The organism is Caulobacter sp. DWR2-3-1b2 (assembly GCF_049896345.1).
Classification (GTDB): domain Bacteria; phylum Pseudomonadota; class Alphaproteobacteria; order Caulobacterales; family Caulobacteraceae; genus Caulobacter.
In genome coordinates this window covers 1-56411 of record NZ_JAFCUC010000003.1, presented here as the reverse complement: position 1 = coordinate 56411, position 56411 = coordinate 1, and the positions used below count along the sequence as shown (strand labels likewise).

Below are 56411 nucleotides of genomic sequence, written 5' to 3'. Positions count from 1 at the left end.
ATCAAGGCCTTCGTCGTCAACCGGGTGGGGGACTTCGGTTTTGCGCTAGGCATCATGACCACCTTCTGGGCCTATGGCACGATCCAGTTCCACGAACTGTTCCCGATGATCGCCGCCAGCGCCTCGCGTAGCTGGGAGTTCGCGGGCCACAGCTTCCCGCTCGTCGATATCGCCTGCTTCCTGCTGTTCATCGGCGCGATGGGCAAGTCGGCGCAGTTCTTCCTGCACACCTGGCTGCCGGACGCCATGGAAGGCCCGACCCCGGTCTCGGCCCTGATCCACGCGGCGACCATGGTCACCGCCGGCGTCTACATGCTGTGCCTGCTGTCGCCGATGTTCGAATATGCCCCGATCACCAAGAACATCATCACGGTGATCGGTGCGATCACCGCCCTGTTCGCGGCCACGGTCGGCCTGACTCAGAACGACATCAAGCGGGTTATCGCCTATTCGACCTGTTCTCAACTGGGCTACATGTTCTTCGCGGCCGGCGTCGGCGCCTATCAGGCGGCGATGTTCCACCTGTTCACCCACGCCTTCTTCAAGGCGCTGCTATTCCTGGGCGCCGGTTCGGTGATCCACGGCATGCACCACGAGCAGGATATGCGAAAGTACGGCGCCCTGGCCAAGCTGCTGCCCGTGACCTTCATCGCCATGACCATCGGCACGATCGCCATCACCGGCCTGGGCTTCCCGCCGCTGGAACTGGGCTTTGCCGGCTTCTACTCCAAGGACACCATCATCGAGGCGGCCTTCGCGGCCGGCCGCGCCAATCCGACGGCGCTGTTTGCCTGGGTGATCGGCGTGCTGGTGGCGGGGTTGACCTCATTCTACTCCTGGCGTCTGGCCTTCTTCACCTTCAACGGCAAAGCCCGTTGGGGTCATGACGACCATCACGTGCGCGACGCCCAGGCGGACCATGCGCACGGCGACGGCGTGCACGACGAGACCCATGACGAGCCCCTGGCCGACGATGCTCATGGCGTCCATGGGCATGACGAGCACGGCCACGGCCATGATCACAAGCCGCACGAGAGCCCCTGGGTGATGCTGGTCCCGCTGATCGTCCTGTCGATCGGCGCGGTGTTCGCCGGCTTCGTGTTCGTCGACTACTTCGTCGGTCACGACCAAGTCGAGTTCTGGCGCGGCGCGATTTACAACGCCCCGACCAACCACGTTCTGCACGAAGCCCACGAAGTGCCTGAACTGGTGAAGTACAGCCCGCTGATCGCCTCGATCCTCGGCCTGGCCATCGCCGTCTGGGTCTATCTGATCAAGGGTAATGAGCGGCTGGGCGCTGCGCTCGCGGCCCGCAACGGCCCGCTCTACGTGTTCTTCTACAACAAGTGGTTCTTCGACGAGCTGTATCAGGCCACCTTCGTGCGCCTGACCAAATTCCTCGGCGACTTGTTCTGGAAGGGCGGCGACCAAAAGCTGATCGACGGTTTCGGACCAGACGGCGTCAGCGCCGCCTCTTATGCGATCGGCCGGCGCACCGGCAGGCTGCAGAGCGGCTACCTCTATCACTACGCCTTCGTCATGCTGATCGGTGTCGCCGGATTGCTCCTCTTCGCTCTCGTCAAGTTCCGCTAGGGAGGACTGATCCATGACCGGCCTTCTTAGCCTCACCACCTTCGCCCCGCTCGTCGGCGTCGCCGTCTTGCTGGCGGTCCGAGCCCGGCAGGGCGACAACGCCAAGACCGACAACCTGGCCAAGTGGATCGCCCTGGCGACCACCTTGGTCACCCTGGCCCTGTCCGTTGTGCTGGTCGCCCAGTTCGACGCCAAGAACCCCGGCTTCCAGTTCGTGGAAGACGCGGCCTGGTTCGCCGGCCTGCACTATCGGATGGGCGTGGACGGGATCTCGATCCTTTTCGTGCTGTTGACCGCGTTCCTGCTGCCGATCTGCGTGATCGCCAGCTGGAAGTCGATCGACAAGCGGCTCGTGGAATACATGATCTGCTTCCTGGTTCTGGAAACCTTGGTGATCGGCGTGTTCTGCGCCCTGGACCTGATCCTGTTCTACCTCTTCTTCGAGGGCGGCCTGGTTCCGATGTTCCTGATCATCGGCATCTGGGGCGGCAAGCGCCGGGTCTATGCGGCCTACAAGTTCTTCCTCTACACCCTGCTCGGCTCGGTGCTGATGCTGGCGGCGATCCTGTCGATGATCGCCATCGCCCACACATCGTCGATCCCGGAGCTGATGCACTACAGGTTCGCCCCGTGGCTGCAGACCTGGCTGTGGCTGGCCTTCTTCGCCAGTTTCGCGGTCAAGATGCCGATGTGGCCGGTCCACACCTGGCTGCCCGACGCCCACGTCGAGGCGCCGACGGCGGGTTCGGTGATCCTGGCGGGCATCCTGCTGAAGATGGGCGGCTACGGCTTCCTGCGCTTCAGCCTGCCGATGTTCCCCCACGCCTCGCAGCTGTTCCAGCCGCTGGTGTTCGCCCTGTCGGCGATCGCCATCGTCTACACCTCGCTAGTCGCCTTCCGTCAGACCGACATCAAGAAGCTGATCGCCTATTCGTCGGTCGCCCACATGGGCTTCGTGACCATGGGCATTTTCTCGGGCAATGTGCAGGGCGAGCAGGGCGCGATCTTCCAGATGCTGAGCCACGGCCTGATCTCGGGCGCGCTCTTCCTCTGCGTCGGCGTGGTCTATGACCGTATGCACACCCGCGAGATCGCCTTTTATGGCGGACTGACCAACCGCATGCCTTGGTACGCCGCGACCTTCATGCTGTTCACCATGGGCAATGTCGGCCTGCCGGGCACCTCGGGCTTCGTCGGCGAAATCCTCACGATGACCGGCACGTACCAAGCCTCGACCTGGACGGCTCTGGTGGCCACCATGGGCGTGATCCTGTCGGCGGTCTATGCGCTGAACCTCTATCGGCGCGTGATGTTCGGCGACATCGTCAATCCGGACCTGAAGACCATCACCGACCTCGACAAGCGCGAGATCCTGATCTTCGCCCCGCTGATCATCGGCACCCTGGTGCTCGGCATTTATCCCAATCTCATCTTCAACCTGACCGCGTCGTCCGTCGACGGGCTCGTCGGCGCCTGGCGCGCCGCCGTGGGCGGGTGAGGGACATCATGACGTTCGCCGACAACTTCTCGCTGGTTCTTCCCGAAGTCATCCTCGGGGTCTCGGCCCTGGTGCTGCTGGTCTGGGGCGCGTTCCAGGGCAAGACCACGCCGCTGTTCACCAGCGCGGCCGTCCTGGCCCTGCTGGCCGCCGCCGTGGCCTCCGTTGTCGGGCCGCATGGTCACGCCTTCAACGGCGTCTATGCCGCCGACGCCGGGGCCACTTACGCCAAGGTCGCCATCTATCTGTTCAGCGCCATCTCCATCGTGCTGGGCGACCGCTGGCTGGCCGTGCGCGGCGACCAGAAGTTCGAATATGCCGTGCTGATCATTCTGGCCGCCGTGGGCATGGGAGTCACCGCCTCGGCCGGCGACCTGATCAGCCTCTATATCGGCGTCGAGCTGCAATCCCTGGCGCTCTACGTGCTGGCGGCCTTCCGCCGCGACGACGCCAAGTCGTCGGAAGCGGGCCTGAAATATTTCGTGCTCGGCGCCCTGTCGTCGGGTCTGCTGCTGTACGGCGCTTCGCTCATTTACGGTTTCGCGGGTTCCACCCGCTTCGCCGACATCGCCGCCGTATCGCAGCATGGCGAGGGCGTGGGCCTGCTGTTTGGCCTGGTGTTCCTGATCTGCGGCCTGGCCTTCAAGGTCTCGGCCGCGCCGTTCCACATGTGGACGCCCGACGTCTATGAGGGCGCCCCCACCCCGGTGGTCGGCTTCTTCGCCGCCGCGCCCAAGCTGGCGGCGATGATGATGTTCGCCCGCGTGCTGGGAGACGCCTTCCCGGACTCGGTGGCCCAATGGCGCCAGATCCTGGTGATCGCCGCCCTGGCCTCGGTCTTCGTCGGCGCCTTTGCCGGCCTGGCCCAGAACAACCTCAAGCGCCTGTGGGCCTATAGCTCGATCGCCAATGTCGGCTACGCCCTGCTGGGCGTGGCGACCGGCGGCGAGACCGGCTTGCAGTCGATGCTGATGTTCATGACCCTCTACATGGTCGATGTCACCGGCTTCTTCGCCTGCCTCCAGGCCCTGTCGCGTGACGGCAAGCCGATGGAGACCATCGAGGACATGGCCGGCCTGGTGAAGGAACGTCCGGGCATCGCCCTGGCCATGACCGCCTTCTCGCTGTCCGCCCTGGGTCTGCCGCCGTTCTCGGGCTTCTGGGCCAAGTTCTACGTGTTCAAGGCCGCGATGGGCTCGGGCGACGTGCTGCTGCAATGGGCGGCGGTGTTGGGCCTGGTCGGCAGCGTGGTCGCGGCCTTCTACTATCTGCGCCTGATCAAGACGATGTGGTTTGACGCTCCCGTGGGCGCGGTTGACAAGCCGCAACCGACCGCCCGCGCGATCGGCTTCGCCGCGGCGCTGTTCTCGTTCCCGGTCGTGCTGGTGGCGCTGATCTGGCTGGACCCCGCCGCCAGGGCCGCCGCGGCGGCCTTTGGCCACGCGTGACGTGACGGGCGCTCTTTCGCCCGCGCCCGTCGTTGTTCTGGACGAGATCGACTCGACCAATGCCGAGGCCCGACGCCGCGCGGAAGCGGGGGAGGCGGGTCCTGTATGGCTGCTCGGCCTGCGCCAGAGCGCCGGTCGTGGCCGGCGAGGGCGCGCCTGGGAGACCGGCGAGGGGAACCTCGCCGCTACCTTGCTGTTCTCGACCGACAAGCCGCCGGCTGAAGCCGCCCAGGTCTCGTTCGTCGCCGCCTTGGCCGTGGCCGACCTGCTGGCCGCTTACGTTCCAGCCAGCCTGGTCAGCCTCAAATGGCCCAATGATCCGTTGTTAGCGGGTCTGAAGGTCAGCGGCATCCTGGTAGAGTCCGGGGCGCGCCCTGCGGGCGGGCTGTGGATTGCGGTCGGCGTCGGTGTGAATCTCGCCTGCGGCCCTGTGGAGAGCGAGCGTCCCGCCACCGCCTTGCCGGCCCACATGCTCGCGCCCCCGCCCAAGCCGACCGAGGCGATCGAGGTTCTCGCGGCGGCCTTCGCGCGTTGGAATGACGTCTGGCAGCGCCTGGGCTTCCCAGCCATCGCCGACGCCTGGACCGCCCGGGCCCATGGCCTGGGCGAGCCCTGCGTCGCCCGCCTGGGGGCCGAGACCCTGGAGGGCGTCGCCGAAGGCCTGGACGGCGACGGCGCCCTGCGGCTTCGTCTGGCCGATGGCCATCTGCGGCGGATCACCGCCGGCGACGTCTTTTTCGGAGGGGCTGCCTGATGCTGCTGGCCATCGAACAGGGCAACACCAACACCATGTTCGCCATCCATGATGGGGCCGAATGGATCGCCCAGTGGCGCGCCGCCACCGAGAGCACGCGCACGGCGGACGAATATGTTGTATGGCTGTCTCAGTTGCTGTCGATGCAGGGCCTGGGCTTCCGAGCCATCGACGCCTGCATCATCTCCAGCGTGGTGCCGCAGTCGATCTTCAATCTGCGCAACCTCTGCCGCCGCTATTTCAACGTCGAGCCCCTGGTGATCGGCGAGAACGCCGTGCTGGGCGTCGATGTGCGGATCGACAAACCGTCCGAGGCCGGCGCCGACCGCTTGGTCAACGCAGTAGGGGCGCACATGGTCTATCCGGGCCCGCTGATCGTCATCGACAGCGGCACCGCCACCACCTTTGACATCGTCGCCGCCGACGGCGCGTTCGAGGGCGGCATCATCGCCCCCGGCATCAATCTTTCCATGCAAGCCCTTCACGAGGCCGCCGCCAAGCTGCCGCGCATCGCCATCCAGCGTCCCGCCAAGAACCGCATTGTCGGCACGGACACGGTCAGCGCCATGCAATCGGGCGTATTCTGGGGCTATATCTCGTTGATCGAGGGCCTGGTCGCCCGGATCAAGGCCGAACGGGCCGAACTCATGACCGTGGTCGCCACCGGCGGCGTCGCCTCGCTGTTCGAGGGCGCCACCGACACCATCGACCACTTCGATTCAGATCTGACCATCCGTGGTCTCCTCGAAATTCATCGTCGCAACACCCATCTAGAGACTCCATGACCAAATATACCGACCAGCCTTCCCCCCAAGACGAACTCGTCTTCCTGCCGCTCGGCGGCTCGAACGAGATCGGCATGAACTTTAACCTGTACGGATACGGCCCCGCCGATAACCGCAAATGGATCGTCCTCGACCTGGGCGTGACCTTCGGCGATCAGACGACGCCCGGCGTCGAAATCATCCTGCCCGATCCCGAATTCATCGAGGCCTACAAGGACGACATCATCGCGATCGTCCTGACCCACGCCCATGAAGACCACCTGGGCGCGGTGCACTGGCTGTGGCCGCGCCTCAAGGCGCCGGTCTACGCCACGCCCTTCACCGCCTTCCTGCTGCGCGAGAAGCTGCGCGACGCCGGCCTGCTCGGCCAGGTGCCGATCACCGAAATCCCGTTGGGCGGCAGCTTCGACCTGGGTCCATTCCATCTGGAAATGATCACCCTGACCCACTCGATCCCCGAGCCAAACGGCGTGGCGATCAAGACCCCGCTGGGCACGATCCTGCACACCGGCGACTGGAAGATCGACGCCAACCCGCAGCTGGGCGAAGCCACCGACGTCGAGTCCCTGCGCCGCCTCGGCGACGAGGGCGTGCTGGCCATGGTCTGCGATAGCACCAATGTGTTCGTCGACGGCGTGGCCGGTTCCGAAGCCGACGTCCGCGTGGCGATGAACAAGCTGATCAAGGGCCTGACCGGCAAGGTCGCCGTCGCCTGTTTCGCCTCGAACGTGGCGCGTATGGACACCGTGATCCGCGCCGCCCAGGCCGCCGGCCGTAAGGTCTGCCTGGCTGGCCGCTCGATGCACCGCATGGCTGCGGCGGCCCGTCACGTCGGCCTGCTGGAGGGCCTGGAGCCGTTCATCACCGACGACCAGGCCAAGTACCTGCCCGACAACGAAGTGCTGTTCCTGTGCACCGGCAGCCAGGGCGAGGCGCGCGCCGCGCTCGCGCGGATCGCCGAGGGCACCCATCCGCACGTCAAGCTTTCGCAGGGCGACCACGTGGTGTTCAGCTCGCGGGTCATCCCCGGCAACGAGATTCCGATCCGCAACCTGCAGAACAAGCTGGCCGATCGCGGCGTGCGCCTGCACACCGAACGCGACACGCCCGGCATCCATGTCAGCGGCCACCCGTGTCGCGACGAGCTAAAGCAGATGTACGAATGGGTCCGGCCGACCATCGCCGTGCCGACCCACGGCGAGCGCCGCCACCTGATCGAGCACGCCGCCTTCGCCAAGGACCTGCAAGTGCCGCACGCCGTCAGCCCGCGCAACGGCGACATGGTGCTGCTGGCCCCCGGTCATCCCAAGATCATCGACGAGGTGCCGTCGGGTCGACTTTACGTCGATGGCGGCGTGGTGACGCCGGAGAACGGCGACGCCCTGCGCGAGCGCCGTCACGCGGCGTTCAACGGCATGCTGGCCGTCTCGGTCGTGCTGGACGGCAAGAGCCGCATCGTCTCGGGTCCGCAGGTTCGCGGCCTGGGCCTGGCCGGTGACGCCGAATATCCGCTGGACGACGCGCTCGATGATCTGGCGGAAGAGGCCGAAACCGCCTTCAAGCGCCTGAAGGACGACCTGCGCGAAATTGACGAGGCCATCGAGAGCGCCATCTCGCGGGCCGTCAAGAAGGCCGCTTTCCGCATCTGGGAACGCAAACCCGTGGTCGAGACCACGGTCCTCCGCATCTAGTGACCACGCGATGAGCGACGAGCAGACGCCGCCCGCCACCGAAACCCCACGGCGCGAGACGCTGTGGGGCAGGGGGCCCTCGATGCTGTGGTTCGAGGCTTGGCCGGTACTGGTGATCACCGCGCTGATCTGGCTGGTCTTCGCGGGCCAGCAGATCGGCGAGGCCCTCGGCTACGGCGACGCGATCTTCGTGCTCGGCGCCTTGTCGAAACAAGGGCTCGCCTACGGCCTCTGGTGGACGCCCCTAACTCACATGTTTCTGCATATGGGCTGGCTGCATATCGTCATGAACAGCGCGGCGCTCGTCGCCCTGGGTCCCGCGATCGCCCAGAGGCTGGGGCGCGATTGGCGCGGCGGCCTGCTCTTTCTGGTCTTCTATTTGATCTGCGGCCTCGTCGGCGGCGCCGTCTTCGTGTTGATCGCGCCGCCCAATGGCGCGGCGATCGGGGCGTCAGGCGCGATCTTTGGCCTCTGGGGCGCCGTCGCTCGGTTGGCCGGTCCGGGAGAGGTGCGACTGGCGCCGATATTTTCCAGTTCGGTTCTGCGCCAGATCGGATCGGCGATTATTTCGAACCTGCTCGTCGTCGGCCTGGGCGCGGCCTACGGCCTGGCTTCGGGCGTGGGTATCATCGGCGTCGCCTGGCAAGCCCATCTCGGCGGTTTTTTGGCCGGGATGTTGCTAATCCAGGTATTGCCGGTCCGCTTTCATTGGCTCATGCAGCCTGCGCCAGCGCGCTGAACTGCCGCCCTTTTCGCGCCGCGGCATCGGTGTTAGGCCTGCCGCCAATCGGAAGAACACGCGGGAACGGACATGATCGGCAAGCTCAACCACGTCGGCGTCGCCACGCCGTCTATTGACGACTCGGTAAAGATGTATCGCGACCTGCTGGGCGCGACCTCGCACACCGAGAAGTGGGCCATGCCCGAACAGGGCGTGTGGGTGTGTTTCGTCAACCTGCCCAACAGCCAGATCGAGCTGATCGAGCCCTATGGCGAAGCCTCGCCGATCCATGGCTTCCTGGCCAAGAACCCCAAGGGCGGCCAGCATCACATCTGCTTCGAGGTCGAGGACATCTACGAGGCCCGCGACAGCCTGGTCGCCAAGGGCGCCACCGTGCTGGGCGAGCCTCGCATCGGGGCGCACGGTACGCTGATCATCTTCGTTCACCCCAAGGACATGGGCGGCCTGCTGGTCGAGCTCATGGAAACCCCCAAGGAAGCCCACTGATGGGTCCCGTCACCTGCATCGCCGTCTATCTGACCATCTGGTGGACCACCCTGTTCGCCGTGCTGCCGCTGGGCAATCGCACCTTCAAGGAGATGGGCATCGAGCCGCCGCCGGGGGCCGATCCCGGCGCCCCGGTCAATCCGAACCTGAAGCGCAAGTTCATCACCACCACCTGGGTTTCGGCTATCGTGATGGCGGGCTTGCTGCTGGTGATCCATTTCCACCTGATCACCCTGCCAGCGTTGCCTGCTACCTATTGATCGCCGCTCGCGACCGAAGCGGCGCCCAAGCCTTGAGCGGCGTGCGATAATTTTACCGGCGTTCGCCCAATCCGTGGGCGAAGTTCGCCAAGTAGCCAAGTCAACAGGCAATCTGGCGCCCCGAACATCCGTTCGCACCTAAGCTCAGCGTCACGAGGTCGGCTTGTCGACCTTGCTCTGTGGCGTCTTCCCCGACGATGACTTGATAGGCCGCGCGGCGACCGCGCGGCCTTCTTTTCATTTCGCTGGCGTGGGAAGGTCATCTTTTCGCCGCGCGCGTTGCCAAGCTGACGCCCAAGCGGCTATCTCAACGCCTCGAATTCCCCGGAGACGTCTCGTCCATGCGCCTTTCGCGCTATTTCCTGCCCATTCTGAAAGAGTCCCCTGCCGACGCCAAGATCGTCTCGCACCAGTTGATGCTGCGTGCGGGGATGATCCGACAGGAGGCGGCCGGCATCTATGCCTGGCTGCCGTTGGGTCTGCGGGTGCTCCGGAACATCGAGCAGATCGTTCGCGAGGAAATGGACCGGGCCGGAGCCATCGAACTGCTGATGCCCACCCTGCAATTGGCCGACCTGTGGCGCGAGAGCGGCCGCTACGACGCCTACGGCCCCGAAATGCTGCGGATCGTCGATCGCCATGATCGAGAACTGCTCTACGGCCCGACGAACGAGGAGATGATCACCGAAATCTTCCGCGGTTCGGTGCGCAGTTACAAGGACCTGCCCAAAAACCTCTACCATGTGCAATGGAAGTTCCGCGACGAGACCCGCCCGCGCTTTGGCGTGATGCGCGGCCGCGAGTTTCTGATGAAGGACGCCTACAGCTTCGACCTCGACGCCGAGGGCGCGCGCAAGTCCTACAACCGGATGTTCGTGGCCTATCTGAACCTGTTCGACCGCATGGGCCTGAAGGCCGTGCCGATGCGCGCCGACACCGGTCCGATCGGCGGCGACCTGAGCCACGAGTTTATCGTCCTGGCCGACACCGGCGAGAGCGAGGTCTTCTGCCACAAGGACCTGGTCGAGATGGGCGCGCCGGGCATCGACGTCGATTGGTATGGCGACCTACAGCCGCTGGTCGACCAGCGCACCGCGCTCTACGCGGCCACCGAGGAAATGCACGACGCCGAGGCCTTCGCCCAGATTCCCGAGGGCGATCGCCTGTCGGCGCGTGGCATCGAGGTGGGCCACATCTTCTCGTTCGGGACCAAGTACTCCGAGCCGATGAAGGCCTTCGTGGCGGGTCCAGACGGCAAGGACACGCCCGTGCAGATGGGCAGCTATGGCGTCGGCGTCTCGCGTCTGCTGGGCGCGATTATAGAGGCCAGCCACGACGATGCCGGGATCATCTGGCCGGAATCCGTGGCCCCGTTCGACGTCGGGATCATCAGCCTGCGGGTCGGCGACGCCGCCTGCGACGAGGCCTGCGAGAGCGCCTACAAGGCTTTGACCCTGGCGGGCAAGGCCGTGCTCTACGACGACACCGACGCCCGCGGCGGCGGCAAGTTCGCGTCCATGGACCTGATCGGCGTGCCCTGGCAGATGATCGTCGGCCCCAAGGGGATCGCCGACGGCGTGGTCGAGATCAAGAACCGCAAGACCGGCGAGCGCCAGACCGCGCCGCTGGCCGAGGTCATCGCCCGACTTTCGGGCAAGGCCGCCTGATGGCTATCGGCGCCGGTCCGTTCGGAACCTGGGAGCGCACGGTCGCCTGGCGCTACCTGCGCAACAAGCGCAAGAACGGCGGCGTGGCGCTGATCGCCATCATCTCGTTCGCGGCGGTGATGCTGGCGGTCTTCGCCCTGATTACCGTGATGAGCGTAATGAACGGCTTCCGAGCCGAGCTGCTGGGCCGGCTATTGGGCTTCAATGGCCACGTCTACGCCCAAGGGCCGCTGCTGAACGGTCCCGACCGCGCCGGCGTTATCAACCGAATCAAGGCCGTGCCCGGTGTGACCCAGGCCGCGCCGATGGTCGAGGCCCAGGCCATGGTCATCGGCCCCAGCCAAGTGTCGGGCGCGATCGTCCGGGGTGTCACGCCCGAAGACCTTCGCGGCATGAAGATGATCGCCACCAACATCAAGCGCGGCTCGCTGGCCGGGTTCGGCGACGGCGACTATGGCGGCGACATCGTGCTGATCGGCGACCGCATGGCCCGCAACCTTGGCCTCTCGGTCGGCGACGCCATCACCCTGATTTCGCCGTCCGGCCCCGCCACCGCTTTTGGGACCTCGACCCGCGAGAAGGACTATACTGTTGGCGGGATCTTCAGCGTCGGCATGAGCCAGTTCGACGAGAGCTTCGTCTATATGGCGCTGCCCCAGGCTCAGCTGTTCTTTGGCCGCGACACCTCCATCGACTACGTGGAGATCAAGGTCAGCGACCCGGACAAGGCCAAGCAGATCAAGCCGATCATCGAGCAGGCCAGCGGTCCCGGCGCCTTCGTCCAGGATTGGATGGACAAGAACTCCAGCTATTTCAACGCTTTGCAGATTGAACGCAAGGTGATGCGGCTGATCCTGTTCATCGTCGTCGCCATCGCCACGCTCAACATCATCTCGGCCCTGGTCATGCTGGTGAAGAACAAGGGCCGCGACATCGCCATCCTGCGGACCATCGGGGCCAGCCAAGGCGCGATCCTGCGGATCTTCATGATGGCCGGCGCCTCGATTGGCCTGGCCGGCACCCTGGCGGGTCTGCTGCTGGGCGTGCTTTTCTGCGCCAACATCACCGCCATTCAGAACTTTGTCGAATGGGTCACGGGCGCGGCGGTGTTCAGCGCCGACATCTATTTCCTGGCCCATATCCCGGCCAAGATCGACTGGAGCGAAGTCGGCGTCATCGTCGGCATATCCACCGCCTTGAGCATCCTCGCCACCCTGCTGCCGGCCATCAGCGCCTCGCGTATCGATCCCGTTGAGGCCCTGCGTTATGAATAGCCCGGCGACCAGCCCTATCCTGGCCCTGCGCGGCGTCGAGCGCACCTATGTCACCGAGGCGGGGTCGCTCAGCGTGCTGCGCGGCGTTGATCTGGATGTCTATCCCGGCGAAGTGGTCGGACTGATCGGACCGTCGGGCTCGGGCAAATCGTCATTGCTGCACGCCGCCGGTCTGCTGGAGCGGCCCGACGCCGGTCTGATCGCCTTGGACGGTCGCGATTGCTCCAAACTGTCGGAACGCCAGCGCACTCAGGTTCGGTTGACGACCGTCGGGTTCATTTATCAGTTCCACCACCTGCTGCCCGAGTTCAGCGCGATGGACAACGTCGCCATGCCGGCGATGATCGCCGGCCGAAGCAAGGCCGAGGCCCGGTCGAGCGCCACGGAGATGCTCACTCAGTTGGGCTTGGCCCAGCGGCTCGACCACCAGCCGGGCCAACTGTCCGGCGGCGAGCAGCAGCGGGTGGCGATCGCCCGCGCGCTGGCCAACAGCCCCAAGCTCCTGCTGGCCGACGAGCCGACCGGCAATCTCGACCCGGCCAATTCGGCGGCGGTGTTCCAGGCGCTCTACGAGCAGGCCCGTCAGCGAGGCGTCGCGGCCCTGATCGCCACTCACAACATGGAGCTGGCCCGCTACATGGACCGGGTCTTCGCCCTGAAGGACGGCCACCTGGTTCCGCAGACCTTCTAGGCGTTGCGGGTCAAAGCAAGGCGCTCCGCATCGCCGCGTAGAAGCCCGCTTGATCGATCCGCTTGATCACCCGGGCGTTGGGCGCACGGCGGCGTAAGGCCGGATCGGCGAGCTCGATGTCGGGCAGGATGGCGTTCGAGACGCTGAGATAGCCACGCGTCAATTCGCCGATTGTCTCGACATCGACCACGGCCATTTCCGAGTCCAGGATCAAGGTCTCATCCAAGGCCAGGGCGCAGGTCAGGGCGTCGGGGTGCAGGCTGCCGTCCAGGTGCTGGGTCTCCCGCGCGAAGGCCAGGGAGGTTTCGTTGACCTTGGTGAAGAACGCCGCGCGCGGCGTACCCAGCGCGTCCAGCGCCGCCAATTGATCCAGGGTCAGCAGGCCGTCGCGCAGGGTTTCCGTCCAGGTGACAATGCTCATCGGAAAGCCGGCATTGATCACGATCTTGGCCGCTTCGGGATCGACATAGAGGTTGTACTCGGCCGCCGGCGTGACATTGCCCACGCCGTTGTCGGTTCCGCCCATGATCCACAGGTGCTTGACGGCCTGGGCGATGCGCGGCTCGCGGAGATAGGCCAGGGCGATGTTGGTCAAGGCGGCCTGGGCGATCAGGGTGATTTGACCCGGCGCTTCCATGACCCGCCGCACGATCTCGTCGGTGGCGTGGCCAGGGGAGGGACGTTGCACGGCTTTCGGAAAGTCGCTGTCGCTCATGCCGTCAGCGCCGAACACGTAGGCCGCGTCCAGGGGCTCGCGCGTGAATGGCCGCTGGGCGCCCAGATAGACGGGAACCTCGCCGCCGCGCTCGCACACTTCCAGCGTCGCCAAGGCGTTCTCGGCGTGCTGCGCGAAGCCCGCATTGCCGTGGGCGATGGTGATGGCCTCGACGCTGACACCTGGCCGGCGCAGGGCGAGCATCAGGGAGAAGACGTCGTCTCCGGCGGTGTCGGTGTCGATGATCAGGCGCATGCGGCGATCTGAGCCGATCTCGGCGTCAAATCCAGCCGAAACGAAGCCCGCGACCGACCATCGCAGAGGCCGCGACAAAAAAGCTCACAATCGAACGCGGCCTCTTGCGGACAAGAACAAAAGTAGAATATAGAACAAACAAGCAACGATCTCAGGAGGGTTCCATGGTCCGCATCGCACGTGAGTCTTTGGCGCTTGTATCTGTCGCCAGCTTCGTCTGGATGATGTGCGCGGTCGCCCAGTTGGTGTCCTGAGTCGTGTAACGTTGTGAGGTGGCGAAATGTCGGGCAACGAGGGTCAGGGGTTCGTCCACCTTCGCGTGCGCTCGGCCTATTCGCTGCTCGAGGGCGCCATCAAGGCCGACAAAATCCCCGGCCTGGCCGCGGCGGCTGGAATGCCGGCGGCGGGGCTGGTTGACCGCAACAACCTGTTCGGGGCGCTGGAATATTCGGTCTACTCCAAGGACCACGGGGTCCAACCGATCATCGGCTGCGCCCTGGCGGTGTCTGGCGTCGGGCCGGGTCCGACCGAGCGCTGGGCGCGCACACCAACCATAACCTTGCTGGTCCAGAACGAGCGGGGCTATCTCAATCTCTCCGAATTGTCGTCGATCGCCTATTTGGAAAGCGGCGAGATGTCGGAACCCGTCGTGCCCTGGACCAAGGTGGTTGAGCACGCTGAGGGGTTGATCCTGCTGTCGGGCGGCACGGACGGTCCTGTTGACGCCCTGTTCGCCTCGGGCAAGACCGGCGAGGGCGAGGCCGCGCTGGCGCAGATGCAGCGGGTGTTCGGCGACAGGTTCTATGTCGAGCTGCAACGCCATGGCCTGCCGCGCCAGGCCGCCGCCGAGCCGGGCCTGGTTCATTGGGCCTATGAACACGATGCGCCGCTGGTCGCCACCAATGATGTCTATTACGCCAAGCCGGCGATGTATGACGCGCACGACGCATTGCTCTGCATTTCCGACGGCGCCTTCGTTGGTCAGGACGAGCGTCGGCGGGTAACCCCTGAGCACTGGTTCAAGCCGGCCCAGGATATGCGCAAGTTGTTCGCCGACCTGCCGGAAGCCTGCGACAACACCCTGGATATCGCCCGCCGCTGCGCCTTCATGGTGCAGAAGCGTGATCCGATCCTGCCCAGCTTTCCCACCGGCGACGGCCGCAGCGAGCCGGAAGAACTGAAACACCAGGCGCGCGAGGGCCTCAAGAAGCGCCTTGAGGGTCTGACCCTGGCGTTCGAGGAACAGGTCTATTGGGACCGGCTGGATTTCGAACTCGACGTCATCATCAAGATGGGCTTTCCCGGCTACTTCCTGATCGTGTCGGACTTCATCAAGTGGGCCAAGGACCAGGGTATTCCCGTGGGGCCTGGGCGGGGTTCGGGCGCCGGCTCGCTGGTCGCCTGGGTGCTGACCATCACTGACCTGGATCCGCTGCGGTTTGGTCTGCTGTTCGAGAGGTTCCTCAATCCTGAACGGGTCTCCATGCCCGACTTCGACATCGACTTCTGCCAGGAGCGGCGGGAAGAGGTGATCGTCTATGTCCAGGAAAAATACGGCCGCGACCGCGTGGCCCAGATCATCACCTTTGGCTCCCTGCAGGCCCGCGCCGTACTGCGCGACGTCGGCCGGGTGATGCAGCTGCCGCTGGGCCTGGTCGACCGGCTTTGCAAGATGGTGCCCAACAACCCGGCGGCTCCAGTGACCTTGGCCCAGGCCATCGAGATCGAGCCGCGCCTCAAGCAGGCCCGCGACGAGGACGGCGCCGTCAAGGCCTGCCTGGACGTCGCCCTGCAGCTGGAAGGCCTATTCCGCAACGCCTCGACCCACGCCGCCGGCGTGGTGATCGGCGACCGCCCCCTGACCCAGCTGACCCCGCTCTACAAGGATCCCCGCTCGGACCTGCCGGCTACCCAGTTCAACATGAAGTGGGTCGAGAGCGCGGGTCTGGTGAAGTTCGACTTCCTGGGCCTCAAGACCCTTACCGTGCTGGATCGCGCGGTAAAGCATCTGAAGAAGCGCGGCGAGATCGTCGATCTCACCAGCCTGCCGTTCGACGACGCCAAGACCTACGAGCTGCTTGCCTCCGGCCAGACGGTCGGCGTGTTCCAGCTGGAAAGCCAGGGCATGCGCGACACCCTGCGCAAGATGCGCTGCGGTTCGATCGAGGAGATCACGGCGCTGATCTCGCTGTACCGCCCCGGTCCGATGGACAACATCGACACCTTCGTGGACTGCAAGTTTGGCCGCAAGCCGGTCGACAACCTGCATCCCTCGCTGGAGGTGGTGCTGAAGGAGACCTACGGCGTCATCGTCTACCAGGAACAGGTGATGCAGATCGCCCAGATCCTGGCGGGCTACAGCCTGGGCGAAGCCGACCTTCTGCGCCGGGCCATGGGCAAGAAGAAGAAGGAGGAGATGGATCTCCAGAAAATCCGTTTCGTCGCCGGGGCCAAGGACAAGAACGTCCCGGAAGAACAGTCGGGCTCGATCTTCGAACTGGTGGCCAAGTTCGCCGGCTACGGCTTCAACAAGTCGCACGCCGCCGCCTACGCCCTGATTGCCTACCAGACCGCCTGGCTGAAGGCCAACACGCCCGTCGAGTTCCTGGCCGCCTCGATGAGCCTCGACTTATCAAACACCGACAAGCTGGCGGTCTTCCACCAGGACGCCCGGCGGTTTGGCATCACGGTGCGGGCGCCGGACGTCAATCGCTCGGGGGCCGACTTCGAAGTCGAGACCGGCGAGGTGCTCTACGCTCTGGGCGCCGTGCGCAATGTCGGTCTCGAAGCGATGAAGCATCTGGTGGCCATCCGCGAGGAGGGCGGGGCGTTCCGCGACATTTTCGACTTCGTCGAGCGGGTCGATCCCAAGCTCGTCAACAAGCGGGCCATCGAGAACCTGGCGCGGGCGGGGGCCTTCGACTCGTTCCACAAGAATCGCGCCCAGATCCTGGCCTCGTCCGACGTGTTGATCGCCCACGGCCAGAGCATCGCCGCCGACCGCCAGGGCGGACAGCACGCCCTGTTCGGCGGTGATCCCGCTGCTGGCCGGCCGCGCCTGAAGAAAGTCGAGCCCTGGAGCCAGGTCGACCTGCTCGACGAAGAATTGGCCGCCGTCGGCTTTTATCTGACGGGACACCCGCTGGAAGACTTGGTGGGCATGCTGCGTCGCAAGCGCACCGCCATGCTGACCGAGGTGATCCCCCAGGCCGAGGCCGGCATGGAGGCCTTCCGGATGTGCGGCGTGGTGCGTCGTCGCCAGGAACGCGCCTCGCAAAACGGCGAGCGCTTCGCCTTCGTCTCGCTGTCGGACCCGACCGGCGAGTATGAGGTGCTGTTCCCGCCCGAGGCGCTGCGCAAATGTCGCGAGGTGCTTGAACCCGGCAGGTCGGTGTCGATCAAGGTCCGCGCCAAGGCGCGCGACGGCGAGGTGCGGTTCTTTGGCGACGACGCCGAACCGATCGAAAAGGCCATCGAGAACGTGGTGGCGGGGTTGCGCATGCACCTGTCGCCCTCGGCCACCGAGATCGACGCCCTGCGCCGCCGACTGGAGCCGGCCCTCACTCAGCGCGGCGGCGGCGAGGTCAGCCTGGTCGCCGCCCTGGGCGGCGGTCGCGAGATCGAGATGAGGCTGCCGGGCCGCTACACCCTCGACGCCGCCCTGCGCGGCGCGCTGAAGACCGCGCCTGGCGTGGCGCTGCTCGAGGACGTTTGATGCGACCCTGCGCTGACCAAGACGGTCGTGGCGTCGTCTCGGACGGGCGGTCGAGCGCGTCCGGCATCGTCGAGCGAGAAGGGTCGGGCGTGTTGTCGGTTTTGGACCGTTCTGGGATCGCGGTGTGGTCCGTATTCGGGAAACGCCCTCGACTCGATCTTGGCTTTTAGGGCTTGAGGGCGTGATGGAAGGCCTTGGAATTCCGCCAGCGGCGCTTCGCGACATCGAGGCGCTGGAGCTTGTCCGCGTCTGGGTCGCCGAGCAGGGTCTGCATTGCTCCCTGCGGGTGGGGCTCTATGCGGGCGACGGCGTGCCAAGGGAGACGGCGGCTTGGGGCATTATCCTGGCCGACCTTGCGGGACACGTCGCGGACGCGCGAGCGCCGAGGGCATCGGATCGCGGGCGGACTTGCTGAACGCGCTGGTCGAAAGCTTCAACGATGAGACGGCCGTGCCCTCGTCCGCACGAACCGGTGGGAGGGGCGCAGAGGCGAACTGACGGCTGCGTCGGGATCGCGTGTGTAGGGCGCAGGATGCAGGCCTCGATCTTGCCCGAGGACTCCGGCCGATTGAAGCCTAGAGCATTTCCCGACCTGACTGCGTCAGGCCGTGAGCTCTAGTCTTCTGTTTTGACACATTTTTCTTCATTCGAACCGGAACTACTTCGCTCGAAAACTGCTCTAGCCCGCGCGATCCAGGGCGGTCCAGGCCTGGGTGTTGGTTGGGCGCTGCCGCGCTTTGGGTAGCCGGGAGGGAGAAGGGTTCATGTCCCAACACCAGGGTGGATGCCAGTGCGGGCGGGTGCGCTACGCAGTGGACCTCGAACTGGACAACCTGATCACCTGCAACTGCTCGCGGCGCGACAAGCTGGGTTCGATCCTGGCCTTCGCGTCGGCCAGCGCGTACGAGCTCCCGGAGGGCGAAGACGCCATGAGCGAGTTCCGGTTCAACACCCACAAGGTCTCGCATCTGTTTTGCGAGACCTGCGGCATCGAGTCCTTTGGCCGGGGCGTCGGGCCGGACGGCGCGAAGATCGCCGCGATCAACGTCCGCTGCCTGGACGACTTGGACGTTTTCGCGTTGAAGCTGCACCAATTCGACGGCAAGGCGCGCTGAGAGTCCGGGAAACCGCGCCTACCAAGCCGAGGCGCGGCCGTTGGGCAGGCGCGCGCGGCTGAGGCGGTGCTGGGCGGCCTTGCCGTGGCCGACGATCATCGGAGTATCGCCGCCGCGCAGTAGGGGCAGGTCGTCGAGGCTGTCGGTATAGGCATAGGCCCAGCGCTTGCCATGGCCGGCGTCGGCCAGCGCTTGGCACTTGCGCTGATTGCGGCAAGGGACGTCGGCGACCCAGCCGCCGGCCAGGGGCTTGAGCGAGGTGCCCAGCACGATGATCTGCCTGCCCTGCGGATTGACGAGGGCGCGCGCCAGGACGATGGGGGCGGCGGTGACGATCACCACGTCCTCGCCGCGCGCCAGGTGGGCGTCGAGCGTTTCTAGGCCTGGGCCGCGCCAATGGAATGGCAGGGTCCCGGCGTGGAAGCAGGCTGCGAAATCGGCGCAGGATTGGCGCAGATCGCGCTCGCTCAGGCCGACCGTGGCGGTCCACAGCAGGATCGCGGCCCCGGCGCGACGGGTGCGGGGCGCGACCACCATTGGAATGGCGACCGGAGCGAACAGCATCGCGGCCAGCCAGCGCAGAGGGGAATGGCGGACCCGCCGCCACAGCCACACGGCGGTAGAACCCCCGTCCAGCACGGCGCCGTCGAGATCAAAAACCGCGAGCACGAGTCACCTCTGCCCATTACGGCCGTCCGGAAAGGTTCGAAAAATCTTCGGCCACGAGATCCAGGCTATCGGACACCCGCTCTGTGTCAGAAACGCATGACGACCAGGTTTGCTTGTGGACAGATCAGGTTCTCTTGTGGGTCAGTGACGCCCAGGCCTCTTCGATGCGAGGGACGCGCCCGATGGATGGTTTCACGACGCCTCGACTGGTCGCCGAGCGGCTGCATCCACGCCATCTTGTCGACCTCGTCGCGCTGCATCTCGATCCGGAGGTCTCCCGCTATCTGGGCGGGACGCGTTCGGCCGAGGCGACCACGGCCTATCTCGCGGCCAATCTCGCCCATTGGGACCGCCACGGCTTTGGGCTATGGGCCTGGTGCACGCCCGACGGCGCCTTCGTGGGCCGGGCCGGCATCCGTCCTCTGGCGGTCGAGGGCGTTCCGGAGATCGAAGTCGCCTATGCCATGACGCGCGAGGCCTGGGGACAAGGCTATGCAAGCGAAATGACGCGCGCCCTGGTCCAACACGGTTTGGAGCGGCTAGGCCTGCCGTCGTTGATTGGCTTCGTCATGATCAAGCACCTCGCCTCGCGCCGGGTCCTGGAGAAGGCGGGGTTCGCGTTCGAGCGCGATGTCGTCGACGCGGGCGAGCCCTGCGTCCTCTACCGGCGCAGGGCGTCGCAGTCGGGCGCGGCGACGGCATGAGCGTGCCGCTCAGCGGCTCCAAGCGGCACGTCCCGCCGCCTAAGGGCTTGCTTTTTGGTCCGTTCACGCCTATCTGCCGCGCCATTCCACACGTGGACGTGCGGCGACGAAGGGGAGACATCCCGACGTTACCGTTCCGGTCCCGGTCCGAATTGTCGGAGCGGGGGTGTCCACGGAGGTTCAACCGGAAGAAGGAGACCTATCATGGCGCTTCCCGAATTCTCCATGCGTCAGCTCTTGGAAGCTGGCGCCCACTTCGGCCACCAGACGCATCGCTGGAACCCGAAGATGGACCGTTTCATCTTTGGTTCGCGGTCGAACATCCACATCATCGACCTGTCGCAGTCGATCCCGCTCCTGCACCAAGCCCTGGTGAAGGTGCGTGAAGTGGCCGCCGCCGGTGGCCGCGTGCTGTTCGTCGGCACCAAGCGTCAAGCCAGCGACCCGGTCGCCACGGCCGCCAAGCGTTGCGCCCAGTACTATGTCAATCACCGCTGGCTCGGCGGCACCCTGACCAACTGGCGCACCGTCTCGGGCTCGATCGCGCGTCTGCGCGAACTCGAAGGCATCATGGTCGGCGAAGGCTCGGGCCGCACCAAGAAAGAACTGCTGCAGCTGACCCGCGAACGCGACAAGCTGGAGCTGTCGCTGGGCGGCATCAAGGACATGGGCGGCATCCCCGACATCATGTTCGTGATCGACACCAACAAGGAAGCGATCGCGATCCTTGAAGCGCGCAAGCTGAACATCCCGGTCGTCGCCATTCTCGACACCAACTGCGATCCTGACGGCATCACCTATCCGATCCCGGGTAATGACGACGCCGCCCGCGCTCTGCAGCTTTATTGCGACCTGATCGCCGACGCCGTCCTCGACGGCCTGGCCGCCGGCCAAGCCTCGTCGGGCGTCGATCTGGGCGCCTCGGAAGCCCCGATGGAGCCGACCCTGGCCCGTCAGCTGACTCCGGAACCGGTGGCTGAAGCCGCCGCCGCTCCGGAAGTCCCGGCCGCCGAAGTCGCCGAGCAGGAAGCGGCGTTTGAAGCCGCCGCCGCGCCTGAAGTCGCTGCCGTCGAACCCGCCCCGGAAGCCGCTCAACAAGCGACCGCCGAGGCCATCGAAGCCGTTGCCGAAGAGCCGGCCGCGAGCTGATTTCCAGCCGCCACGCTCGGGTTTCGACCGGAGCGTGGCTGTTGCGCCCCTGACATGCGACCGGGCTATCAAGCCCGGTCGTAGTTTGTTTCACGCGTCCCCGCGCGCCGGTTTCGGTGCTGGTTGGAAGCGCCCCGATATTCAATGGAGGAATTCATGGCTGAAGTGACCGCTGCGCTGGTGAAAGAACTGCGCGAAAAGTCCGGCGTCGGCATGATGGACTGCAAGAAGGCCCTCGTCGAAAACGCCGGTGACGTCGATGCGTCCATCGACTGGCTGCGCGCCAAGGGCCTGTCCAAGGCCGCCAAGAAGGCCGACCGCGTCGCGGCCGAAGGTCTGGTGGGCATCGCCGTGCGCAATGACGGCGTTGGCATGACCGCCGCCGCAGTCGAGGTGAACGCCGAGACCGACTTTCTGGGCCGCAACGACCTGTTCCAGAACGCCGTACGCAAAATCGCGGCCGTCGGCCTGGATGTCGAAGGCGTGGACGCCATCACTGCGGCCAAGACCGCCGAAGGCGACGTCGTGTCGGACCTGCTGACCAACCTGATCGCCACGATCGGCGAGAACATGCTGCTGCGTCGCTCGGCGCGCTTCACCGTCGCCAAGGGCGCGGTGTCGTCCTACATCCATAACGCCACCGCGCCGGACCTGGGCCGGATCGGCGTGCTGGTGGCCATCGAAGGCGAAGGTGATCAGGCCAAGATCCTTGAGCTGGGCCGCAAGATCGCCATGCACGTGGCCGCGACCGCCCCGCTGTCGCTGTCGCCGGATGATCTGGACCAGGCCGCGATCGAGAAGGAACGCCAGATCTTTACCGAGCAGGCCCTGGAGTCGGGCAAGCCCCCGGCCGTGGTCGAGAAGATGGTCGAAGGCCGAATCCGCAAGTTCTTGGAGGAAGTCGTGCTGCTGAAGCAGGCCTTCGTCATGAACCCGGACCAGACCGTCGAGCAACTCGTCGCCGAGACCGGCAAGGAACTGGGCTCGCCGCTCACCGTGAAGGGCTTCGTTCGCCTGGCCCTGGGTGAAGGCGTCGAGAAGGCACCTGAGGGCGATTTCGCCGCCGAAGTCGCAGCCATGGCTGGCGGTCAAGCCTAAGCCTTCTCCGCCGGCTTGGCCTCAGGGCTGGACGGCGGAGCAGATCGCCGAAGGGCGCGGCGCGTTTCAACGCGCGCCGCGCCCTTTTTGCGCGCGGCTTGCGTCCTGCACGCTATCTCGGCGGTTTTCAGCCGGAAAACCGATCCCACTTTTTCGGAACGCGCACTATGTTGCGTCTCGACGACTCAAGAAGAGCCAGCCGCATGTCCGAAGCCCCGCACAAACCGTACCGCCGCGTGCTCCTGAAGGTTTCGGGCGAAGTGCTGATGGGCGATACGCCCTACGGCATCGACACCAAGACCGTCGAGGCGGTGGCCGAGGACATCCGCCAGATCGTCCAGTCCGGCGTCGAGCTGTGCCTGGTGATCGGCGGCGGCAACATCTTCCGCGGCATGGCGGGGGCGGCCAAGGGCATGGAACGGTCCAGCGCCGACTATATGGGGATGTTGGCCACGGTGATGAACGCCTTAGCGATGCAGGACGCGCTTGAGCGGATCGGCGTCTCCACGCGCGTGCAGTCGGCCATCCCGATGGCCACGGTCTGCGAGCCCTACATCCGTCGCCGCGCTCAGCGGCACCTGGAGAAGGGCAGGGTGGTGATCTTCGCCGCCGGCACCGGCAACCCGTTCTTCACCACCGACACCGCCGCCGCCCTGCGTGCCGCCGAGATGCAGTGCGACGCCCTGTTCAAGGGCACCAGCGTCGATGGCATCTACAGCGCCGATCCCAAGAAGGACCCGGCCGCCAAGCGTTACGACACGCTCAGCTACATGGACGTGCTGGCCCAGGACCTGCGGGTGATGGACGCCTCGGCCGTGGCGCTGATGCGCGACAACAATATTCCGATCATCGTCTTCTCGATCAAGGGACGCGGCAACCTGCTGGATGTCCTCAAGGGCCAGGGGACGCGCACCGTCGTTTCTGCCGGCCAAGCCGCCTAATTTCCCAGCGAAAAGAGCCCAAGCCATGGCCACCGCCGAAAAACCCGATCTGCCCCGCTACAAGGACCGCATGGACAAGTCGGTCGTGTCGTTGAAGGAAGACTTCGCCGGTCTGCGCACCGGCCGCGCCTCGTCAAGCCTGCTCGACCAGATCATGGTCAGCGCCTACGGCTCGATGGTTCAGCTCAACACCGTGGCTTCGATCAGCGTGCCCGAGCCGCGCCAGATCAATGTCAACGTCTGGGACAAGGGTGTCGTCGGCGCCGTCGAAAAGGCCATCCGCAACTCCGATCTGGGCCTGAACCCGGTCATGGAGGGCAACAACCTCCGCATCCCGATCCCGCCGCTGACCGAAGAGCGCCGCAAGGATCTGTCTAAGATCGCCGGCAAATACGCCGAGGCCCAGAAGGTGGCCGTGCGCAACATTCGCCGCGACGCCAACGACGACCTGAAGAAGGCCGAGAAGGCCAGCGTCATCAGCGAGGACGAGCTGAAAAAGATGGAAACCGAGGTCCAAAAGATGACCGACGAGGCCATCAAGCGGATCGACGAGGCCTTGAAAAACAAAGAACAAGAGATCATGCAGGTTTAGGCATCGACCTAAGTTGTGAGAGGCGATGAGGGAAGGCTGAAGCGCATGGCGCCGACGACCGGCCTGCAGAACGTGTCGATACGCGCCGGGGGCGCCAAGTCGACGCCGTCGCTGCATGTGGCCATTATCATGGACGGCAATGGCCGGTGGGCGAAGCGGCGTAATCTGCCACGCGTCCTGGGCCACAGGGCTGGCGTCAACGCTCTAAAGCGCACCGTCGAGGGCGCCGGCGCCTTGGGCGTGGGCGTGCTGACGGTGTTCGGCTTCTCCACCGAAAATTGGAGCCGGCCGCCGCAGGAGGTGTCCGAGCTGATGGGCCTGTTGAAGGCCTATCTGGAATCCGACCTTGACCGGCTGGCGCGCGAAGGCGTGCGGGTGCGCATCATTGGCCGTCGCACGGGACTGGCGGCCGACGTGCTGGACGTGATCGACCGCGCCGAACGCCGCACGGCCCAGAACAACAGTTTTCTGCTGCAGGTCGCCTTCAACTACGGCGGCCGCGCCGACATCACCGACGCCGCGCGCGCCTTCGCCCTGGCCGTCGAGCGCGGCGAGGCCCGGGCCGCCGACTTGGACGAGGCCATGTTCGAGCAACGGCTTTCCACCGCTAACGCCCCCGCGCCGGACCTGATCGTGCGGACCAGCGGCGAACAACGAATCTCGAATTTCCTGCTGTGGGAATGCGCTTACGCCGAACTGGTGTATCAGGATGTTCTTTGGCCGGACTATGGGCCCGAACACCTCGCCGCCGCGTTGACGGAATATCGCGGTCGCGATCGGCGCTATGGAGGTATTGCCGTCGATGACGTCGCCGTCGCCGGCTAAGCGTTTCAACTGGGGTAACCTGCGAATCCGTGTCGCTTCGGCCACGGTGCTGGTGCCGACGGTCGTGGCCGCCGTCTGGTTTGGGGACGTCTGGTTCCTGGCCCTGGTCCTGGTCGGCGTCGCCCTGCTGGCGCGTGAGTGGGCCGAGATGAGCGCCAAGCGCGCCGCGCTCGGTGTCGCGGTGGCGATTGGCGCGGCGTCGGCGATCTCGGTAATCGTCGCCTTCCAAGGCCACTACTACATCACCTGGCCCGTCGTGATCATTGGGGCCATCGCCGCGGCCCTGATGGCCCGGGGCGCGCTCGAGCGTCGGGCCGATGCGGCCTATGGCGTTATCTATATCGCCCCTTCGGTCATCGCCCTGATCTGGTTGCGACAAAACCCTGTCGACCAAGCCGTCGGGCTTAGCTGGACCCTACTGCTGTTCACGGCAACCTGGTTCGCCGACATCTTCGCCTTCGTGACCGGCAGCATCTTCAAGGGCCCCAAGCTGTGGCCGCGCTATTCGCCGAACAAGACCTGGTCGGGGTTCTTCGGTGGACTTGTCGCGGCGGCGCTCGGCGCGATCGGCATCGTGGCTCTGACGCACGCGCTGCCGGCCCTGCCGGACCTCGACCTGTCGTGGCCCGTTGCGGCGGCGGTGGGGTTCTTGGGTGGCTTGGCCACCATGGCCGGCGACCTATGGGAATCGATGCTCAAGCGCCGGTTCGGCGTGAAGGACTCCGGCGACCTGATCCCCGGCCATGGCGGCATGCTCGACCGGGTGGATGGCTTGATGTTCGCGGCGATCGTGGTCGCCGGCGCGCGACTGCTCGACCAGTGGGGATGGTTGCCTTGACCCTTGTGAACGCGATCGCGGCCCGCAAGGTCGTGGTGCTGGGTTCGACGGGCTCCATCGGCGTTTCGACCCTGGACCTGTTCGATCAGGCGGGTGTCGAGGTCGAGATCCTGGCCCTGACGGCAGGACGCAATGTCGCCAAGCTGGCCGAGCAGGCGCTGCGCTGGAAGCCCAGGATTGCGGTCATCGACGACGAGCGCCTGCTGCTGGAACTGCGTGAGCGCCTGGCCGGCTCGGGCGTCGAGGCCGCAGCCGGCGCCGCCGCCGTTTCGGAAGCCGCCGCCATGGGCGCGGATTGGGTGATGTCGGCCATTGTCGGCGCGGCGGGCCTGGCGCCGACCCTGGCCGCAGCCCGCACTGGGGCGGTCATCGCTTTGGCCAACAAGGAAAGCCTGGTCTGCGCCGGTCCGTCCCTGTTGCGCATCGCCCACGCGGCCGGCGGATCGGTGATCCCGGTCGATTCGGAGCATTCGGCGATCTTCCAGGTGCTGCAGCGCGATTGCCTGGACCGGGTGGCGCGTCTGATCCTGACCGCCTCCGGCGGCCCGTTCCGCACTTGGGATAAGGCGGCCATGGCCAAGGCCACGCCCGAACAGGCGATCGCCCACCCCAACTGGTCGATGGGCGCGAAGATTTCGGTCGATTCCGCGACGATGATGAACAAGGGCCTCGAGATGATCGAGGCGTCCTACCTGTTCGACACGCCGCAGGAGCGCATCGACGTGGTGATCCACCCGCAGTCGGTGATCCACAGTCTGGTCGAATACACCGACGGATCGACCCTGGCCCAGATGGGGCCGCCGGACATGCGCAGCCCGATCTCCTGCGCCTTTTCCTGGCCCCAGCGCCTGTCCTGGCCCGCAAAGCCTCTGGACCTGGCCGCCTACGGCCAACTGACCTTCGAAGAACCTGACCTGGAGCGCTTCCCGTCGATCGCCATCGCCCGCGAGGCCCTGCGCCTGGGCGGCGGCGCGCCGGCGGCGATGAACGCGGCCAATGAGGTCGCTGTCGCGGCCTTCCTTGACCGCCAGATCGGCTTTCTGGATATTGCCAGCGCGGTGGCGGGGACACTGGAACGCATGAACGGCCGGGGCGACCTGGCCGTGAGCGACGACGACGCCCTCGACAGCGCAATGATGACTGACGCGTCGGCCCGCCGCATTGCGGCCGAGGTTGTCGGCCAAGTTCGCCGTTCAAACTGAAGACGAGAAGAAAATCCCGATCATGCTCGGCTTCATCCAGTCCGCTGCGTCCTACTTGATCGCCTTTCCACTGGTGATCCTGTTGGTCGTGACCGTGCACGAGCTTGGCCACTTCTGGGCAGCCAAGGCCTGCGGCGTGGCGATCGACCGATTCGCGATCGGCTTCGGTAAGCCCGTCGCCGCCTGGCGCGACAAGGCTGGCGTGCAATGGCAACTGGGCTGGTTGCCGCTTGGTGGCTATGTCCGCTTTTCTGGCGACGAGAACGTAGCCAGTGTGCCCGACCAGAACGACTTGAAGGCCATGCGCGCCGAGATCGAGCAGCGCGAGGGCAAGGAAGCCGTCGCGCGCTATTTCCATTTCAAGCCGCTCTGGCAGCGCGCGATCGTGGTCGCGGCAGGACCGGTCGCCAATTTCATCCTCGCCATCGTGCTGTTCGCCTTTCTGGCGGGCGTGTTTGGCGAAGTGGTGCGTAGACCGATCGTCACGGGTGTGAACGCCGGTAGCCCGGCGGCCCAGGCGGGTTTTGTCCAGGGCGACGTCATCCTCTCGGCCAACGGCCGCAAGATGAAGAGTTTCGAGGACCTGGACCGCTACGCCATGCTGCGTAGCGATGTGCCGATTCAGTTCGAAGTGCGACGTGGAACGCAAGAAATTGATCTGACGGCCACGCCGGCTCTGCTGGACATTTCCGACGGCCTCGGCGGTAGCCAAAAGGGCGGCGTTCTCGGCTTTGGCGTTCCTTATGTCGTCGATGAAGTGAAACCTCATGGCGCGGGCCACCTCGCCGGTTTCAAGCGCGGTGACGTGGTGCAGCGCGCCGACGGCGTGCCGATCAACAGCTTCGAGGACCTGACGGCCTATGTGAAGAAGCGTGGCGCTCAGCCAATCAGGTTCGACGTCTATCGAGGGGGTCAAACGATCCAGTTGATCGCCACGCCGGCGATGGATGAAGCGCCCACAGCCAGCGGCAAGCCGGAACGCCGCCTCATGCTGGGACTGAGCCGGCTGCTGCCGAGGCAATATATCGAACGGATCCGCTACACGCCGGTCCAGGCTCTCGGCGTAGGCGTGACCCGCACCTGGGATGTGCTCGACACCACGGTCTTTTATCTGGGGCGGATGATCAGCGGTCAGGTGTCCGCCGATCAGATCGGCGGCCCGCTGGGAATCGCCAAGACCTCCGGCCAGGTCGCCCAGGCGGGCGCGGCCAACGGCACCGACCTGCCGACGATGCTGCTGGGCGCCTCGGTCGCCCTGCTCAGCCTCTCGGCCCTGATCTCAGTCAGCGTCGGCTTCATGAATCTTCTGCCGATCCCCGTTCTGGACGGCGGCCATCTGCTGTTCTACGCCTACGAAGCGGTCGCCAGCCGGCCGCTAGGGGCGAGGCTGCAAGCGGCCGGATATCGGGTTGGTCTTGCACTGTTGCTGGGTTTCATGTTGTTCGCGACCTGGAATGATCTGCAGCGTTTGAGCGTGTTTAAATTCTTCGGCGGTTTGTTCTCTTGAGCAGCCGCCTTCCGTCCATGATTGGTCCCATGAGCAAAATTCGTGCCCATAGCGCCGCGTTCGCCACCGGCGTTGCGCTTCTTCTCGGTTCAACGGCGCTGACCGCGCCGCAGGCCGCCTTCGCCCAAGCCCAGACGACGGGCGTGGTGCAGCGCATCGTGGTGCAGGGCAACGAGCGAATCGAGCAGGGGACTGTGCTGTCCTACCTGCCGATCCAGCCGGGCGAGACCGTGGATCCGCAACGCCTCGACCTGGCGCTGAAGACCCTGGCCCGGACCGACCTGTTCGCCGACGTGAAGATCGAGCTGCAGGGCGGCGACCTGATCGTCAAGGTCGTCGAGAATCCGATCATCAACCAAGTGGTCTTTGAGGGCAATTCGGCGCTCAAGGAAGACAAGCTCAAGGACGAGGTGCAGATCCGTCCGCGCGGCATCTTCACTCGCTCCAAGGTTCAGGCCGACGTCCAGCGGATCATCGAGCTCTATCGTCGTTCGGGCCGCATCTCGGCGACCGTGACGCCCAAGGTGGTGGAACTGCCGCAAAAGCGCGTCGACCTGGTGTTCGAGATCAACGAAGGCCCCAAGAGCGGCGTCCTGGGCGTCAACTTCCTGGGCAATAGCGAATTCTCGGACAACGATCTGCGCGACGTGATCGTGACAAAGGAGTCGCACTGGTACAAGTTCCTGACCAGCAACGACAACTATGACCCCGACCGCATCGAGTACGATCGCGAGCAGCTGCGCAAGCACTACCGCAACCGCGGCTTTTTCGACTTCCGCGTCGTGGCTTCGGTCGCCGAGTTGGCCACCGACAAGAACGGTTTCGCGGTCACCTACACGATCGACGAAGGGCCCAAGTACAAGTTCGGCAAGGTCACCGTCGAAACCGAGCTGAAGAAGCTTGACGGCAACCTGTTGGCCCAGATCCTGCCAATCCGCACCGGCCAGCTGTATGAAGACGAGCGCATCGAGCAGGCCACCGACGCCCTGACCTTCGCCGCCGGCGCGGCCGGGTTCGCCTTCGTGGACGTGCGTCCCCGCTATGTGCCAAACCGCGAGACCAACACCGTCGACGTGGTGTTCTCGGTCCGCGAAGGCCCGCGCGTCTATGTCGATCGCATCGACATCGTCGGCAACACCCAGACGCTGGACTATGTGGTCCGCCGCGAGATGGAAGTGGCCGAAGGCGACGCCTACAACCGCGTGTTGGTCGACCGCTCCAAGAACAACATGCGCGGCCTGGGCTTCTTCAAGGACGTCAATATCGAGGAGCTGCCCGGCTCGGCGCCTGACCGCACCGCCCTGCGGGTCAAGGTCGAGGAGCAGCCGACGGGCGAACTGTCGTTCAGCGCCGGCTACAGCTCGGTCGACAAGCTGGTGCTCGACGTCGGCGTGACCCAGCGCAACTTCCGCGGCCGGGGCCAGAACCTGCGGGCCCGGATCTCGGTGGGCTCACTGCGCCAGCAAATCGATTTTGGCTTCACCGAGCCGCGCTTCCTGGGCCGCGACCTGCGCGCCGGCCTGGACCTCTATTCGTACCGCTACGACCTCAGCAACTATGCGTCGTACGACACCCAATCGACGGGCGGCACGCTGCGGTTCGGCTTTCCACTGACCCAGAACGCCTCGATGAGCCTGCGTTACCAACTTCGTCAGGACAAGGTCAGCGTCGCCGACGGCTTGTGCTCCGGCGGTTCCGTTTCGCAGATCCTTTGTCTGCAGCGCGGCGCTTACGTCACCTCGTTGATCGGCTACGGTCTGCGGATCGACAAGCGCAACGACCCGATCCAGCCCACTCGCGGATGGTTCGCCGACCTGAACCAGGATCTGGCTGGGTTTGGCGGTGACGTGAAGTATCTTAAGACCGACGCCGACGCCGGCTGGTATTGGGGCTTCAACAAGGACTTCATCTTCAGCGCAACCGGTTCGGCTGGCTATATCGAAGGCTTGGGCGGCGACAACGTCCGCATCAACGACCGCTACTACAAGGGCGGTTCCACCTTCCGCGGCTTCGAGATCGCCGGTATCGGCCCGCGCGACACCACGAACGGGTCTCAGAACAGCAACTCGTTGGGCGCCAAGCTCTACGCGATCGGCACGTTTGAGTTGACCGTCCCAACCCTGTTGCCCGAGCAATACGGCATCAAGGCCGCGGTGTTCACCGACTTCGGTACGGCGGGCCAGCTTGACGACGTGGATCGCCAGATCTCGCCCGGTAAGTTCAACCCGCTCATCAAGGACGGCCTGGGCCTTCGGGCCTCGGCGGGTCTGAGCATCGACTGGAAATCGCCCATGGGACCCATCCGGTTCGATTTCAGCCATATTCTCGCTAAAGAAGACTACGACAGAATCGAAACCTTCCGGTTCTCCACCTCCACAAGGTTCTAAAGACCATGACCTCCAAGTTCTTCGCCGCGACCGCTTCGGGCCTCGCCGCGCTCACCATGGCGTCGGGCGCTTTCGCCCAAACCGCCCCTCCGACGGCGGCTCCCACCGTCACCCACGGTGCGCCGATCGCCGGCGTCTGCGTGTTCTCCAGCCAGGGCGCCGTCGGCGCTTCGCTGGTCGGCAAGTCGGTCGACGCCCGCCTGAAGGTCATTATCTCGCAGGTCAACGCCGAGCTGACCGCCGAGCGCACCAGCCTGGACACCGACGCCAAGGCCCTGGACGGCAAGAAGGGCACGCTTGAGCAAAGCGCGCTTGAGCAACAGGCCGCCGCCCTGCAGGTGCGCGCCAACGCCTGGCAACGCAAGGGCCAGCAGCGCCAACGCGAGGTCGAAGCGACCGAGCAGAAGCAGATCGCCCGCGTCTATCAGGAACTGGAGCCGGCCATTCGCCAAGCCTATCAGGCCAAGACCTGCTCGATCTTGATCGAGCGGGAGTCGGTGCTTGTGGTCAATCCGGCCATGGACATCACGGGCGCAGTGGTCACCGCAACCGACGCCCGCATCAAGACCCTGACCTTCGATCGCGAACGTCTGGACCAAGCGGCTCCTGGGGCTCAAGCTCTGCAGCCCACCAAGAAGTAAGCGAATCGGTCCGGGCCCAGGCCCGGACCGCTCCCGAGAGGACCCATGCCGGACCCGCGCTTTTTCGAAGACCTGGGCCCGGCGACCCTCACGGAACTGGCCAGGCTGAGCGGTGCTCAGCTGGCCGACCCCGCCCTCGGCGATCAACGGATCAGCCACGTCGCGCCTCTCGAGAGCGCCGACGCGGGGGCCGTGACCTTCCTTTCCGATCCCAAACGACTGCCCGACCTAGGCGGGCTTTCGTCGTGCGCCTGTTTTCTCAAGCTGGAACACGCCGCGCTGGCGCCCGCTGGTTGGGCCTTGCTGATTACCTCGCATCCGCAGGCAGCTTGGGCCGTTGCGGCTGGCCGTCTGCACGCGCCGCGGCGCCATCTCGAAAACGCCACGGCCATCCATCCCGACAGCGCGCTGGAGGACGGCGTCGTGTTGGCTCCGGGCGTGTTGATCGGGCAGGGAGCCCGGATCGGTCGAGGGACCTACCTAGGTCCCGGGGTGGTGATCGGCCCTGGCGTCAGCATTGGCCGGAACTGCCGGATCGGCGCCAATGCGGTCATCGGCTTCGCCATGATCGGCGACCGGGTGGCCGTCCACGCCGGCGCCGTGATCGGCGAGGCGGGGTTCGGCGCGGCGAGTGGCCCGATCGGCGTCGTCGATCTGCCGCAGCTTGGGAGGGTGATCCTGCAGGACGGCGTGACCATCGGCGCTAACAGCTGCGTGGATCGAGGCGCCTTTGGCGATACGACGATCGGCGAGAACAGCAAGATCGACAATCTCGTCCATGTCGCCCACAACGTCCGGCTCGGTCGTAACTGCGTCGCCGCCGCCTATACGGGTATTTCCGGCAGCACGGTGGTGGGCGACGGCGTCGCCTTCGGCGGCAAGGCCGGCGTGGCCGACCATCTGACGATCGGTTCGGGCGCCCAGATCGGCGCCTCGGCGTCGGTGTTCAAGGACGTCCCGGCCGGGGAAACATGGACTGGGTTCCCGGCGCGGCCGCTCAAGCGGTGGCTCCGAGAAACCGCATGGCTGTCGCGCAAGGCGGGCAGCCGGGAACCAAGGGGCTAGAATGAGCCAATCCAACGTCGAAGCGCCGCCTGCCGAAGAGGTTCTGGCCAATATCGACATCGCCGAGATCCTGAACAGGATTCCGCACCGCTATCCGTTTTTGCTGGTCGACCGGGCCGAGACCTACCGCGCGCACAAGTCGATCGTCGGCATCAAGTGCGTGACGATCAACGAGCCGTTCTTCCAAGGGCACTTCCCCGGTAATCCGGTGATGCCGGGCGTGTTGATCATCGAAGCCCTAGCCCAGACCGGGGCGGTGCTGATGAGCAAGTCGCTCGAGGTCGACACCGACGGCAAGACCATCTTCTTTATGTCGGTCGACAATGCGCGCTTCCGCCATCCCGTCCGCCCTGGCGACGTGATCCGCATGGAGGTCGAGGTCGTGCGCTCCCGCTCGACGATCTTCAAGTTCAAGGGCGTCGCCAAGGTCGGCGACAAGGTGGCCGCCGAGGCCGAGTTCGCGGCCATGGTGGTGGAGACGCCCAAGGCATGACCCAGATCCATCCGACCGCAATCGTCGATCCCGGCGCCCAGTTGGGGCAGGGCGTCGAGATCGGCCCCTTCTGCACCGTCGGGCCCAAGGTCCAACTGGGCGACGGCGTGCGCCTGGTTTCGCATGTGGTGATCGATGGCGCGACAAAGGTCGGCGCCGGCACAGAGATCTACCCCTTCGCCGTTCTGGGCGGCGCACCTCAGCATCTGGCGCACAAGGGCGAGGACACCCGCCTGGTGATCGGCGAGCGCAACATCATCCGCGAGCACGCCACCATGCACGCCGGCACGGTCGGCGGGGGCGGGGTGACGACGGTCGGCTCCGACAGCCTTTACATGGTCGGCGCCCACGTCGCCCATGACTGCATGGTCGGCGACCGAGTGACCTTGGCCAACGGCGCCACCTTGGGCGGTCACGTAGTGATCGGCGATTTCGTGTTCATGGGCGGCCTGTGCGCCGTGCATCAATTCACCCGCATCGGCCGATATTCGTTCGTCGGCGGCGGCGGGGTGGTGACCAAGGACGTCATTCCCTACGGCTCGGTGTGGGGCAACCACGCCCATCTCGAGGGCCTGAACCTGGTGGGCCTGAAGCGGCGCGGCTTCACGCGCGAGGCGATCAACGCCTTGCGCGCGGCCTATCGCCTGCTGTTCGCCGACGAAGGCACCTTCCAGGAGCGCCTGGACGACGTGGCCGAGACCCATGCCGGCACGCCCGAGGTGATGGAGATCGTCTCGTTCATCCGGGCCGACGCCAACCGTCCGCTGTGCCTTCCAGAGCGCGAGGTCTAGGTCCGCCATGCGCAAACTGGGTTTAATTGCCGGCGGAGGGTCGCTACCGCTGGAACTGGCCGCCCATTGCCAGGCCGCCAACCGTCCGTTCGCGGTGATGCGCCTGCGGTCGTTCGCCGACGCTCGCCTGGCCCGCTATCCGGGCATCGAGGTCGGGCTGGGCGAGTTTGGCAAGGTGTTCAAGGCGCTGCGGGCCGAGGGCTGCGAGGCCGTCTGTTTCGCCGGCGTCGTCGATCGCCCTGACTTCGCGGCCATCAAGCCTGACCTGCGAGGCCTGGCCGTGATTCCGGGTTTGATCAACGCCGCGCGCAAGGGCGACGACGCCCTGCTGCGCCGGCTGCTGGCCGAGTTCGAGAAGGAAGGCTTTGCCGTCGAGGGCGCCCATGAGGTGCGCGGCGAGATGACCCTGCCGCTCGGGGCGCTGGGCCGCCATGCGCCCACCGACCTGCATCGGGCCGACATGGATCGCGCCCTGACCGTCGCCCGCGCGATCGGCGCGCTCGATGTCGGGCAGGGGGCCGTGGTCTGCGATGGTCTGGTCTTGGCCGTCGAGGCCCAGGAGGGCACGGACGCCATGCTGCGACGGGTGGCGGATCTACCGGAGGCCATCCGAGGCAGGGCCGAGCGTCCGCGCGGCGTGCTGGCCAAGACGCCCAAGCCGATCCAGGAAACCAAGGTCGATTTGCCCGCCATCGGCGTCGCCACCCTGCAGCGGGCCGCGCGCGCGGGCTTGGCCGGGGTGGTGGGTGAGGCAGGGCGGCTGCTGATCATCGACCGCGAGCAGGTCATCGCCTGCGCCAACGACCTGGGCCTCTTCGTGTACGGAGTCGAGCCCAAGGTCGACGCATGAACGCCGAAAGCCGACCCTTCACGGTGATGCTGGTGGCGGCCGAGGCCTCCGGCGACGCCCTGGGCGCCGGTCTGGCGAGAGCAGTGCGGTCGCGGCTAGGCGCTGACAAGGTCCGCTTCGTCGGGGTCGGCGGGGCCAAGATGGCGCAGGAGGGGGTCGAGAGCCCTTTCGACATCGCCCAGCTGTCGATCCTGGGAATCGTGGAGAGCCTGAAGGCCTATCCCCGCGCCATGGCCCGCCTGAAGGACACCTTGGCCCTGGCGGCCCGGGAAACACCCGATGTGGCGGTGCTGATCGACAGCTGGGGCTTCAACATTCGGCTCGCCCAGGCGCTGCGCAAGCGGGACCCCGCGCTGCCGCTGGTCAAGTATGTCGCCCCCCAGGTCTGGGCCTATCGCGCCGGTCGCGCCAAGGGCCTGGCCAAGGCCGTGGACCTGCTGCTGTCCATCCAGCCGATGGACAAGCCGTTCTTCGACGCCGTCGGCCTGGAGAACATCTTCGTCGGCAATTCGGCCCTGGTCCACGATTTCAGCCACGCCGACCCCGCCCGGCTGCGCGCAGCCATCGGCGCGGCTGAGGGTGACCAGGTCCTGCTGGTGCTGCCCGGCAGCCGGCCGTCCGAGATCGAACGGGTCATGCCGCCCTTCGAAGACGCCGTGCGACGCCTTAAGGTCCAGCGCCCCGACCTGCACGTCGTGGTCCCCGCCGCCTCCACCGTGGCCCATACCGTCAAGGCTCGCGTGGCCGCCTGGCCCTTTCGCGCCCATGTGATCGAGGACGACCGTCTGAAGGACGACGCCATGGTCGCCGCCACGGTCGCCCTGGCCTGCAGCGGTACGGTGACCACCGAATTGGCCCTGGCCGGAACGCCGATGGTGGTGGGCTATGTCACCAGCGATCTGACCTTTGCCTTGTTGAAGATGCTGTTCAAGCCGCGCTGGGTAACGCTGTTCAACATCGCCGCTGACGACACCGTCGCGCCCGAACTGCTGCAGACCGCCTGCACCGGCGAGGCCCTGGCGGCCGAGGTCGGCAAGCGTCTGGACGACCCGGCCTTGCGCGCCCGCCAGATCGCCGCCCAGCACGCCGCGCTGGACCGTATGGGGCGCGGCATGCCGGATCCTTCCGAAGCGGCCGCCACGGCCTTGCTGGCGTTCTTGAAAGGGCGCGCTTCGGCCGCCTAGGCCGGTTCGGCTTCGGTCCTGCCGGTCACGGCCCGGTCGAGGGCGTCGAACAGGGTGGCGATGTCGATCGGCTTGCCGACATGGTCGTCGAAGCCGGCGGCCAGCAAGGGCGCGATCTGGTGGCTCATGGCGTTGGCCGTCAGGGCGATGATCGGCGTGCGCGGGCGGCCTTCAGCGGCTTCGCGGCGTCGGATCTCCTGGACGGCGGCGACGCCGTCCATCACCGGCATGCGCACGTCCATCAGGATGATGTCCCAGTCGCCGTCGCGCCAGGCGCCGACGGCCTGGGCGCCGTTGACGACCAGGTCTGGCTCAATCCCGGCCTGGCGCAGGATGGCCTGCAGCACCAGTTGGTTGACGTGGTTGTCTTCGGCCGCCAGCACCCGCAGCGGCGAACGCTGGATGGCTTCCGGCGCCGGTGTGTCGGCCACGACCTGGACCGTTGAGCCGGGGGCCAGATTCTCCGCCGGCAGGGCGATGGTGAAAGTTGAGCCGTGGTCAAGGGCGCTGGCGACACCGATCGACCCGCCCAGCAGGCCGCATAGCTCGCGGCAGATCGCCAGGCCCAGGCCGGTGCCGCCTTGGCGACGGGTGCTGGACGCGTCGAGCTGGCTGAACTTGCCAAACAGCCGGTCGAGATCGTCGGGGGCCACGCCGACGCCGGTGTCGCTGACCGCGATCTCCAAGGTTTCGCCACTCAGTCGGGCCGAAAGATCGATCGTGCCCGCGGCGGTGAACTTCACGGCGTTGGACATCAGGTTGCCGATCACCTGGCGAAGGCGCAGGGCGTCGCCGTGATAGAGGCCCCGCGCTTCTGGCGCGATGGTCAGGGTACAGCGCAGGCCCTTGTCGATGGCCAGCACCGAGAAGGCGTGGTGACAGCCGATCATCAGCTCAGGCAGGTCGAAGGCCGCCGTCTCGATCTCCAGCCGGCCCGCCTCGATTTTCGCCAGGTCCAGCACGTCGTTGAGGATCGCGGTCAGGCCCTCGCCGGACTTGCGGACGATCGCCAGTCTCTCGCGCTGAGCCGGCGTCAGGACGTCGGCCTGCATGACCTGCAGCATGCCCAGGACGCCGTTAAGGGGCGTGCGGATCTCGTGGCTCATGGTGGCCAGGAACGTCGTCTTGGCGGCGTTGGCGGCGGCGGCTTCGGCCGCTTTCTCGCGCGCGCTGGCCAAGGCGGCGACCAGGCGCTGCTCGGCGCCGGCGCGGTGCAGCGCCGCCACAAGCACATAGGCCAAGAAGGCGGCTGCGGCGACGAAGGCGATCATGGCCTGCAGCGGCGACTCCCCGGCGGCGGGTCGCAGGACGGCGGCGAAGGCCGTCAGCAGCACGGCCAGCAGCGAAGCGGCGCCGATCCGGCGCGAGATGGCGAACTCGGCGGTGCTGCTCAGCGCCACGGCGCCCAACATCGCCGCGCCGGCCACTGCCGCTGCGCGGCTGCCGTCGACGACCATCGCCAGGGGAAGCAGGCCATACACACCGGAATAGACGAAGGTGACGACCGACAGCAGCCACTCCTGGCTGTGGCGCGGCGCGGGCGTGTGATCGATCCAGTGTCCTAGAACGTGGTTGAGACCGATCAGGGCACTGACCGCCACCAGCCAGGCCAGGATGAAGGGCGGCTCCAGCCACACCGTCGATCCCACCGCCGCCAGCAGCGACATCGGCACGATCGACAGCAGATCACGCCGCCGATGCGCCGTGACGTCGGTCCAGGCCGTGGAGGGGATGGAGAGCGTCAAACCTGGAACTCCGAGCAGGAGCGCAATCTCGGCTGCCTGCGTTAAGCAAGCCTTTAAGACCCGCTTCATGGCTCTCTATTAGGTTGGAATGACCGGTGTTTGCCGCTGCCGGGTCTGGAGTGTTGCGTGCCGATCTCCGCGATCGCCCCCCTGACGCCGCTCACGCCGCCCACCTTGGTCAACCGGGGTGAGCCGAGCGGCGACGCGCTGGCGCGCGCGGCGATCCTCCAGACCACCGAAACCCTCGGCGCGATGATCGGCCAGGGCCACTCGGAAGTGGCCGACCCCGGCGCTACGGACACCGTGGGTGACGGCGAACTCGAGCGCGCCAAGGCCGCCGAGGCGCGCGCCGCCGCCAGTCTGGTCACCGCGCCCGATACGCCGGCCCGCGCCGTCAGCTTGGCCGCCGGTCGCGCCGCCGCGCGCCAGGGCGGCCTGGCGCCGCTGATGGCCGACATGACCCAGGCCGCCGCCGATCCGAACGTGCCCGCGCCGGTCAAGGCGGCGATCGCCCAGGTAATGGCCTTGGGCGCCCAGATGGACGGCCAGATCAGCGGGCCGGAAATTCGCCAGGCCCTGCAGCGCTCGGGCCTGTTTCTCGAAGCCCGCCTGGCCGCCGCCGCGCCGCAAGACGCCCTCCAGCGCCCGCCCACGGGCACCCTGACCGCGCCGCCCCGTCCCATCCCCACCCCGACGCCCAACAGCGACATGAAGGCGGCCCTGCTGGTGTTTCGCGAGGTGGTGAAGACCTGGGTGGACACACTGCCGCCGGCCTCGGCCCAGGCCGCGACGTCCGCCTCAAACCCTGCGGCGACCGCCGCGACCGCCGCCGCGCAAATGGCCGACAGGGGAACGCCTCAAGCGCTCGCCGCGAAGATCTCGATGCAGGGCGCCGCGCCGGATAAGGTCGCGCTTGATCCGGAAGTGTTTGCCAGCCCGTCGGCGGCGCCCGACCTCCGCCCGGCCTGGCAGCGCGCGATGACGCCGCCGCCCATGGCTCGTCTCGAACCGCCGCTGCCGGCTTTCGGCGCCATCGTCGAAGGCGACTTCGCTCTACCCCTGGGGCCGCCGCTGGCGACGCCGCGTCCGATGCAGGCCGCGCTGGCCGGCGCCTACGGCGCCGCCGTCCAGCACACGCCATCTGGCGTTCCACCGCCCTATCCGGGGGCGCCGACTCATGCCCAGGCCGCCGCCCAGTCGAACCTGCCGCTGGGGGCCGATCCCCGCCTCATCGGCCAGCGCCTGCTTTCCGAGAGCGGCGCGGCCTTGGCACGGACGGAACTGTTGCAGATCGCCTCGCTACCCGACCCGGCTCCCGCCATCAGCCGACCCGTCGAGGATCCGGGCGCGCGATGGGTGTTCGACATGCCGTTTCAGACGCCTCAAGGCCCGGCCGTCGCCCAGTTCGAGATCAGCCGCGACGGCGGCGGCTTGGGCGGGGAGGGCGGCGGACGAGGCTCAGGCCGCACCTGGCGCGCCCGCTTTTCACTGGATGTCGAGCCCATGGGCCCGGTTCACGCCCAGGTCGCTCTGACCGGTGACACGGCGCGCGTCTCGCTCTGGGCTGAACGCCCCGCCAGCATGGCCCGTCTGCGCGGCGGCGAAGCCCGCCTGGACGCCGCCCTGCGCGAAGCCGCGCTGGAGCCCGAGGTCGCCTTCCACGTTGGCCAGCCGCTCACCGTCGCCGCCGCGCCCGGCCAGTTCCTGGACCAGGCCACATGAGCGGCGCTATCGGACGTACGGGGACGCGCATCGCCGTCGCCCTGCAATATGACGAGCCGCACGCCCCGCGCGTCGTCGCCACCGGCCGCGGCTGGGTGGGCGACAAGATCATCGAGACGGCCCGCGAGCACGGCGTGCCGATCGAGGAGAATCCGGCCCTGGCCCAGGCCCTGTCGACCATCGAGCTCGACGAGGAAATTCCCGAGGCGCTCTATCGGGCGGTGGCCGAAATCCTCGGCTTCATCCTGCGCGCCGCCGAGACGCGCTAGTTCCGGCGCGATCCGGCCAGACGGGTTCCGCCCGCGAACATCAGGTCCGACCAACGCCATTGTCTGTGCCCAAGGCGATCCTCGCCGCTCGACAGCACCGTGGGGTCCAAGAAAAAGGCCCCGCTTTCGCGAGGCCTTTCCAGTTTGGGATGCGCGACGCGCTTAGCCGCGCTTTTCGACGGCCAGGTAGTCGCGCTGCGTCGCGCCGGTATAAAGCTGGCGCGGGCGGCCGATCTTGCGCGAGGGATCCTCGAACATTTCCTTCCACTGGCTGATCCAGCCGACGGTGCGGGCGAGGGCGAAAAGCACCGTAAACATCTCCTTGGGGAAGCCCATGGCGCGCAGGGTGATGCCCGAATAGAAGTCGATGTTCGGATAGAGCTTGCGGTCGATGAAGTATTGGTCGCTCAGTGCAACCTTTTCCAGCTCCATTGCCACTTGGAGCAACGGGTCGTTGATGCCAAGTTGCTCGAGCACCTCGTAGCAGGTCTTCTGCATGACCTTGGCGCGCGGATCGAAGTTCTTGTACACGCGGTGGCCAAAGCCCATCAGCTTATACTTACGGTCTTTCACGCCCTGCACATAGGCGGGGATGTTCTCGACCGTGCCGATCTCTTCCAGCATCTCCAGGGCTTCCTGGTTGGCGCCGCCGTGCGAGGGGCCCCAGAGGCAGGCGATGCCGGCGGCGATACAGGCGAACGGGTGAGCCCCCGACGAGCCGGCCAGGCGGACGGTCGAGGTCGAGGCGTTCTGCTCGTGGTCGGCGTGCAGGATGAAGATGCGGTCCATGGCGCGGGTCAGGACGGGGTTGGGAACCCAATCCTCGGCTGGCACCGAGAAGCACATGCGCAGGAAGTTTTCCGAATAGCTCAGCTCGTTGCGCGGCGTCACGAATGGACGGCCTTGCGAGTACTGGAAGGCGCGGGCGGCGATGGTCGGCATCTTGGCGATCAGGCGATGGGCGCTGATCTCGCGTTGCTTGGGATCATCGACGTTCAGGCTGTCGGAATAGAAGGCCGACAAGGCCCCGACCGCGCCGGTCATCACGGCCATCGGGTGGGCGTCGCGGCGGAAGCCCTGAAAGAAGGTGTCGAACTGGGCGTGCAGCATCGTGTGATAGGTGATGTTGCGTTCGAACAGGGTGAATTCGTCGGCCGTCGGCAGCTCACCATTCAGCAGCAGGTGGCAGACCTCCAGGAACGAGGACTCCTCGGCCAGCTGGCCGATCGGATAGCCGCGGTGCAGCAAAATGCCGGCGTCGCCGTCGATATAGGTGATCTTGCTTTCGCAAGAGGCGGTCGAGGTGAAGCCCGGATCGAAGGTGAAATGGTCGCTGTCGCCATAGAACTTCCGCACGTCAACGACGTCGGGGCCCGTGCTGCCCTTGAGAATTGGCAGGTCGTAGCTCTTGTCGCCAATCGTCAGCGTGGCTTTGTCGGTCATGCGGGAGACCCCTTGAAGAGTGGAACGGGCAGTCCAATTTTCGATTTCGCGAGTGCGATATAGCGCCTCATGCGCGCGACGCCAGGGCGTCGTCAAGTCGCCCCAGAGACTCGTCGCGACCGAGCGCGGCCATGATCTTGTGCAGGTCGGGCGCTTGCGACCCGCCGGTGAGGATTCCGCGCAGTGACGGACCAAACTTGCCAAAGCCGACGGCCTCGGATTCCGCGAAGGATTTCAACAGCGTTTCCAGCTCCGCTACCCCCCAGACCGGGGCTGCGTCCAGCTGAGCGCGCAGCCGGGTCAGCCGTTCCACGGTCTCGTCGGTCAGCTGCTTAAGGGTCTTTTCCTCGAGCGCCAGCGGACGCACCTTCAGGGCGAAGGCGCAGTGCTCGGCCAACTCCAGGATGGTCTTGGCGCCGGACTTGACGTGCGGGACCACGGCGTGGAGCCGCGCGGCGGCGTCGGCCGGCAGGGCCGCGCCCTGGGTCTGCAGCGCCTTCAGGGTCAGATCGGCCAGGCGGCCGTCCTCGGCCACATGCAGGTGCTGGCTGTTGATGAAGTTCAGCTTGGCCCAGTCCAGGCGGGCGGGGGCCTTGACCACGTCCTTGACGTCGAACCAGCTGATCGCCTCCTCGTCGCTGAACACCTCGTCGTCGCCATGGCCCCAGCCCAGGCGGGCCAGGTAGTTGCGCAGGCCCTCGGGCAGGTAGCCCATGTCCTGGAACTCGCCCACGGCCTGGGCGCCGTGACGCTTGGACAGCTTTGCGCCGTCGGGGCCGTGGATCAGCGGGATGTGGCCGAAGGCCGGCAGGGTCCAGCCCAGCGCCTGATAGATCAGGGTCTGGCGGGCGGCGTTGTTCAGGTGGTCGTCGCCGCGGATCACGTGGGTGACCCCCATGTCGTGGTCGTCGACCACCACGGCCAGGTTGTAGGTCGGGGCGCCGTCCGCGCGCAGCAACACAAGGTCGTCGAGTTCGGCGTTGTTGAAGGTCACCGGCCCCTTGACCAGGTCATCGACCATGGTCGTGCCGTCCAGCGGGCCCTTGAAGCGAATGACGTGGGGCGCGGTCGGATCATTGGGCTCCGGGGCGTCGCGCCAGGGCGAGCGCAGGGCGGGGCCGCCGGCCCGAGCCAGTTCGCGCGCAAGGGCCAGGTCTTCCACGCTCATCCAGCAGCGATAGGCGCGGCCGGCGTCCAGAAGTTGCTGTACGGCCTCGCGGTGGCGGTCGGCCTGCTTGTGCTGGAAGACGACCTCCTCGTCAGAGGTCAGGCCCAGCCAGTCGAGGCCTTCGAAGATCGCGGCGACGGCGGCTTCGGTCGAACGCTCCCGATCGGTGTCCTCAACGCGAATAAGGAACTTCCCACCCGTATGGCGTGCATATAACCAGTTGAACAGCGCCGTGCGCGCGCCGCCGATGTGCAGGAAGCCGGTCGGCGACGGGGCGAAGCGGGTGACGACGGCGCCATCCTTCTTGGGGGCGGTCGTCGGAACGGGGGAATTGGTCATCGGAACCGGGGCTGACTTAGTGGAGGCCACGGACGTGGCGAGGACCGCGACGCCGGGCAAGACCGGCGGCGGCTGGGCGGCGCGTCTTAGCACGCGGATTCGCGCCCGTCCTAGTGCGGCGGCGTTCGGCGCGTCGCTGTGGCGCGAGATCGACGCCAATCGCGAGCGCTGGATGCTGTGGTCGCCGGTGGCCTTCGGCCTGGGAGCGGCGGGCTATCTTGAGCTGAAGGTCGAGCCATCCTGGACGCTGCTGGGCGGGCTGGCCTTGGGACTAGCGGCCGTGGTCTGGCTTGCCGCGCGACGCTGGCCGGGCCGGGCCGTTTCGGTGCTGCTGGTGCTCGCGACCTTCCTGACGGCCGGCGCCTTGGCCGGCAAGGTGCGTTCCGTGCTGGTCGCCGCGCCGATCATGAGCGGCGATCGGACGGTAGTTACCATCGACGGCTTCGTGGTGGACGTCGTCAGCCCCGGCGCCGGCGGGCCACGCCTGTTGATCGCGCCGGCCTCGATCAGCCGGCTTGCGCCGGAAGACACGCCCAAGCGGATCCGCGTCACCGTGGACGCGGAGCACATTCCCGCGCCGGGTCAAGCCATCCGGCTCCGGGCCATGTTGGGACCGCCGCCGCCGCCAGCCTCGCCCGGCGCCTATGACTTCGCCCGAGACGCCTGGTTCCGCGGCGTGGGCGGGGTCGGCTTCCTGATAGGCGAGACCCGCCCCGCCGAGATGGACCCGCCGCCGGCTCGCCTGCGCCTTGCCATGGCGGTCAACGCCTATCGCTGGCGGCTGGCCAGCCGCATCGTCGCGCGGATGGGGCCGGAGACGGGCGGGATCGCCGCGGCCATGGTCACCGGCCACGAGGCCTGGATCACCCAGGACCAGACCGACGCCATGCGGGCCTCGGGCCTTGCCCACATCCTGTCGATCTCGGGCCTGCACATGGCAATAGTCGGCGGGTTCCTGTTTGGGCTGGTGCGGCTGGTCATCGCCGCCTGGCCGTGGATGGCCCTGCGGGTCCCCGGCAAGAAGGTGGCGGCCGTGGCCGGGCTGACGGCGATCTTCATTTATCTGGTGATTTCCGGCGCGCCGCCGCCGGCGCTGCGCGCGGCGATCACCGCCACCGTGGCCTTCGCCGCCATCCTGTTCGATCGCCAGGCCATCACCCTGCACGGCCTGGCCATTGCGGCCTTGGCCATCCTGCTGGTCCAACCCGAGTCGGCCGGCGCGCCGGGCTTTCAGATGTCGTTCGCCGCCACCGCCGCCCTGGTCGCCCTGGCCGAGGCTTGGCCCAGGCCTGTGCGCGAGATCTCGGTCCCCTGGCCGATCCGGCTCTTCCAGGGCGCGATGAACTGGCTGGCGGTGAGCATCGGGGCCAGTCTTGTGGCTGGCCTGGCGACAGGGCCGTTCGCCATGCAGCATTTCAACCGGGTGGCGGTCTGGGGCCTGCCGGCCAACCTGGCGGTCGCGCCGCTGTCGTCCTTCGTGATCATGCCGTTCCTGGCGATCGGGGCGGTGCTCGAAGTGTTTGGCCTGGGAGGACCGTTCCTGGCCGTGGCCGGCTGGGGCATCGACGCGATGCTGTGGATCGCCCATGGCTTCGCCAGCGCCGGCGGGGCTCAACGGGTGGTGGCCAGCGGCCCGCCCTTCACCCTGGCCCTGGCCTTTGTCGGCCTGATGTTACTGTGCCTGTGGCGCGGACGCCTGCGCTGGTTGGGCGGGCCCCTGGCCCTGGCGGTGGCGCTATGGCCCCGGCCGCCGGCGCCCGACGTCTGGATCGCGCCAGACGGAACCACGGCGGCGGTGCGCGACGGCGGCCGGGCCGTCCTGCTGCGCCCCGACGCCCGGCGGTTCGGGGCGGAGCTCTGGAGCCGCCGGCGGGGGTTGGCCGTGCCCACCGACACCGCGCGGAGTCCGTCCTATGCCTGCGATCGGCGGTCCTGCGCGCCCACCAAGACTTCGCCGGTGCCGCTGGCCCTGTCCTGGAGCAAGGCCGCTCCGGACGCCGACGTTCTCGCGGCGATGTGCGCGGACGCCGAGATCGTCGTGCTGCGCGGCTACGCTCCGATTACGCCGCCGGCCTGCCGGGACCGCATCGTGCTCGACGCGACCGATTTCGCCGTCGGCGGCGCGGCCGAGCTCTATCGCCGCGACGGTGGGTGGTGGATCGTCTGGGCCCAGCCGCTGCGGGGCGTGCGGCCGTGGACGAACACGCCATAGGGGGACGCCATGCTCAAGGTCTGGGGAAGACGCAATTCGTTGAACGTCCAGAAGGTGCTCTGGCTTATCGCCGAGCTTGACCTGCCGCATCAGCACCTTCCGGCGGGTGGTGACTTCGGCGGCCTGGACAGCCCGGACTTTCGGGAGATGAACCCGCATGGTCACGTGCCTGTCCTCGAGGACGGCGGTGTCGCGGTGTGGGAGTCGCACGCCATCCTTCGATACCTGGCTGCCACCTACGGCGAAGGGCGGTTTTGGCCAACCGACGCGGCGACGCGGGCGCCGGTCGATGGTTGGATGGACTGGTCGCAGACCGCGCTGCAGCCGGCTTTCCTGAGCGGAGTGTTCTGGGGCTTTTACAGAACGCCCGAGGTTTTGCGAGATGGGCCAGCCATCGCCCAGGCGGTGGAACGCACCCATCGCTGCCTGGGTCAGGTCGAGGCGCGACTCGAAGGTCGGGCCTTCATGATGGGCGAGGCGCTGTCCTTGGCCGACATCCCCATTGGCGCCTGTCTCTATCGCTATTTCGAGTTGGAGATCGACCGGCCGCCGCAGCCCCGTTTGCAGGCCTGGTACGACCGGCTACGGGCGCGGCCGGCCTATCGGGAGCATGTCATTATCCCGTTCGCGGAACTCAAAGGGCGTTTGGCGTTCTGAATCGCGAGGCGAGGCGAGGCGAGGCACGGGCCTGGAGACGGAGACGACTATGGAACGACAGGGCGGCTGCGCCTGCGGGGCGGTCCGATACGGCGCGGAGGGCGGGCCGCTGCGGGTCGGCATGTGCCACTGCCTGACCTGTCGCAAGCGCCACGGCGCGCCTTGCAACGCCTTCGCGGTCTTTCGGTCGGACAAGGTGCGGGTCGAGGGCGAAACCTTCGCCTGGGCGACTTCCGAGCGCGGCCGCTCGCACGGCTGCGCGGTTTGCGGCTCGCCGGTCTTCTGGCGTGAGGGCGAGGACGAGATCGAGCTTCACCTGGGCGGCTTCGACGACACCGGTCAGTTCATCCCGCAATACGAGGTCTGGGTGAAGCGCCGCGAGCCGTGGATGATGCCGCTAAACGTGCCGCAATATGCGGAAAACCGGCCGGCCGGGCTGGCGACCTAGGGACCTCGGACCGCAGCAGAGTCTGCGTGGTCTTTCGCGGATGCAAATGAGGACAGGCCAATGCGCCTGCCCCCAGCCGTGATGCAAACCCTGCTCATCCTGGCGTTCACCGGGATGGGCGAAAATCTAATGATACCGCCGGATCAGTCCCACCAGCTTGCCTTGGACCTCGACCTGGTCAGGACCGAAGATGCGGGTCTCGTACTTGGGATTGGCGGCTTCCAAGGCGATCGAGCCGCCCTTCTTGCGCAGGCGCTTGAGGGTTGCTTCCTCGCCGACCAGGGCGACGACAATCTCGCCGCTGTTGGCGGTGTCGCCCTTGCGGATGATGACATAGTCGCCGTCGAGGATGCCGGCATCAATCATCGAATCGCCCTGGACCTCGAGCACATAGTGCTCGCCGCCGCCGAGCATGGATTCGGGCACAGGCAGGCGCTCGCGTTCATGCTGGATGGCGTCGATGGGCGTGCCGGCGGCGATGCGGCCGAGGATCGGCAGTTCGCGGGTGTTGTCGGCGGCGATCTGGACGGGCGCGGCCACGGCCGGCGCCTGCCCGCCGCCTTCCAGCACTTGCGGCTTGAAGGCGCCGCGACCCTTGGGCGGGGCGGCCGTCGTGGCCTGTTGCGGCAGCTTGATCACCTCCAGCGCGCGGGCGCGGTGCGCCAGGCGGCGGATGAAGCCGCGCTCTTCCAGCGCCGTGATCAACCGGTGGATGCCTGACTTGGACGCCAGGTCGAGCGCCTCCTTCATTTCGTCGAAGGAGGGAGAGACACCGCTCTCTTTGATCCGCTCGTGGATGAACATCAGCAGCTCGTGCTGCTTGCGCGTGAGCATGTCGGCCTCGCAAGTCGTCGCGGAACAAACCGCAAACCTCTCAAATGTTCTCTAGGTGTTCTTCGTTAATGTCAAGTTGACGCGGCGATCGATGTTCGGTGTAGCTGAACGCCGTAATCTTTGCCGAGGGGAGCCTTCGCGACATGGACCACGCCTGGCTTCTGACCACGGGTTGGCCGCGCGCCTTCTGGACCAGCTACGGCGCCTTCTGCCTGTTTGAGCTGTGGGTCTGGTGGCGCGACCGGCGCACGGCCAGCGGCCAGGACGCCGACCGGGGCAGCCTGCAGGCCGTGGTCCTGATTATCGCGGCGGGGATCTTCGTCGCCTTTTATGCCGCCAACGCCTCTGAATTTGCTCGCATAATCCAGTGGAGGAGCGAGGCGCGGCTCCTGGCGCTGGTCCTGATCTGGACGGGCCTGGCCCTGCGCCTGTGGGCCATACTGACCCTCGGGGCCTTCTTCCGCCGCACCGTGCATCTGCACGACGGTCACCGGATGATCACGGGCGGCCCCTACCGGATCGTCCGCAACCCGGCCTATCTGGGCAGCCTGCTGAGCCTGGTCGGCGTTGGCCTTGGCCTGGGCAGTGGACTGTCGGTCCTGGCGCTGTTGCTGGCCGGCCTGATCGCCTTCGGGTGGCGCATACGGGTGGAGGACGCGGCGATGACGGCCCGATTCGGCGATGAGCATGTGGCCTATCGCCGGCGCAAGGCGGCGCTGATTCCCTATCTCTGGTAGCAACGCTCAGGGTGCGACAATCGCGCCATCGCCTTTTAGCTGAAGCCAATCCTCAAACGGCAGGCGATAGGCCTTGTCGAAGACCTCGGCCTGGAGCTTGAAGGGTAGGCTGCCCTCGCTGTTCCAGAGCATCACCACGCCGGTCTTCGTGGCGGGATCGAACATCATGGTCGAGCGATAGCCGGTCACCGCCCCGCTGTGGCCGATCAGGCGGCGGCCCTTGTAGGTGAAGCTGCGCATGCCCAGGCCGTAACCGGGGCGTTCCAGCGCCCGGCCCATGGCCGATCGTCCATAGGGCCGGCCGGTATTGACGCGCGGTCGCTGGATGTCCGCCAACACCGGGGCCGGCAGGACGGCGGGCGCCTGACCCATCTGCGCCTGCATCCAGCGCGCCAGATCCACGATGTTGGAATTGACGCCCGCTGCGGCGGGGATGCGGTAATAGGCCTCGACCAACGGCACGCTGCGGCCGCCACGCGAAGGCCGCGCCCAATGCTTGGCGGTCCGCAAACCGTCGATGCCGATGGTCGCGCCGGTCATGCCCAGAGGCAGGAACAGCTTCTGGCGAGCCTCCTCGGCATAGGGGCGATGGGTGGCGGTCTCGACGACCTCGCGGATCGTGTCATAGGCGATGTTCTGGTAGCTGTGGCACGTGCCGGGCGGGCAGAGCAGGGGCACGGCCTCCAGGCTTGCCCGGATCTGGCGCGGGTCTCGCCCGCCTTCGAGCCAGCCGTCATAGGCGTTGCGGGGTAGGCCAGTGCGCTGGGACAGCAATTGCTCGACCGTCAGCGCGTTCTGGGCGTCGCCCGGCAGGCGCAGGCTCGTATCGAACTTTCCCAGGGGATCGGTGAGCGCGATCACCCCGTCCGCCGCCAGGCGGGCGCTCAGCGTTCCCGCCACCGTCTTCGACAGCGACGCCCAGCGGAAGACCGTGTCGGCGTCGATCTTCTCGCCGCTCTCCGGCGCGGTGAGCCCGTAGCCCTGGACGAACGACAGTTGGCCGTTCTCGACCACGGCGATCGCCAGGCCTTCCATGGACTTGTCAGCCATCATCGCGTGGATGCGAGCGTCCAGGGCTCGATAGTCGATGGCGCCGCGCCAATCCTTTGGCCGCAGGGGCAGGGTGACGGGCGCCGCCGTCGCGGTGGGGGCGACCGGCTTGACGGTATTCTGCTCGGGGACGCAGCGCGAGGCGATCAGGCCCAGCGCCCCGAGGCCCAGCACCAGGGCGGCGGCCGCCGGCCGCCAGCCTAGCCAGCGCCGTCGCCAGGACGCGTCTTGCGGAGGCTTGTCGAACGAGGTCAGCAGCCTAACCCAGCAAGGCCCGCGTCGCCGCCGCAACGTCGGCCTGGCGCATCAGACTCTCGCCCACCAGCATGGCCTTGGCGCCGGCCGCTTCCATCCGCACCGCATCGGCGGCGACGAACAGGCCGCTTTCCGTGACCAGCAGGACGTTCTCCGGAGCCTGAGCGGCCAGGCGTTCGGTGACGGCCAGATCGACCACGAAGCTCTTGAGATCGCGGTTGTTGATCCCCACCAGGGTCGCGCCCAACTGGCCCGCCCGCTCCATCTCGGCCTCGTCATGCACCTCGACCAGGGCGTCCATGCCCAGGCGCGCGGCTTCGGACAGCAGGTCGGCGGCGAGGGCGTCGTCGATCATCGCCAGGATCACCAGGATGGCGTCGGCGCCCAGGGCCCGGCTCTCGGCCACCTGCCAGGGGTCGACCAGGAACTCCTTGCGAATGCAGGGCAGGCTGACGGCGGCGCGGACATCGATCAGATAGCCGTCGGCGCCCTGGAAGCTGGGACCGTCGGTCAGGACCGACAGGCACGAGGCGCCGCCGGCCGCATAGGCCCGGGCCAGGGCCGGCGGGTCGAAATCGGCGCGGATCAGGCCCTTGGACGGCGAGGCCTTCTTGATCTCGGCGATCAGGGCCAGCCTGCCGGGCGCGTGATCGGCCTCGAGGGCCGCCTTGAAGCCGCGCGGGCTGTTGGCGATCCTGGCGGCGGCGTCGACCTGGGCGAACGAGCGGCGGCGCTTCCGATCGGCCACGTCCTCGCGCTTGTATGCGGCGATCTTGGCGAGGATATCGGTCATGCGCTTACAGTTTCACTGTTGGTGGCCGCGACGAGACCGGCCAGGGCCGCCTTGGCGCGGCCGTCGTCGAGCACGGCGGCGGCCAGTTCGACGCCCTCGCGCAGGGTTTCGACCTTGTCGGCCACCAGGAAGGCAGCGGCGGCGTTCAGCATGACGATGTCGCGATAGGCGCCCTTTTGGCCGTCCAGCAGGGCGGTAAGGGCGGCGGCGTTATAGGCCGGCTCGCCGCCGATGATGTCGGCCAGGGCGGCGCGCGGCAGGCCCACGGCTTCAGGTGTGATCGTGAACAGGCGCAGGGCCCCGTCGCGCCATTCGGCGACCTCGGTTTCGCCGGTGGTGGTCAGTTCGTCCATGCCGGCCCCGTGCACCGACCAGGCGCGCTCGGCCCCGAGAGCGCCCAAAGCCTTGGCCACGGGTTCGACAAAGCGGTGGGCCGAGACACCCACGACCTGGCGCTTGGCCCCAGCCGGATTTGTCAGCGGGCCCAACAGGTTGAAGATGGTGCGGAAACCTAGCTGCTGGCGGATCGGCGAGACGTGCTTCATCGCCCCGTGGTGGGCCTGGGCGAACAGGAAGCAGATGCCGGCGTCGTCCAGCGCCTGGCGCTGCTGGGCGGGAGTCGCGTCGATGTTCACGCCCAAGGCCGCCAGCACATCGGCGGCGCCCGACTTGCTGGTGATCGCCCGGTTGCCGTGCTTGGCCACCTTCAGCCCTCCGCCGGCCGCCACGAAGCCCACGGCGGTGGAGATGTTGAGCGTATGCAAGCCATCGCCGCCCGTCCCGCAGACGTCGATGACCTCATAGGGGTGGTCCAAGTGGATGGCCGCCCGGCGCATGGCCCGGGCGCAGGCGGTGATCTCGCCCACGGTCTCGCCGCGCAGGCGCATGGCGGTGACCGCCGCAGCCACCTGGGCGGGCGTCGGCTCGCCGCGCAGGCAGGCGGTGAAGAACAGCTCGGCGTCGTCCTCGTCGAGGGTCTGGCCATCGGCGAGCTTGGCCAGCAGGGGCTTGAAGGCGTCCGACATCGCCTAGACCCAGATCGCCCTGTCGCGCTTGACCTTGGCCAGGTCCAGGAAGTTGGCCAGCAGCTGGTGGCCGCCCTCGGTGGCGATCGATTCGGGGTGGAACTGCACGCCATAGACCGGGCGGGTCTTGTGTTGCACGCCCATGATCTCGCCGTCCTCGGTCCAGGCGGTGATTTCCAGCTCGGTGGGCAAGGTGGCCTTGTCGACCGCCAGGCTGTGGTAGCGCGTGGCGGTGAAGGGGTTGGGCAGACCCTTGAAGATCCCCAGATCGTTGTGATGGATCGCGCTGGTCTTGCCGTGCATCAGCGCCTTGGCGCGGATCACGTCGCCGCCATAGGCCTGGCCGATGGCCTGGTGGCCCAAGCAGACGCCGAGGATGGCCAGGTCGTCGGCCGCGCCGCGCAGCAGCGGCAGGCAGATGCCGGCCTGGTCGGGCGCCTTGGGGCCGGGCGACAGCAGGATCGCCTGCGGGCGAAGGGCCAGGGCCTCCTGCACGGTCAGGTCGTCGTTGCGATGCACGACGGTGTCTGCCCCAAGCTCGTTCAGATAGTGGACGAGATTGTAGGTGAAGCTGTCGTAGTTATCGATGACCAAGATCATGACGCCGCCTTTCGGAAACAGCTTCTAGCGGGTTTGGCGCAAAAGGTGAGGGGATTCGCGCGGGAGATTTTCTCGCAACGCCCCCAGTGCGAAAGCGCCGCATTGCGTGGATGTGGGGCTAGGGCATCTTCACCGCCATGAACCCCGCTGATTCCGCCCTCGACACCGCCGCCATCGCCTATGCCAGGGCGCTGCTGCGCAAGCCGATGCGTCGACAGAAGATGGGGCCGGTGCTGGCGGCGGCGGCTTTCGCGGCGCTCAGCGCCATCACCTTCGCCACGGTGATGGTCATGGCCCCGCCAGCGGTCGTCCAGCACCTGCCGTCCGACCGCCTGGGCGGCTAAGCCCTAGGCGAAGCGCCAGGCTTCCTCGGCCGCGCGCTTGAGGGCGCGGGACTTGTGCAGGGTCTCCTCATATTCGGCGTCCGGATCGCTGTCGGCCACCACGCCGCCGCCGGCCTGGACATACATCATGCCGTCCTTCACCAGGGCCGTGCGCAGCACGATGCAGGTGTCGACCGAGCCGTCGGCGCCGATATAGCCCACCGCCCCGGCATAGCCGACGCCGCGCTTCTCGATCTCCAGCTCGTCGATGATCTCCATGGCCCGCACCTTGGGGGCGCCCGACAGCGTGCCGGCGGGCAGGGCGGCCATCAGCACGTCGACCGGGTCCACGCCCTCGGGCGCGTCGCCCTCGACATTGGAGACGATGTGCATCACGTGGCTGTAGCGTTCGATCTTGAAACTGTCGGTGACTCGGACATTGGCGCCCTTGCTCCTGGTCGCCGGGTCATTGCTGCCGGCGTGCTTGAGCATCGCCACCCGGCCGACGTCGTTGCGGCCCAGGTCCAGCAGCATCAAGTGCTCGGACCGTTCCTTGGGATCGGCCAGCAGCTCCTTCTCCAGCGCCAGGTCTTCTTCGGGCGTCGCGCCGCGCGGCCGGGTGCCGGCGATGGGGCGGATGGTGATCTTGCCGTCGCGCAGGCGCACCAGGATCTCCGGCGACGAGCCGACCAGCTCGAAGCCGTCGAGGTCGAGGAAAAACAGAAAGGGCGAGGGGTTCGTACGGCGCAGCGAGCGGTAGAGCGCGAACGGCTCCAGCGGGAAGGGCGCGCGGAACCGGTGGCTGGGCACCACCTGGAAGATGTCGCCGGCCCGGATGTACTCTTTCGCCTTCTCGACCACCACCGCGTAGTCCTCGCGGCTGACAGGGGTGGTGAACTCCATCTGCCCGTGGCTGGGGCGCGGGGCCGAGTGGGCCAGCGCACCGCGCAGATCGGCCATCACGGTCTCGATCCGGGCGCGAGCGGCGGCATAGGCGTCATGGGCCGAGAGGCCGGGCTTGTGCCGCGCCGTGGTGACCAGGATGATCTCCTGGGCGATGGCGTCGAACACCGCGACGATCGACGGCCGGGTCATGATCCCGTCCGGCAGGCCCAGGCTGTCGGTATTGACGTTGGGTAGGCGCTCGGCCAGGCGGACCATGTCGTAGCCCAGGGCCCCGAACACCCCGGCCGAGGGCGGCGGCAGGCCGGCCGGCATCTCGATCCGCGAGCGGGCGATCAGATCGCGCAGGCTATCCAGCGCGCCGCCCGCCTGTGGCGTGAACCGGCCGGCGGCGATGTCGTCGCCCTCGGCGACCTCGGCCTGGTCGCCGCGACAGCGCCAGACGAGATCCGGCTTCATGGCCACGATCGAGTAGCGCCCGCGCCAGGCGCCGCCCTCGACGCTTTCGAACAGGAAGGCGTAAGGCCGCCCGTGACCGATCTTCAGATAGGCCGAGACCGGCGTCTCCAGGTCGTCGATCAGCCGGGTCCAAACCACCTGGGGCCGGCCGGCGTCATAGGCGGCGGTGAAGGCGTCAAGCGCGGGCTCCAGGCTCATTGCGCGTCTGGCTTCTTCTTGCCGTCCTTGGCGCCGGGCAGGGTGGCCGGATCGACGCCGATCGCCTCTTGGGCCAGAGGCAGATTGACCCGGGTCTTGACCTGCAGGCGGGCCGCTTCGGCGGCGGCGTCGCCGACGTCCTGATACAGGCCCTGGCTGGCCTGCCGGCGCATCGCCTCGGTGACCCGGGCCAACTGCGCCACCGTGCCGGAGCGAACGGCCTCGACCTTGGCGACCAGATAGTCGCCTTGCGGGGCCCGGCTGGTGAAGGGCTCGCCCGGCTTGGCGTTGAAGGTGGCGATCAGCAGATCGCGGCCCAGGCCCTGAAACTGGCGGGCGTTTTCGCGCGTGATATTGGGCACGCGCTGGACGTTGGACTGGGCCGAGGCGGCGACCGCCTCCATCGACTCGCCCTTCTTGACCCGCAGGCCCAACTGGTCGGCCTTGGCCTTCATGCGTTCCAGCAGCGTCTTGAGCATCCATTGCTGGGTCAGGGGCGCGCGGATTTCGTTCAGGCTGGGCATGGCGGGCGGGATCACCCGCTCGACACGCACGGCGTAATATTCACCCTTGCTGACTTCGATCAGCTCGCTCTCGCCGCCGGCCGACAGTTCGAAGGCGGTTTTCAGAACATCGGGGGTGAGGCCGGGCACAGGCTGGCCGGTCTCGTCGACGCCTTGGGCGGCGATCGGCGCGGTAGTCAGGACCAGGGCGCCGGCCTTGGCTGCGGCGTCCAGCAGGTTGGCGCCCGCGTCGTGGGCGTCCTGATAGGCCTGGGTCTGTTCATAGGCCTTGCCCTGGGCGGCCTGGAGCTTCAGGTCGGCCTCGATGCCCGGACGCAGGGCCGCCAGGGTGGGGGCGGCGGCCGGGGTGATCTTGGTGAGCTTGACGACCGACAGACCCAGATCGCCGGCGATCGGCGCGCTGACCTGACCTGGCGCCAGGGCGAACACCGCCTCGGCCACCTTTCGGTCGGGCAGGGCGGCCTTCGGCTTGCCGTCGATGGCGACGGGGGACTTGCCATAGGCGCCGGCGACAGCGGGGAGTGAGTCGCCCTTGGCCAGGCGCTGGGCGATCACGGCGGCCGCCTTGGCGTCGGGGGCGACGATCTGCACGAACGAGCGGGTCTCGGCCACGCTCAGCGACGCCTTGCGGGCGTCGAAGGCCTTGACCACGTCGGCCTCGGGCACGGTCACCGAGGGTTCCAGCGCCTTGGCGCTGAAGCGGGCCACCGACAGGACCCGCGTCTCGGGACGGGTCAGGCGTGCGGCGTTTTCCTTCATGAAGGCCTGAAGCTGGGCGTCACTGGGCGGCGCCACCTTGTCGACGATGGCCGGATTGATCGCGAAGGCGGCCAGGTCGCGGCCTTCGAGGCCGTAGGCGGCCTGCAGGGCCGAATAGATCAGCGGCGCGCGCACGCCGTGGGTCACGGCCGAAAACAGCTGGGCCTGGGCCAGGCCGTCGCGCAGCTGGGCTTCGTATTGAACGGGCGTCGCCTTGTTCTGGGCCAGCAGCGCTTCGTACATCTTGGCGTCGAACTTGCCGGTCACAGGGTCGAACGGGCGCACGCCGGGGGGCAGGGCGGCCAGCTGCTTGTGGAGAATGTCGGCGATCAGCTTGTCGGACGGCCGGACGCCCATCTTGCGGATCACCTCGGCCAGAGACTCCTGCAGCGAGATTTCCTTCAGCATGCGGGTGTCGATGCCCTGGGCCACGGCCTGTTCGGGCGTGATCACCTGGCCCTGCTGCTGCTGGCGGTCGCGATAGCTGTCGAACTGCGCCTTGAACTGCTCGGGCGTCACGGTGCGCTTGCCCGCCTCGATCACCCACTTACCGGGGGGATGGCGGAAGACGTCGCTGATCCCGAACACCGCGAAACTGACGATCAGCAGCGCGAACAGGACGATCGCGAAGGGCGATTTGGCGAAGGAGCGGAAGCCGGCGAGCATGACTGAGAGAAACCTTCCTCGATAAACCGCGCGGATTCCACGCATAGCGACGGAACGGACGCGAGCAGCGGGTATAGTAGAGCCCCAGGGGGGGCGGCAAGCGGCGGACACGCCAAACCGGTCTTGACTTCCCACGGGGCGACGGGGCCAAACCGGGCGCATGACCCTTTCCTTGACCACACCCCGGCCGCTAATCGCCGGAAACTGGAAGATGTTCGGCCTCGAGGCGTCGCTCGACGAGGCCCGCACCGTGGCCGCGGCGCTCGCCGAGCACCCGGCCGCCGCCCGCGTGGCGATCTGCCCGCCGGCTACCCTGCTGCACCGGCTTTCCGAGGTGCTGGCGGGCGAGAGCGTGCTGGTGGGCGGCCAGGACTGCCATCCCGCGCCGTCGGGGGCCCACACCGGCGACCTCTCGGCGGCCATGCTAGTCGACGCCGGCGCCCGGCTGGTGATTCTCGGCCATTCCGAGCGCCGCGCGGCCTATGGCGAGAGCGACGCTCTGGTCGCGGCCAAGGTCGAGACGGCCCTGGCGGCCGGGCTGGAGCCCATCGTCTGCGTCGGCGAAACCCTGGCCCAGCGTGACGCCGGCCAGGCCGAGGCGGTGGTCACCGCCATGGCGCGCGGTTCGCTGCCGCCTTCGCTCGCCGGCCAGGACTTCGCTTTGGCCTATGAACCGGTCTGGGCAATCGGCACGGGCCGCACGCCGACGCTGGCCGACATCGCCGCCATCCACGCGGCCCTGCGCGGCGTTCTGGTGGAGCGGTTCGGCGCGCACGGCCAGACGGTGCCTATCCTGTACGGCGGCTCGGTGAAGCCGGAAAACGCGCGGGAGATCCTCGCGACAGCCGACGTCGGCGGCGCGCTGGTGGGCGGAGCGTCTCTGAAGGCGGCGGACTTCCTAGGGATCATCGGCGCGGCTTAGAGGCGCGGGGGACATGCACTCACGCCCCGACCTTGGCCAGGTTGCAGAGGGTTGGCCGTGAGTGCGTGTCCCCACCTTGGCCCGCTGCGTCACAGGATTGGCACGGGGTAGCCCTGAAGCGTGGGGGATGAAGATGGGGACACGCACTCACCCCCAACGTCTCGGCAGGTCTTCCGAGGCCTTGCCGTGAGAGCATGTCCCCGGCGGGGATCGACGCGCCTTCATCCCCACAAACGCCCACCACAAACCCAAACAAACTCAACGCCTTATAAAATAATCAGCTTCACCACCGCTGGCGCATCCAGAACCGCCGCATAATCATCCCACCTCGCCGCATGGAAAGGGCGCATGGCCAGCGACCGATGCGGCGGCGGGGGGCGATCGAGCGGGCAGCTCTGTCGGCGGCGGGTTTCGCGAGAGGCTCGTGACTTCACATCTCTGGCGCCGGTCGGGCGTGGAACACAGATACGACGTGATGTGAGGGCCGAAAGGTAGAAGGTGGGCGGTGACGCGCTCGCGGTCCGGGACCGGGTTTCGTTGACCTGGCCCGCCCGTCGGAGGCTTCAAGGCGGCGAGGCTCTAACAAAGCCAGCGTCGCGGGCTTCCGGATAACGATGGCGCGGAGCACTAGGCTTCGTCGAAACGGGAACAACTACTCAAACTCCTGACCTCGTCCGGCGCTCCGCGACCCTTTCCAACACCTTCAGCGGCGATTTGCGTGAAGTCCTCCCCCCC

Annotated in this window: 52 protein-coding genes and 2 pseudogenes (1 of these 54 running past the window's edge); 41 read left to right on the top strand and 13 right to left on the bottom strand. The window is 67.0% G+C overall.

Annotation, left to right across the window (positions count from 1 at the left end):
- From nuoL to ACP694_RS09490, 13 genes and pseudogenes are all read left to right on the top strand, one after another.
- Positions 1 to 1593, top strand: partial view of an NADH-quinone oxidoreductase subunit L gene (nuoL, locus tag ACP694_RS09550; RefSeq protein ID WP_426011898.1) — the 3' portion only. It extends 504 nt beyond the left edge of the window; 1593 of the gene's 2097 nt are visible here — the last part of the coding sequence; its start codon lies off the left edge, out of view; its stop codon occupies positions 1591 to 1593.
- A gap of 13 nt (positions 1594 to 1606) precedes the next feature.
- Positions 1607 to 3091 carry an NADH-quinone oxidoreductase subunit M gene (locus ACP694_RS09545; protein WP_426011897.1) on the top strand — a complete coding sequence of 495 codons (1485 nt, stop codon included), beginning with the start codon at positions 1607 to 1609 and terminating at the stop codon, positions 3089 to 3091.
- Between the two features lie 8 nt (positions 3092 to 3099).
- Positions 3100 to 4539, top strand: a complete 1440-nt coding sequence (gene nuoN, locus ACP694_RS09540) for an NADH-quinone oxidoreductase subunit NuoN (RefSeq protein ID WP_426011896.1) — start codon at positions 3100 to 3102, stop codon at positions 4537 to 4539.
- 1 nt (position 4540) lies between these two features.
- Positions 4541 to 5293, top strand: coding sequence for a biotin--[acetyl-CoA-carboxylase] ligase (locus ACP694_RS09535; protein WP_426011895.1), 753 nt, complete (start codon positions 4541 to 4543; stop codon positions 5291 to 5293).
- Positions 5290 to 6078 carry a type III pantothenate kinase gene (locus ACP694_RS09530; protein WP_426012545.1) on the top strand — a complete coding sequence of 263 codons (789 nt, stop codon included), beginning with the start codon at positions 5290 to 5292 and terminating at the stop codon, positions 6076 to 6078. The genes ACP694_RS09535 and ACP694_RS09530 overlap by 4 nt, the downstream gene beginning before the upstream one ends.
- Positions 6075 to 7769 carry a ribonuclease J gene (locus ACP694_RS09525; protein WP_426011894.1) on the top strand — a complete coding sequence of 565 codons (1695 nt, stop codon included), beginning with the start codon at positions 6075 to 6077 and terminating at the stop codon, positions 7767 to 7769. The genes ACP694_RS09530 and ACP694_RS09525 overlap by 4 nt, the downstream gene beginning before the upstream one ends.
- A gap of 10 nt (positions 7770 to 7779) precedes the next feature.
- Positions 7780 to 8508, top strand: a complete 729-nt coding sequence (locus tag ACP694_RS09520; protein ID WP_426011893.1) for a rhomboid family intramembrane serine protease — start codon at positions 7780 to 7782, stop codon at positions 8506 to 8508.
- A gap of 72 nt (positions 8509 to 8580) precedes the next feature.
- On the top strand, positions 8581 to 8997 hold the full coding sequence (mce, locus tag ACP694_RS09515) for a methylmalonyl-CoA epimerase (RefSeq protein ID WP_426011892.1): 417 nt from the start codon (positions 8581 to 8583) through the stop codon (positions 8995 to 8997).
- A complete protein-coding gene (locus ACP694_RS09510) occupies positions 8997 to 9257 on the top strand; it encodes a DUF1467 family protein (RefSeq protein WP_426011891.1) in 261 nt (86 codons plus the stop codon). Before mce ends, ACP694_RS09510 begins: the two co-directional genes overlap by 1 nt.
- Positions 9258 to 9421: 164 nt before the next feature.
- Positions 9422 to 9556 (top strand): annotated as a pseudogene (locus tag ACP694_RS09505) (hypothetical protein); the annotation flags it as partial.
- Between the two features lie 42 nt (positions 9557 to 9598).
- Positions 9599 to 10924: a proline--tRNA ligase gene (gene proS, locus ACP694_RS09500; protein ID WP_426011890.1), complete on the top strand. Its 1326-nt coding sequence runs from the start codon at positions 9599 to 9601 to the stop codon at positions 10922 to 10924.
- Positions 10924 to 12198 (top strand): lipoprotein-releasing ABC transporter permease subunit, encoded by a 1275-nt coding sequence (locus ACP694_RS09495; RefSeq protein ID WP_426011889.1) that lies wholly within the window; start codon positions 10924 to 10926, stop codon positions 12196 to 12198. Before proS ends, ACP694_RS09495 begins: the two co-directional genes overlap by 1 nt.
- On the top strand, positions 12191 to 12889 hold the full coding sequence (locus ACP694_RS09490) for an ABC transporter ATP-binding protein (RefSeq protein WP_426011888.1): 699 nt from the start codon (positions 12191 to 12193) through the stop codon (positions 12887 to 12889). The genes ACP694_RS09495 and ACP694_RS09490 overlap by 8 nt, the downstream gene beginning before the upstream one ends.
- Before the next feature lie 10 nt (positions 12890 to 12899).
- Here ACP694_RS09490 and ACP694_RS09485 read toward each other — a convergent pair whose 3' ends face one another.
- Complete coding sequence (locus ACP694_RS09485; RefSeq protein ID WP_426011887.1) at positions 12900 to 13859, bottom strand: nucleoside hydrolase; 960 nt, start codon at positions 13857 to 13859, stop codon at positions 12900 to 12902.
- A 164-nt stretch (positions 13860 to 14023) separates the two neighbouring features.
- Between ACP694_RS09485 and sidA the strand changes: the two genes are divergently transcribed.
- The 4 genes from sidA (at position 14024) to ACP694_RS09465 (ending at position 18689) form a co-directional block, all read left to right on the top strand.
- Positions 14024 to 14113 carry a cell division inhibitor SidA gene (gene sidA / locus ACP694_RS09480; RefSeq protein ID WP_426011886.1) on the top strand — a complete coding sequence of 30 codons (90 nt, stop codon included), beginning with the start codon at positions 14024 to 14026 and terminating at the stop codon, positions 14111 to 14113.
- 26 nt (positions 14114 to 14139) lie between these two features.
- A complete protein-coding gene (gene dnaE, locus ACP694_RS09475; protein ID WP_426011885.1) occupies positions 14140 to 17574 on the top strand; it encodes a DNA polymerase III subunit alpha in 3435 nt (1144 codons plus the stop codon).
- Between the two features lie 223 nt (positions 17575 to 17797).
- Positions 17798 to 17989: a DUF5076 domain-containing protein gene (locus ACP694_RS09470; protein WP_426012544.1), complete on the top strand. Its 192-nt coding sequence runs from the start codon at positions 17798 to 17800 to the stop codon at positions 17987 to 17989.
- A 349-nt stretch (positions 17990 to 18338) separates the two neighbouring features.
- Entirely contained in the window at positions 18339 to 18689 is a 351-nt protein-coding gene (locus tag ACP694_RS09465; protein ID WP_426011884.1) for a GFA family protein, read from the top strand.
- Between the two features lie 18 nt (positions 18690 to 18707).
- Here the strand turns inward: ACP694_RS09465 and ACP694_RS09460 are convergent, their stop codons facing one another.
- Positions 18708 to 19358 carry a haloacid dehalogenase-like hydrolase gene (locus tag ACP694_RS09460; RefSeq protein WP_426011883.1) on the bottom strand — a complete coding sequence of 217 codons (651 nt, stop codon included), beginning with the start codon at positions 19356 to 19358 and terminating at the stop codon, positions 18708 to 18710.
- A 182-nt stretch (positions 19359 to 19540) separates the two neighbouring features.
- On the opposite strand from ACP694_RS09460, the gene ACP694_RS09455 reads away from it, so the two are divergent.
- The 16 genes from ACP694_RS09455 (at position 19541) to lpxB (ending at position 35625) form a co-directional block, all read left to right on the top strand.
- On the top strand, positions 19541 to 20062 hold the full coding sequence (locus ACP694_RS09455; RefSeq protein ID WP_426011882.1) for a GNAT family N-acetyltransferase: 522 nt from the start codon (positions 19541 to 19543) through the stop codon (positions 20060 to 20062).
- Between the two features lie 204 nt (positions 20063 to 20266).
- Positions 20267 to 21211 (top strand): 30S ribosomal protein S2, encoded by a 945-nt coding sequence (gene rpsB, locus ACP694_RS09450; protein ID WP_426011881.1) that lies wholly within the window; start codon positions 20267 to 20269, stop codon positions 21209 to 21211.
- Between the two features lie 156 nt (positions 21212 to 21367).
- Positions 21368 to 22309, top strand: a complete 942-nt coding sequence (gene tsf, locus ACP694_RS09445; protein WP_426011880.1) for a translation elongation factor Ts — start codon at positions 21368 to 21370, stop codon at positions 22307 to 22309.
- Between the two features lie 203 nt (positions 22310 to 22512).
- Positions 22513 to 23250, top strand: coding sequence for a UMP kinase (gene pyrH, locus ACP694_RS09440; protein WP_426011879.1), 738 nt, complete (start codon positions 22513 to 22515; stop codon positions 23248 to 23250).
- 25 nt (positions 23251 to 23275) lie between these two features.
- Positions 23276 to 23842, top strand: coding sequence for a ribosome recycling factor (gene frr / locus ACP694_RS09435; RefSeq protein WP_426011878.1), 567 nt, complete (start codon positions 23276 to 23278; stop codon positions 23840 to 23842).
- Between the two features lie 45 nt (positions 23843 to 23887).
- Entirely contained in the window at positions 23888 to 24667 is a 780-nt protein-coding gene (uppS, locus tag ACP694_RS09430) for a polyprenyl diphosphate synthase (protein WP_426011877.1), read from the top strand.
- Complete coding sequence (locus ACP694_RS09425; RefSeq protein WP_426011876.1) at positions 24645 to 25505, top strand: phosphatidate cytidylyltransferase; 861 nt, start codon at positions 24645 to 24647, stop codon at positions 25503 to 25505. The genes uppS and ACP694_RS09425 overlap by 23 nt, the downstream gene beginning before the upstream one ends.
- Positions 25493 to 26707: a 1-deoxy-D-xylulose-5-phosphate reductoisomerase gene (locus tag ACP694_RS09420; protein ID WP_426011875.1), complete on the top strand. Its 1215-nt coding sequence runs from the start codon at positions 25493 to 25495 to the stop codon at positions 26705 to 26707. Before ACP694_RS09425 ends, ACP694_RS09420 begins: the two co-directional genes overlap by 13 nt.
- A complete protein-coding gene (gene rseP / locus ACP694_RS09415; protein WP_426011874.1) occupies positions 26679 to 28214 on the top strand; it encodes an RIP metalloprotease RseP in 1536 nt (511 codons plus the stop codon). The genes ACP694_RS09420 and rseP overlap by 29 nt, the downstream gene beginning before the upstream one ends.
- A 17-nt stretch (positions 28215 to 28231) precedes the next feature.
- Positions 28232 to 30601 (top strand): outer membrane protein assembly factor BamA, encoded by a 2370-nt coding sequence (gene bamA, locus ACP694_RS09410; RefSeq protein ID WP_426011873.1) that lies wholly within the window; start codon positions 28232 to 28234, stop codon positions 30599 to 30601.
- 5 nt (positions 30602 to 30606) lie between these two features.
- Positions 30607 to 31242 (top strand): OmpH family outer membrane protein, encoded by a 636-nt coding sequence (locus tag ACP694_RS09405; protein ID WP_426011872.1) that lies wholly within the window; start codon positions 30607 to 30609, stop codon positions 31240 to 31242.
- 45 nt (positions 31243 to 31287) lie between these two features.
- Positions 31288 to 32307, top strand: coding sequence for a UDP-3-O-(3-hydroxymyristoyl)glucosamine N-acyltransferase (lpxD, locus tag ACP694_RS09400; protein ID WP_426011871.1), 1020 nt, complete (start codon positions 31288 to 31290; stop codon positions 32305 to 32307).
- A 1-nt stretch (position 32308) separates the two neighbouring features.
- A complete protein-coding gene (fabZ, locus tag ACP694_RS09395) occupies positions 32309 to 32800 on the top strand; it encodes a 3-hydroxyacyl-ACP dehydratase FabZ (RefSeq protein WP_426011870.1) in 492 nt (163 codons plus the stop codon).
- Complete coding sequence (gene lpxA / locus ACP694_RS09390; protein WP_426011869.1) at positions 32797 to 33591, top strand: acyl-ACP--UDP-N-acetylglucosamine O-acyltransferase; 795 nt, start codon at positions 32797 to 32799, stop codon at positions 33589 to 33591. Before fabZ ends, lpxA begins: the two co-directional genes overlap by 4 nt.
- A 7-nt stretch (positions 33592 to 33598) precedes the next feature.
- Positions 33599 to 34441, top strand: coding sequence for a UDP-2,3-diacylglucosamine diphosphatase (lpxI, locus tag ACP694_RS09385; RefSeq protein ID WP_426011868.1), 843 nt, complete (start codon positions 33599 to 33601; stop codon positions 34439 to 34441).
- Complete coding sequence (gene lpxB / locus ACP694_RS09380) at positions 34438 to 35625, top strand: lipid-A-disaccharide synthase (protein ID WP_426011867.1); 1188 nt, start codon at positions 34438 to 34440, stop codon at positions 35623 to 35625. The genes lpxI and lpxB overlap by 4 nt, the downstream gene beginning before the upstream one ends.
- Here lpxB and ACP694_RS09375 read toward each other — a convergent pair.
- Positions 35622 to 37370, bottom strand: coding sequence for an ATP-binding protein (locus ACP694_RS09375; protein ID WP_426011866.1), 1749 nt, complete (start codon positions 37368 to 37370; stop codon positions 35622 to 35624). The genes lpxB and ACP694_RS09375 overlap by 4 nt on opposite strands.
- 126 nt (positions 37371 to 37496) lie before the next feature.
- Here ACP694_RS09375 and ACP694_RS09370 point away from each other — a divergent pair, with 126 nt between their 5' ends.
- Positions 37497 to 39092 (top strand): flagellar hook-length control protein FliK, encoded by a 1596-nt coding sequence (locus tag ACP694_RS09370; RefSeq protein ID WP_426011865.1) that lies wholly within the window; start codon positions 37497 to 37499, stop codon positions 39090 to 39092.
- The gene (locus ACP694_RS09365; RefSeq protein WP_426011864.1) at positions 39089 to 39361 is read left to right on the top strand and encodes an EscU/YscU/HrcU family type III secretion system export apparatus switch protein; all 273 of its coding nucleotides are present in this window, start codon (positions 39089 to 39091) and stop codon (positions 39359 to 39361) included. Before ACP694_RS09370 ends, ACP694_RS09365 begins: the two co-directional genes overlap by 4 nt.
- A gap of 162 nt (positions 39362 to 39523) precedes the next feature.
- Here the strand turns inward: ACP694_RS09365 and gltA are convergent, their stop codons facing one another.
- Positions 39524 to 40804, bottom strand: a complete 1281-nt coding sequence (gene gltA, locus ACP694_RS09360) for a citrate synthase (protein WP_426011863.1) — start codon at positions 40802 to 40804, stop codon at positions 39524 to 39526.
- 67 nt (positions 40805 to 40871) lie between these two features.
- The gene (gltX, locus tag ACP694_RS09355) at positions 40872 to 42311 is read right to left on the bottom strand and encodes a glutamate--tRNA ligase (protein WP_426011862.1); all 1440 of its coding nucleotides are present in this window, start codon (positions 42309 to 42311) and stop codon (positions 40872 to 40874) included.
- Between the two features lie 34 nt (positions 42312 to 42345).
- Here gltX and ACP694_RS09350 point away from each other — a divergent pair, with 34 nt between their 5' ends.
- From ACP694_RS09350 to ACP694_RS09340, 3 genes are read left to right on the top strand one after another with little or no spacing between them, the layout of a single operon-like run.
- The gene (locus tag ACP694_RS09350) at positions 42346 to 44523 is read left to right on the top strand and encodes a ComEC/Rec2 family competence protein (protein WP_426011861.1); all 2178 of its coding nucleotides are present in this window, start codon (positions 42346 to 42348) and stop codon (positions 44521 to 44523) included.
- Between the two features lie 9 nt (positions 44524 to 44532).
- Complete coding sequence (locus ACP694_RS09345) at positions 44533 to 45180, top strand: glutathione S-transferase family protein (RefSeq protein WP_426011860.1); 648 nt, start codon at positions 44533 to 44535, stop codon at positions 45178 to 45180.
- Between the two features lie 49 nt (positions 45181 to 45229).
- Positions 45230 to 45628 (top strand): GFA family protein, encoded by a 399-nt coding sequence (locus ACP694_RS09340; RefSeq protein WP_426011859.1) that lies wholly within the window; start codon positions 45230 to 45232, stop codon positions 45626 to 45628.
- 126 nt (positions 45629 to 45754) lie between these two features.
- Here ACP694_RS09340 and lexA read toward each other — a convergent pair whose 3' ends face one another.
- Positions 45755 to 46462, bottom strand: a complete 708-nt coding sequence (lexA, locus tag ACP694_RS09335; protein ID WP_426011858.1) for a transcriptional repressor LexA — start codon at positions 46460 to 46462, stop codon at positions 45755 to 45757.
- 143 nt (positions 46463 to 46605) lie between these two features.
- On the opposite strand from lexA, the gene ACP694_RS09330 reads away from it, so the two are divergent.
- Positions 46606 to 47199 carry a methyltransferase family protein gene (locus ACP694_RS09330; RefSeq protein WP_426011857.1) on the top strand — a complete coding sequence of 198 codons (594 nt, stop codon included), beginning with the start codon at positions 46606 to 46608 and terminating at the stop codon, positions 47197 to 47199.
- 6 nt (positions 47200 to 47205) lie between these two features.
- Here the strand turns inward: ACP694_RS09330 and ACP694_RS09325 are convergent, their stop codons facing one another.
- From ACP694_RS09325 to ACP694_RS09310, 4 genes are read right to left on the bottom strand one after another with little or no spacing between them, the layout of a single operon-like run.
- Entirely contained in the window at positions 47206 to 48540 is a 1335-nt protein-coding gene (locus tag ACP694_RS09325) for a serine hydrolase domain-containing protein (RefSeq protein ID WP_426011856.1), read from the bottom strand.
- Positions 48509 to 49297, bottom strand: coding sequence for an indole-3-glycerol phosphate synthase TrpC (gene trpC / locus ACP694_RS09320; protein WP_426011855.1), 789 nt, complete (start codon positions 49295 to 49297; stop codon positions 48509 to 48511). Before trpC ends, ACP694_RS09325 begins: the two co-directional genes overlap by 32 nt.
- On the bottom strand, positions 49294 to 50322 hold the full coding sequence (trpD, locus tag ACP694_RS09315; protein WP_426011854.1) for an anthranilate phosphoribosyltransferase: 1029 nt from the start codon (positions 50320 to 50322) through the stop codon (positions 49294 to 49296). Before trpD ends, trpC begins: the two co-directional genes overlap by 4 nt.
- A gap of 3 nt (positions 50323 to 50325) precedes the next feature.
- Positions 50326 to 50922: an anthranilate synthase component II gene (locus ACP694_RS09310; protein ID WP_426011853.1), complete on the bottom strand. Its 597-nt coding sequence runs from the start codon at positions 50920 to 50922 to the stop codon at positions 50326 to 50328.
- Positions 50923 to 51059: 137 nt separating this feature from the next.
- On the opposite strand from ACP694_RS09310, the gene ACP694_RS09305 reads away from it, so the two are divergent.
- Positions 51060 to 51266 carry a hypothetical protein gene (locus ACP694_RS09305; protein WP_426011852.1) on the top strand — a complete coding sequence of 69 codons (207 nt, stop codon included), beginning with the start codon at positions 51060 to 51062 and terminating at the stop codon, positions 51264 to 51266.
- Between the two features lie 3 nt (positions 51267 to 51269).
- Here ACP694_RS09305 and trpE read toward each other — a convergent pair whose 3' ends face one another.
- Positions 51270 to 52805 (bottom strand): anthranilate synthase component I, encoded by a 1536-nt coding sequence (trpE, locus tag ACP694_RS09300; protein WP_426011851.1) that lies wholly within the window; start codon positions 52803 to 52805, stop codon positions 51270 to 51272.
- A complete protein-coding gene (locus tag ACP694_RS09295) occupies positions 52802 to 54754 on the bottom strand; it encodes a peptidyl-prolyl cis-trans isomerase (RefSeq protein WP_426011850.1) in 1953 nt (650 codons plus the stop codon). The genes trpE and ACP694_RS09295 overlap by 4 nt, the downstream gene beginning before the upstream one ends.
- Positions 54755 to 54914: 160 nt before the next feature.
- Here ACP694_RS09295 and tpiA point away from each other — a divergent pair, with 160 nt between their 5' ends.
- Positions 54915 to 55676, top strand: coding sequence for a triose-phosphate isomerase (gene tpiA / locus ACP694_RS09290; protein WP_426011849.1), 762 nt, complete (start codon positions 54915 to 54917; stop codon positions 55674 to 55676).
- 283 nt (positions 55677 to 55959) lie between these two features.
- On the opposite strand, the pseudogene ACP694_RS09285 reads toward tpiA, so the two are convergent.
- Positions 55960 to 56066: pseudogene (locus tag ACP694_RS09285) on the bottom strand (hypothetical protein); the annotation flags it as partial.
- Positions 56067 to 56411 lie beyond the last annotated feature (345 nt).

What these genes read in the sequence shown, in the direction of transcription:
- rpsB (WP_426011881.1), top strand. Translation starts at nt 20,267, where the DNA reads ATGGCGCTTCCCGAATTCTCCATGCGTCAGCTCTTGGAAGCTGGCGCC.
- ACP694_RS09495 (WP_426011889.1), top strand. Translation starts at nt 10,924, where the DNA reads ATGGCTATCGGCGCCGGTCCGTTCGGAACCTGGGAGCGCACGGTCGCC.
- lpxA (WP_426011869.1), top strand. Translation starts at nt 32,797, where the DNA reads ATGACCCAGATCCATCCGACCGCAATCGTCGATCCCGGCGCCCAGTTG.
- trpD (WP_426011854.1), bottom strand. Translation starts at nt 50,322, where the DNA reads ATGTCGGACGCCTTCAAGCCCCTGCTGGCCAAGCTCGCCGATGGCCAG.
- ACP694_RS09490 (WP_426011888.1), top strand. Translation starts at nt 12,191, where the DNA reads ATGAATAGCCCGGCGACCAGCCCTATCCTGGCCCTGCGCGGCGTCGAG.
- tpiA (WP_426011849.1), top strand. Translation starts at nt 54,915, where the DNA reads ATGACCCTTTCCTTGACCACACCCCGGCCGCTAATCGCCGGAAACTGG.
- ACP694_RS09485 (WP_426011887.1), bottom strand. Translation starts at nt 13,859, where the DNA reads ATGCGCCTGATCATCGACACCGACACCGCCGGAGACGACGTCTTCTCC.
- ACP694_RS09465 (WP_426011884.1), top strand. Translation starts at nt 18,339, where the DNA reads ATGTCCCAACACCAGGGTGGATGCCAGTGCGGGCGGGTGCGCTACGCA.
- sidA (WP_426011886.1), top strand. Translation starts at nt 14,024, where the DNA reads ATGGTCCGCATCGCACGTGAGTCTTTGGCGCTTGTATCTGTCGCCAGC.
- lexA (WP_426011858.1), bottom strand. Translation starts at nt 46,462, where the DNA reads ATGCTCACGCGCAAGCAGCACGAGCTGCTGATGTTCATCCACGAGCGG.
- bamA (WP_426011873.1), top strand. Translation starts at nt 28,232, where the DNA reads ATGATTGGTCCCATGAGCAAAATTCGTGCCCATAGCGCCGCGTTCGCC.
- gltA (WP_426011863.1), bottom strand. Translation starts at nt 40,804, where the DNA reads ATGACCGACAAAGCCACGCTGACGATTGGCGACAAGAGCTACGACCTG.
- trpC (WP_426011855.1), bottom strand. Translation starts at nt 49,297, where the DNA reads ATGACCGATATCCTCGCCAAGATCGCCGCATACAAGCGCGAGGACGTG.
- gltX (WP_426011862.1), bottom strand. Translation starts at nt 42,311, where the DNA reads ATGACCAATTCCCCCGTTCCGACGACCGCCCCCAAGAAGGATGGCGCC.
- uppS (WP_426011877.1), top strand. Translation starts at nt 23,888, where the DNA reads ATGGCGCCGACGACCGGCCTGCAGAACGTGTCGATACGCGCCGGGGGC.
- ACP694_RS09420 (WP_426011875.1), top strand. Translation starts at nt 25,493, where the DNA reads ATGGTTGCCTTGACCCTTGTGAACGCGATCGCGGCCCGCAAGGTCGTG.
- ACP694_RS09405 (WP_426011872.1), top strand. Translation starts at nt 30,607, where the DNA reads ATGACCTCCAAGTTCTTCGCCGCGACCGCTTCGGGCCTCGCCGCGCTC.
- lpxD (WP_426011871.1), top strand. Translation starts at nt 31,288, where the DNA reads ATGCCGGACCCGCGCTTTTTCGAAGACCTGGGCCCGGCGACCCTCACG.
- ACP694_RS09425 (WP_426011876.1), top strand. Translation starts at nt 24,645, where the DNA reads ATGACGTCGCCGTCGCCGGCTAAGCGTTTCAACTGGGGTAACCTGCGA.
- ACP694_RS09295 (WP_426011850.1), bottom strand. Translation starts at nt 54,754, where the DNA reads ATGCTCGCCGGCTTCCGCTCCTTCGCCAAATCGCCCTTCGCGATCGTC.
- dnaE (WP_426011885.1), top strand. Translation starts at nt 14,140, where the DNA reads ATGTCGGGCAACGAGGGTCAGGGGTTCGTCCACCTTCGCGTGCGCTCG.
- ACP694_RS09340 (WP_426011859.1), top strand. Translation starts at nt 45,230, where the DNA reads ATGGAACGACAGGGCGGCTGCGCCTGCGGGGCGGTCCGATACGGCGCG.
- ACP694_RS09310 (WP_426011853.1), bottom strand. Translation starts at nt 50,922, where the DNA reads ATGATCTTGGTCATCGATAACTACGACAGCTTCACCTACAATCTCGTC.
- ACP694_RS09455 (WP_426011882.1), top strand. Translation starts at nt 19,541, where the DNA reads ATGGATGGTTTCACGACGCCTCGACTGGTCGCCGAGCGGCTGCATCCA.
- mce (WP_426011892.1), top strand. Translation starts at nt 8,581, where the DNA reads ATGATCGGCAAGCTCAACCACGTCGGCGTCGCCACGCCGTCTATTGAC.
- ACP694_RS09345 (WP_426011860.1), top strand. Translation starts at nt 44,533, where the DNA reads ATGCTCAAGGTCTGGGGAAGACGCAATTCGTTGAACGTCCAGAAGGTG.
- ACP694_RS09365 (WP_426011864.1), top strand. Translation starts at nt 39,089, where the DNA reads ATGAGCGGCGCTATCGGACGTACGGGGACGCGCATCGCCGTCGCCCTG.
- frr (WP_426011878.1), top strand. Translation starts at nt 23,276, where the DNA reads ATGGCCACCGCCGAAAAACCCGATCTGCCCCGCTACAAGGACCGCATG.
- ACP694_RS09520 (WP_426011893.1), top strand. Translation starts at nt 7,780, where the DNA reads ATGAGCGACGAGCAGACGCCGCCCGCCACCGAAACCCCACGGCGCGAG.
- lpxB (WP_426011867.1), top strand. Translation starts at nt 34,438, where the DNA reads ATGAACGCCGAAAGCCGACCCTTCACGGTGATGCTGGTGGCGGCCGAG.
- ACP694_RS09525 (WP_426011894.1), top strand. Translation starts at nt 6,075, where the DNA reads ATGACCAAATATACCGACCAGCCTTCCCCCCAAGACGAACTCGTCTTC.
- nuoN (WP_426011896.1), top strand. Translation starts at nt 3,100, where the DNA reads ATGACGTTCGCCGACAACTTCTCGCTGGTTCTTCCCGAAGTCATCCTC.
- lpxI (WP_426011868.1), top strand. Translation starts at nt 33,599, where the DNA reads ATGCGCAAACTGGGTTTAATTGCCGGCGGAGGGTCGCTACCGCTGGAA.
- trpE (WP_426011851.1), bottom strand. Translation starts at nt 52,805, where the DNA reads ATGAGCCTGGAGCCCGCGCTTGACGCCTTCACCGCCGCCTATGACGCC.
- fabZ (WP_426011870.1), top strand. Translation starts at nt 32,309, where the DNA reads ATGAGCCAATCCAACGTCGAAGCGCCGCCTGCCGAAGAGGTTCTGGCC.
- pyrH (WP_426011879.1), top strand. Translation starts at nt 22,513, where the DNA reads ATGTCCGAAGCCCCGCACAAACCGTACCGCCGCGTGCTCCTGAAGGTT.
- ACP694_RS09545 (WP_426011897.1), top strand. Translation starts at nt 1,607, where the DNA reads ATGACCGGCCTTCTTAGCCTCACCACCTTCGCCCCGCTCGTCGGCGTC.
- ACP694_RS09510 (WP_426011891.1), top strand. Translation starts at nt 8,997, where the DNA reads ATGGGTCCCGTCACCTGCATCGCCGTCTATCTGACCATCTGGTGGACC.
- ACP694_RS09330 (WP_426011857.1), top strand. Translation starts at nt 46,606, where the DNA reads ATGGACCACGCCTGGCTTCTGACCACGGGTTGGCCGCGCGCCTTCTGG.
- tsf (WP_426011880.1), top strand. Translation starts at nt 21,368, where the DNA reads ATGGCTGAAGTGACCGCTGCGCTGGTGAAAGAACTGCGCGAAAAGTCC.
- proS (WP_426011890.1), top strand. Translation starts at nt 9,599, where the DNA reads ATGCGCCTTTCGCGCTATTTCCTGCCCATTCTGAAAGAGTCCCCTGCC.
- ACP694_RS09305 (WP_426011852.1), top strand. Translation starts at nt 51,060, where the DNA reads ATGAACCCCGCTGATTCCGCCCTCGACACCGCCGCCATCGCCTATGCC.